General features: G+C 74.3%; 48 protein-coding genes (2 of these 48 running past the window's edge). 28 read left to right on the top strand and 20 right to left on the bottom strand.

Annotation, left to right across the window (positions count from 1 at the left end):
- The 6 genes from AMOR_RS11295 to AMOR_RS11270 form a co-directional block, all read left to right on the top strand.
- Positions 1-89, top strand: partial view of an extracellular solute-binding protein gene (locus tag AMOR_RS11295; RefSeq protein WP_248361080.1) — the end only. Its footprint begins 1120 nt before the window's first position; the window shows 89 of its 1209 coding nt (coding positions 1121-1209); its start codon lies beyond the left edge, outside the window; the stop codon is at positions 87-89.
- Entirely contained in the window at positions 89-1819 is a 1731-nt protein-coding gene (locus tag AMOR_RS11290; protein ID WP_248361077.1) for a carbohydrate ABC transporter permease, read from the top strand. The genes AMOR_RS11295 and AMOR_RS11290 overlap by 1 nt, the downstream gene beginning before the upstream one ends.
- A complete protein-coding gene (locus AMOR_RS11285) occupies positions 1819-2727 on the top strand; it encodes a sugar ABC transporter permease (protein WP_248361075.1) in 909 nt (302 codons plus the stop codon). Before AMOR_RS11290 ends, AMOR_RS11285 begins: the two co-directional genes overlap by 1 nt.
- Before the next feature lie 41 nt (positions 2728-2768).
- Positions 2769-3593, top strand: coding sequence for a glucodextranase DOMON-like domain-containing protein (locus AMOR_RS11280; RefSeq protein WP_248361073.1), 825 nt, complete (start codon positions 2769-2771; stop codon positions 3591-3593).
- A gap of 90 nt (positions 3594-3683) precedes the next feature.
- Positions 3684-4991, top strand: coding sequence for a maltoporin (locus tag AMOR_RS11275; protein ID WP_248361071.1), 1308 nt, complete (start codon positions 3684-3686; stop codon positions 4989-4991).
- A 79-nt stretch (positions 4992-5070) separates the two neighbouring features.
- On the top strand, positions 5071-5559 hold the full coding sequence (locus AMOR_RS11270; RefSeq protein ID WP_248361069.1) for a pullulanase-associated domain-containing protein: 489 nt from the start codon (positions 5071-5073) through the stop codon (positions 5557-5559).
- An 83-nt stretch (positions 5560-5642) separates the two neighbouring features.
- Here the strand turns inward: AMOR_RS11270 and AMOR_RS11265 are convergent, their stop codons facing one another.
- The 3 genes from AMOR_RS11265 to AMOR_RS11255 all read right to left on the bottom strand — a co-directional run bounded on the left by AMOR_RS11265 (position 5643) and on the right by AMOR_RS11255 (position 9427).
- Positions 5643-7292 (bottom strand): alpha-amylase family glycosyl hydrolase, encoded by a 1650-nt coding sequence (locus tag AMOR_RS11265; RefSeq protein WP_248361067.1) that lies wholly within the window; start codon positions 7290-7292, stop codon positions 5643-5645.
- 72 nt (positions 7293-7364) lie between these two features.
- Complete coding sequence (locus tag AMOR_RS11260; protein WP_248361065.1) at positions 7365-7613, bottom strand: hypothetical protein; 249 nt, start codon at positions 7611-7613, stop codon at positions 7365-7367.
- A 167-nt stretch (positions 7614-7780) separates the two neighbouring features.
- Positions 7781-9427: an alpha-amylase family glycosyl hydrolase gene (locus tag AMOR_RS11255; RefSeq protein ID WP_248361063.1), complete on the bottom strand. Its 1647-nt coding sequence runs from the start codon at positions 9425-9427 to the stop codon at positions 7781-7783.
- A gap of 251 nt (positions 9428-9678) precedes the next feature.
- On the opposite strand from AMOR_RS11255, the gene AMOR_RS11250 reads away from it, so the two are divergent.
- The 4 genes from AMOR_RS11250 to AMOR_RS11235 all read left to right on the top strand — a co-directional run bounded on the left by AMOR_RS11250 (position 9679) and on the right by AMOR_RS11235 (position 12049).
- On the top strand, positions 9679-10314 hold the full coding sequence (locus AMOR_RS11250; RefSeq protein ID WP_248361061.1) for a hypothetical protein: 636 nt from the start codon (positions 9679-9681) through the stop codon (positions 10312-10314).
- A complete protein-coding gene (locus AMOR_RS11245) occupies positions 10311-10742 on the top strand; it encodes a hypothetical protein (RefSeq protein WP_248361059.1) in 432 nt (143 codons plus the stop codon). Before AMOR_RS11250 ends, AMOR_RS11245 begins: the two co-directional genes overlap by 4 nt.
- 45 nt (positions 10743-10787) lie before the next feature.
- On the top strand, positions 10788-11342 hold the full coding sequence (locus AMOR_RS11240) for a diheme cytochrome c-553 (RefSeq protein ID WP_248361057.1): 555 nt from the start codon (positions 10788-10790) through the stop codon (positions 11340-11342).
- A 68-nt stretch (positions 11343-11410) separates the two neighbouring features.
- Positions 11411-12049, top strand: coding sequence for a hypothetical protein (locus AMOR_RS11235; RefSeq protein WP_248361055.1), 639 nt, complete (start codon positions 11411-11413; stop codon positions 12047-12049).
- Between the two features lie 45 nt (positions 12050-12094).
- Here AMOR_RS11235 and AMOR_RS11230 read toward each other — a convergent pair whose 3' ends face one another.
- Together AMOR_RS11230 and AMOR_RS11225 are read right to left on the bottom strand one after the other, a co-directional pair.
- On the bottom strand, positions 12095-12673 hold the full coding sequence (locus AMOR_RS11230; protein ID WP_248361053.1) for an outer membrane beta-barrel protein: 579 nt from the start codon (positions 12671-12673) through the stop codon (positions 12095-12097).
- A 123-nt stretch (positions 12674-12796) separates the two neighbouring features.
- Positions 12797-13408 carry a hypothetical protein gene (locus AMOR_RS11225; RefSeq protein WP_248361051.1) on the bottom strand — a complete coding sequence of 204 codons (612 nt, stop codon included), beginning with the start codon at positions 13406-13408 and terminating at the stop codon, positions 12797-12799.
- Between the two features lie 221 nt (positions 13409-13629).
- Between AMOR_RS11225 and AMOR_RS11220 the strand changes: the two genes are divergently transcribed.
- On the top strand, positions 13630-14586 hold the full coding sequence (locus tag AMOR_RS11220; RefSeq protein WP_248361049.1) for a 2-dehydropantoate 2-reductase: 957 nt from the start codon (positions 13630-13632) through the stop codon (positions 14584-14586).
- Positions 14587-14828: 242 nt separating this feature from the next.
- Positions 14829-15527 carry a glycine cleavage system protein H gene (locus tag AMOR_RS11215; RefSeq protein WP_248361047.1) on the top strand — a complete coding sequence of 233 codons (699 nt, stop codon included), beginning with the start codon at positions 14829-14831 and terminating at the stop codon, positions 15525-15527.
- On the opposite strand, the gene AMOR_RS11210 is transcribed toward AMOR_RS11215, so the two are convergent.
- Positions 15524-17266 carry an acyl-CoA dehydrogenase family protein gene (locus AMOR_RS11210; RefSeq protein ID WP_248361045.1) on the bottom strand — a complete coding sequence of 581 codons (1743 nt, stop codon included), beginning with the start codon at positions 17264-17266 and terminating at the stop codon, positions 15524-15526. The two genes, AMOR_RS11215 and AMOR_RS11210, sit on opposite strands and share 4 nt — an antisense overlap.
- A gap of 127 nt (positions 17267-17393) precedes the next feature.
- Positions 17394-18773 carry an IgA Peptidase M64 gene (locus AMOR_RS11205; RefSeq protein WP_248361043.1) on the bottom strand — a complete coding sequence of 460 codons (1380 nt, stop codon included), beginning with the start codon at positions 18771-18773 and terminating at the stop codon, positions 17394-17396.
- A gap of 115 nt (positions 18774-18888) precedes the next feature.
- Between AMOR_RS11205 and AMOR_RS11200 the strand changes: the two genes are divergently transcribed.
- Entirely contained in the window at positions 18889-19749 is an 861-nt protein-coding gene (locus AMOR_RS11200) for a putative selenate ABC transporter substrate-binding protein (RefSeq protein ID WP_248361041.1), read from the top strand.
- Here AMOR_RS11200 and phnE read toward each other — a convergent pair.
- Both phnE and AMOR_RS11190 read right to left on the bottom strand, forming a co-directional pair.
- Positions 19698-21401 (bottom strand): phosphonate ABC transporter, permease protein PhnE, encoded by a 1704-nt coding sequence (phnE, locus tag AMOR_RS11195; RefSeq protein ID WP_248361039.1) that lies wholly within the window; start codon positions 21399-21401, stop codon positions 19698-19700. The genes AMOR_RS11200 and phnE overlap by 52 nt on opposite strands.
- The gene (locus AMOR_RS11190) at positions 21398-22873 is read right to left on the bottom strand and encodes a LysR substrate-binding domain-containing protein (RefSeq protein WP_248361037.1); all 1476 of its coding nucleotides are present in this window, start codon (positions 22871-22873) and stop codon (positions 21398-21400) included. The genes phnE and AMOR_RS11190 overlap by 4 nt, the downstream gene beginning before the upstream one ends.
- Positions 22874-23031: 158 nt before the next feature.
- Here AMOR_RS11190 and AMOR_RS11185 point away from each other — a divergent pair, with 158 nt between their 5' ends.
- Complete coding sequence (locus tag AMOR_RS11185) at positions 23032-23604, top strand: hypothetical protein (RefSeq protein WP_248361035.1); 573 nt, start codon at positions 23032-23034, stop codon at positions 23602-23604.
- A gap of 135 nt (positions 23605-23739) precedes the next feature.
- A complete protein-coding gene (locus AMOR_RS11180; protein WP_248361033.1) occupies positions 23740-23946 on the top strand; it encodes a hypothetical protein in 207 nt (68 codons plus the stop codon).
- A gap of 30 nt (positions 23947-23976) precedes the next feature.
- Here AMOR_RS11180 and AMOR_RS11175 read toward each other — a convergent pair whose 3' ends face one another.
- From AMOR_RS11175 to AMOR_RS11155, 5 genes are all read right to left on the bottom strand, one after another.
- Positions 23977-24696: a hypothetical protein gene (locus AMOR_RS11175; protein WP_248361031.1), complete on the bottom strand. Its 720-nt coding sequence runs from the start codon at positions 24694-24696 to the stop codon at positions 23977-23979.
- Between the two features lie 136 nt (positions 24697-24832).
- Positions 24833-25951 (bottom strand): tetratricopeptide repeat protein, encoded by a 1119-nt coding sequence (locus AMOR_RS11170; protein ID WP_248361029.1) that lies wholly within the window; start codon positions 25949-25951, stop codon positions 24833-24835.
- A 108-nt stretch (positions 25952-26059) separates the two neighbouring features.
- On the bottom strand, positions 26060-26608 hold the full coding sequence (locus AMOR_RS11165; protein WP_248361027.1) for a hypothetical protein: 549 nt from the start codon (positions 26606-26608) through the stop codon (positions 26060-26062).
- Positions 26609-26621: 13 nt separating this feature from the next.
- Positions 26622-28214, bottom strand: coding sequence for a zinc metalloprotease (locus tag AMOR_RS11160; protein ID WP_248361025.1), 1593 nt, complete (start codon positions 28212-28214; stop codon positions 26622-26624).
- Positions 28215-28317: 103 nt separating this feature from the next.
- Positions 28318-28983, bottom strand: coding sequence for an NUDIX hydrolase (locus tag AMOR_RS11155; RefSeq protein WP_248361023.1), 666 nt, complete (start codon positions 28981-28983; stop codon positions 28318-28320).
- Positions 28984-29068: 85 nt separating this feature from the next.
- Between AMOR_RS11155 and ilvD the strand changes: the two genes are divergently transcribed.
- Positions 29069-30751, top strand: coding sequence for a dihydroxy-acid dehydratase (gene ilvD, locus AMOR_RS11150; protein ID WP_248361021.1), 1683 nt, complete (start codon positions 29069-29071; stop codon positions 30749-30751).
- A gap of 33 nt (positions 30752-30784) precedes the next feature.
- Here the strand turns inward: ilvD and AMOR_RS11145 are convergent, their stop codons facing one another.
- Positions 30785-32041 (bottom strand): RsmB/NOP family class I SAM-dependent RNA methyltransferase, encoded by a 1257-nt coding sequence (locus AMOR_RS11145; protein ID WP_248361019.1) that lies wholly within the window; start codon positions 32039-32041, stop codon positions 30785-30787.
- Positions 32038-34896 carry a PAS domain S-box protein gene (locus AMOR_RS11140; RefSeq protein ID WP_248361017.1) on the bottom strand — a complete coding sequence of 953 codons (2859 nt, stop codon included), beginning with the start codon at positions 34894-34896 and terminating at the stop codon, positions 32038-32040. The genes AMOR_RS11145 and AMOR_RS11140 overlap by 4 nt, the downstream gene beginning before the upstream one ends.
- A 220-nt stretch (positions 34897-35116) precedes the next feature.
- Here AMOR_RS11140 and AMOR_RS11135 point away from each other — a divergent pair, with 220 nt between their 5' ends.
- The 7 genes from AMOR_RS11135 (at position 35117) to AMOR_RS11105 (ending at position 45280) form a co-directional block, all read left to right on the top strand.
- On the top strand, positions 35117-36229 hold the full coding sequence (locus tag AMOR_RS11135; RefSeq protein WP_248361015.1) for an OprO/OprP family phosphate-selective porin: 1113 nt from the start codon (positions 35117-35119) through the stop codon (positions 36227-36229).
- 8 nt (positions 36230-36237) lie between these two features.
- Positions 36238-36660: a substrate-binding domain-containing protein gene (locus AMOR_RS11130; RefSeq protein WP_248361013.1), complete on the top strand. Its 423-nt coding sequence runs from the start codon at positions 36238-36240 to the stop codon at positions 36658-36660.
- A gap of 4 nt (positions 36661-36664) precedes the next feature.
- Positions 36665-38143 carry a methyl-accepting chemotaxis protein gene (locus AMOR_RS11125; protein ID WP_248361011.1) on the top strand — a complete coding sequence of 493 codons (1479 nt, stop codon included), beginning with the start codon at positions 36665-36667 and terminating at the stop codon, positions 38141-38143.
- Positions 38144-38291: 148 nt separating this feature from the next.
- Entirely contained in the window at positions 38292-39728 is a 1437-nt protein-coding gene (locus tag AMOR_RS11120; protein WP_248361009.1) for a TolC family protein, read from the top strand.
- Entirely contained in the window at positions 39725-41308 is a 1584-nt protein-coding gene (locus AMOR_RS11115; RefSeq protein ID WP_248361007.1) for an efflux RND transporter periplasmic adaptor subunit, read from the top strand. Before AMOR_RS11120 ends, AMOR_RS11115 begins: the two co-directional genes overlap by 4 nt.
- A gap of 2 nt (positions 41309-41310) precedes the next feature.
- Complete coding sequence (locus AMOR_RS11110) at positions 41311-44601, top strand: efflux RND transporter permease subunit (RefSeq protein ID WP_248361005.1); 3291 nt, start codon at positions 41311-41313, stop codon at positions 44599-44601.
- A gap of 121 nt (positions 44602-44722) precedes the next feature.
- Entirely contained in the window at positions 44723-45280 is a 558-nt protein-coding gene (locus AMOR_RS11105) for a hypothetical protein (RefSeq protein WP_248361003.1), read from the top strand.
- A gap of 166 nt (positions 45281-45446) precedes the next feature.
- On the opposite strand, the gene AMOR_RS11100 is transcribed toward AMOR_RS11105, so the two are convergent.
- The 3 genes from AMOR_RS11100 to AMOR_RS11090 form a co-directional block, all read right to left on the bottom strand.
- Positions 45447-45851 carry a DUF4424 family protein gene (locus tag AMOR_RS11100; RefSeq protein ID WP_248361001.1) on the bottom strand — a complete coding sequence of 135 codons (405 nt, stop codon included), beginning with the start codon at positions 45849-45851 and terminating at the stop codon, positions 45447-45449.
- Between the two features lie 1242 nt (positions 45852-47093).
- The gene (locus tag AMOR_RS11095; RefSeq protein WP_248360999.1) at positions 47094-48467 is read right to left on the bottom strand and encodes a pyridoxal-phosphate dependent enzyme; all 1374 of its coding nucleotides are present in this window, start codon (positions 48465-48467) and stop codon (positions 47094-47096) included.
- A 78-nt stretch (positions 48468-48545) separates the two neighbouring features.
- Positions 48546-48971 carry a cupredoxin domain-containing protein gene (locus tag AMOR_RS11090; protein ID WP_248360997.1) on the bottom strand — a complete coding sequence of 142 codons (426 nt, stop codon included), beginning with the start codon at positions 48969-48971 and terminating at the stop codon, positions 48546-48548.
- Positions 48972-49209: 238 nt separating this feature from the next.
- On the opposite strand from AMOR_RS11090, the gene AMOR_RS11085 reads away from it, so the two are divergent.
- The 5 genes from AMOR_RS11085 (at position 49210) to AMOR_RS11065 (ending at position 55249) form a co-directional block, all read left to right on the top strand.
- Entirely contained in the window at positions 49210-50676 is a 1467-nt protein-coding gene (locus tag AMOR_RS11085; RefSeq protein ID WP_248360995.1) for a sensor histidine kinase, read from the top strand.
- Positions 50673-52058: a sigma-54-dependent transcriptional regulator gene (locus AMOR_RS11080; protein ID WP_248360993.1), complete on the top strand. Its 1386-nt coding sequence runs from the start codon at positions 50673-50675 to the stop codon at positions 52056-52058. Before AMOR_RS11085 ends, AMOR_RS11080 begins: the two co-directional genes overlap by 4 nt.
- 217 nt (positions 52059-52275) lie before the next feature.
- Positions 52276-53544, top strand: a complete 1269-nt coding sequence (locus tag AMOR_RS11075; RefSeq protein ID WP_248360991.1) for a sensor histidine kinase — start codon at positions 52276-52278, stop codon at positions 53542-53544.
- Positions 53545-53593: 49 nt separating this feature from the next.
- Entirely contained in the window at positions 53594-54568 is a 975-nt protein-coding gene (locus tag AMOR_RS11070) for an SDR family oxidoreductase (protein WP_248360989.1), read from the top strand.
- 201 nt (positions 54569-54769) lie between these two features.
- The gene (locus AMOR_RS11065; RefSeq protein WP_248360987.1) at positions 54770-55249 is read left to right on the top strand and encodes a DUF456 domain-containing protein; all 480 of its coding nucleotides are present in this window, start codon (positions 54770-54772) and stop codon (positions 55247-55249) included.
- Positions 55250-55313: 64 nt separating this feature from the next.
- Here AMOR_RS11065 and AMOR_RS11060 read toward each other — a convergent pair whose 3' ends face one another.
- On the bottom strand, positions 55314-56990 hold the 3' portion of the coding sequence (locus tag AMOR_RS11060) for a transglycosylase domain-containing protein (RefSeq protein WP_248360985.1). 801 nt of this gene lie beyond the right edge of the window; the window shows 1677 of its 2478 coding nt (coding positions 802-2478); its start codon lies off the right edge, out of view; it ends in the stop codon at positions 55314-55316.

The following is a 56990-nucleotide window of genomic DNA, read 5'->3' as shown; positions in this document are numbered from 1 at the left end:
TCCGCGGGTCGGCCACGCCGAAGGACGCGCTCGCGAAGGCGCAGGCGCAGGTCGCGAAGGACGTGGCGACCCTCCGCAAGGGTAAGTGATGGCCGACCCCTCGCACCGCGCCCGGTTCCTCGGGGGCCTCGCTGCCGGTCTGGTGGTGGCGATCGTGCTCTCGTGGGCGTGGTTCCGCGGCGCGTCGGAGGCGGGGCACGAGGTCCGGTCGCGGGCGGAGGCGGTCCGGGCGCTCGGGACGCTCGCCTCCGACGTGGAGAAGGCGGGCGGAGAGGGCGAGGGCGCGCGGGCGGCGGTGGCCGCGTGGCAGCGGCAGCAGCCGCGAGGGACCGTGGCGAGGGTGGTGGTGCTCTCGGGCGCCCGCCTCGAGGCCTCGACCGATCCGGGTGACACCGGCGCTCGCGCCGCGCCGCGCCGGCTCGGGCACGAGGAGAAGCCGTTCTTCGATCGCGCGGTCCGGGTCCGCGGGCTCACGGCGGAGCGGCGGGCGGCGGGCTCGAAGGAGCCCGTCGTCGAGGTCGTGCTCCGGGACGACGGCGGCTTCTCCCTCGCCGCCCCGGTCGAGCGCGAGGGCGCCATCCTCGCCGCGGTGGAGGTGGAGCGGCCGCCGACGCCGCCCCCGGCGCCGCCGGGCCTGCTCGCGGCGCTGCTCGCGCTCGCGCTGCCGCTCGCGGCGTTCTGGGCGATCGGCCGGGCCACGTCGCGGCGCGGACCGCTCGTGGCCGCGGCGCTCCTGCTCTACGCCGCCGGGGTCGCCGGCTACGCCGTGTGGGGGGCGCGCCTCGCCGGTGCGGGCGCCGGCGCGGCACGGGCCCTGCTGCCGGCGGCGGCGCTCGGGCTCGCGGTGCTCTTGTTCGGCGTCCTCGGCGCCGCGGGCCGGGTGTGGGCCTCGCTCGCCAGGAACCGCGCCGCGTACCTCTACATCGTGCCGGCGATGCTCGGCATGGTCGTCCTGGTCTTCTTCCCCTTCCTCTACGGCGTCGCGCTCTCGTTCACCGACTCGAACATCTACAACACGAACCAGCCGCTGCCGGACATCTGGATCGGGCTCCGGAACTACCTGGCGATCGTGAGCGACGTCCACGTGGTGCGCCGCGCCGCGGACGGGTCGCTCGTCTTCAACTACCTGAGCTTCTACTGGACGCTCTTCTTCACGATCGCCTGGACGGTCACGAACGTCGCCATCGGCGTGACGAGCGGCCTCGTCCTCGCCCTCGTCCTGAACACGAAGGGGCTCGCCCTCCGGCCGATCTACCGGGTGCTCCTGATCCTCCCCTGGGCGACGCCGAACTACATCACCGCGCTCATCTGGAAGGGCATGTTCCACCGCCAGTTCGGGGTGGTGAACCAGGCGATGGCCATCGTGGGGCTCGAGCCGATCTCGTGGTTCGACTCACCGTTCACGAGCTATCTGACCGCGCTCACGACGAACGCCTGGCTCTCCTTCCCGTTCATGATGATGGTCGCCCTCGGCGCCCTGCAGTCGATCCCGGCGGACATCTACGAGGCCGCGCGGGTGGACGGCGCGACGCGGTGGCAGCGGTTCGTCTCGATCACGCTCCCCTCGCTCAAGCCCGCGCTGGTCCCCGCCGTGATCCTCTCCGTCGTCTGGACCTTCAACATGTTCAACATCATCTTCCTCGTCACCGCGGGGGAGCCGGGCCGGGCGACCGAGATCCTCATCACCCAGGCGTACAAGTACGCGTTCGAGCAGTACCGCTACGGGTACGCCGCGGCGTACTCGACGATCATCTTCGCGCTGCTGCTCGTCTACGGCGTCTTCCAGAACCGCGTCACGCGGGCGACGGAGGGCATCTGATGGACGTGCGGCGCGAGACCGCGGCCGGGCGGAGCCGCCGGAGCGAGGAGGTGCCGCACGGCCCGCTCCACGTCCTGCTCGTCCTCTCGGTCCTCGGCACCATCTACCCGATCCTCTGGGTCTTCACGATCGCGTTCTCGGGCACCCAGAGCCTCGCCATCGCGGACCTCCCGGCGCAGCCGACGAAGCTCGATCGGCTGCGGGCGATCCTGCCCTGGCCGGAGCACGTGTCCCTCTCGAACTTCCAGTCGGTCCTGGCGGATCAGCCCTTCGCGCGCTGGATCTGGAACAGCGCCGTGATCTCCGCGGCGACGACGCTCGTCGGCGTCTTCCTCGCCTGCACCGCCGCGTACGCCTTCTCCCGGTTCAAGTTCCCGGGCCGCCGCACCGGGATGATGTCCTTCCTCGTGTCCCAGATGTTCCCGGGCACGCTGATGCTCATCCCCCTCTACATCATCATCGTCCAGTGGCTCGGGCTCGGCAGCTCGCGCATCGGGCTCGTGCTCATCTACGCGACGACCGCGATCCCGTTCTGCGTGTGGATGCTGAAGGGCTACTTCGACACCATCCCGAAGGAGCTCGAGGAGGCGGCCATCATCGAGGGGGCGGGGGCCGCGCGGATCTTCTGGAGCGTGGTCCTGCCGCTCGCGAAGCCGGCGATCGCCATCACCGCGCTCTTCTCGTTCATGACCGCGTGGAACGAGTTCATCCTCGCCGCGACCTTCATGGACAAGGAGGAGATGTACACGGCGCCGGTCGGGCTGCGCTTCTTCGTCGGCGGCTTCTCGCAGCAGTGGGGCTACTTCGCGGCGGGGTCGATCATCGTGTCCATCCCCGTCGTCTTCCTCTTCCTCTACCTGCAGAAGTACCTGGTCTCCGGCCTCACGGCCGGCAGCGTGAAGGGCTGACGACGCCGCGGCGCGCCGGCCCGAGAAAAGGAGGCTGCACCATGGTGAAGCACATCCTGCGCAGCGCGGCCCTGGCGGTCGCGGCGTGCGCCCTCGCCGCCACCGCGTTCGCCCAGGAGGTCGACTTCAAGGATCCGACCGGCGACGACAACGGGCCGGGCACGTACACCTACCCGACGGACCCGGTCTACAAGCCGGGGTCGTTCGACATCACCGGCGTGAAGATCACGCAGAAGGGCGACAAGGTCACCTTCGCCGTCAGCGTGAACTCCGACATCGAGAACCCGTGGGCGATGCCGGACCCGGCGAACTTCTCGGTGCAGATGATCTTCATCCACGTGAACACCGGGAAGGGCGCCATCACGAAGGGCGTCCCGGGCACGAACGTCCAGTTCGCCAAGGGCAACGGCTGGGACCGCGTCGTCGTGCTCTCGCCGCAGCCGGCGGGCCGCGTGAAGGCCGAGTTCCGCGACAAGGCGGCGGACCTGCTCCCAGCGCTCGTCGTGCCGGAGGACACCACCGCCGAGGGCCGGACGATCCACGGCACGGTGGACCTCAAGGCGATGGGCGGCGGCAGCGTCACGAAGTGGCGCTACCAGGTGCTCATGCAGTCGAACGAGGGCTTCCCGGACAAGCACGACGTGCTGACGCGGAAGGTGAACGAGTACGAGGGGCAGCACCGGTTCGGCGGCGGGAACGACGGGGACTGCGATCCCCACGTGATGGACCTGCTCGCCGGGAAGGCGGTGGGCGACAAGGGCGAGATCGACGCGCAGCACAAGATGCTCGCCTACCAGTGCAATCCGGACGGGACGTCCAAGAAGCCGGCGACGCTGACGCTCGTCAGCCCGCCGAAGAAGAAGTGAGGAGAGAGCGCAGTGAGCGAACGACGGCGGGTCCGGGTGGCTCGCCGGGACACGTGGTCGGAAGGAAACGAAGAAGAAGGGGAGAACATCATGAAAGCGAGAAACGTCCTGCTGGCCATGGCGGTCGCGGCCCTGGGCCTCGCGGCGAATGAGACGTCCGCCGTCGAGCTGCACGGGTACTTGCGGTCCGGCATTGGCGGTAACGGGTCGGGTGGGAACCAGGTCTGCTTCGGGTCGGGCACGCCGCTCACCGCGAACGGCTACAAGTTCCGCCTCGGCAACGAGTGCGAGAACTACGCCGAGCTCGAGTTCCGCGAGTCCCTCTACAAGGACAAGAACGGCCTCGAGTTCAACTACGTCGGCATGCTCGCGTACGTGTCGACCCAGGCGCAGGACTACGAGAGCCTGAAGGGCGACACGAACCCGAACGACATCGCGCTCCGCCAGAACTGGGTCGGCGTGACGGTCCCGCAGCTCGGCGGCATCGGGTTCTGGGCGGGCAAGCGGTACTACTACCGCAACGACGTCCACATCATCGACTTCTTCTACTGGGACGTGTCGGGCCCGGGCGCCGGCGTCGAGAACATCGACCTCGGCGTCGGCAAGCTCGCCATCGCCGTCCTCGAGACCCGCGCGCTGACCAGCACGGGGGCCACCGAGGACCGCAGGGTCGCCTGGCGCCCCGACGTCCGGCTCCTCGGGATCCCCGTCGGCTTCGGCTCCCTCGACCTCGGCGTCTCGCTCTTCTACACGAGCGATCAGAAGGCGGTGAAGACGTCCGGGGAGCAGGAGGTGAGCCCGTGGGTCACCGTCCAGCACTTCGCCCCCATCCTCGGCGGCTACAACAAGCTCGCCTTCCAGTACGCGAAGGGCTCCGCGGCGCCGATGGCTCAGGCGCAGTTCGGCAACACGAGCAGCGCGGAGCAGTGGCGGTTCGTCGAGCAGATGGTCTTCCAGCCGAACCCGAAGATCTCCGGCATGCTCGCCGCCACGTACTCGGACTTCACGCACCGCTACGGCGGGACGGGTAGCTACAACAGCGCGAAGCAGTGGGGCGTCGGCATTCGTCCGCAGTACTACTTCAGCGACATCTTCCACCTCGCGGTCGATCTCGGGTACCAGAGCCTGAAGCCGAAGGACGGGACGGACAAGACCGAGCGGAACCTCTTCAAGGTGACGGTCGCCCCGACGCTGTCGCCGCCGCCGGGCCCGGGCGGCGCGTTCTTCACCCGCCCCGAGCTCCGCCTGTTCGCCACCTGGGCGAACTGGAACAAGGCCATGCAGCGCGAGAACATCGTCGGCCAGGGAACCTGCGAGGCCACCGGCACGAGCACGAGCGTGTTCGGCTGCGACACGAACGGCCTCACGTTCGGTGCGCAGGTCGAGACCTGGTGGTAGCCGCGCGGAGGCTCGCGCCGTCAACGTGTCACGAGGCCGGGAGGGGGTTCCCTCCCGGCCTCCCCTTCGGAGGTAAGTCATGAAGCTCCTGCAGAAGCTGCTGCTCGCGTCAGGCCTCCTCGCCTTCCTCGCGGCCCCGGGGCTCGCGCCCGCCGAGGAGAAGCCGGCCGCGTCGGCCGGCGACAAGGTCACGATCCACTACCACCGCCAGGACGGCTCCTACGACGGCTGGGGCCTGCACACGTGGCAGAGCTTCCAGAAGAAGGAGGAGGCCGGCGACGAGTTCGCGAAGAAGGAGATGACCGACGCGCCGCTCCCGGGCGTCACCTGGTTCAAGCCGATGCCGCCGACCGGCAAGGACGACTTCGGCGCCTTCTGGTCGATCCCGACCAAGGAGTACGAGAACGGCCGGGTGAACTACATCATCCACAAGGGCGACAAGAAGGATCAGTGCAACAAGGACATGTTCTTCCTGCTGAAGGACACCAAGGACGCGTGGGTCGTCTCGACCGACTGCAAGGTGTACCTGACGAAGGAAGAGGCGATGAAGAGCCCGAAGTGGAAGTAGGCGTCGGGCCTCGGGCATTCGCCGGAGCCGCGTCGTGAACACCCGGGCGGCCGGAGCGATCCGGCCGCCCGCTCCGTCTCACCTCACTCGAGCCGCCAGATCGCGGTCGCCCGCGCGGGCAGCGTCACCTCGGCGCCCTCGGGCGACGGGGCGATCGCCGCGCCCGGGTCCGCGAGGAGCGGCGTCGCGGCGCCCGCGGTCACCGCGAGCCGCTCGCGCACGGTGTCGATCCCGAGGTTGTGGACGACGAGGACGCGCTCGCCGGGGAGCGCGCGCACGAGCGCCAGGAGGCCGGGGCTCGCCGCCGCGAGCCGCTCGGTGCCGCCGCGCCGGAGCGCCTCGGACGCCTTCCGGACGCGGATCAGGCGGCGGTAGCGCGAGAGGAGCGAGCCCGGGTCGCCGGTCTGGGCGGCGACGCTCGTCGTCGGGCCGCGCGGCGCGAGCGGCCACCACGGCGTCCCGGAGGTGAAGCCGCCGGTCGCGGTCGCGTCCCAGGACATCGGCGTCCGCTTGCAGGCGTCGTCGGCGCAGTCCCCGTTCAGCAGCCCGAGCTCCTCGCCGTAGTAGAGGAACGGCGTGCCCTGGAGCGTGAGCAGGATCGCCGCGGCGAGGCCGAGCCGCGCGGGATCCGCCGAGAGCCGCGTCGCGACGCGGACCTGGTCGTGGTTCGTGAGGAAGGGCGCGTCCCCGGTCCCGGCCGGATAGGCGCGCGCCACCGCGTCGAGCGCCGTCGCGATCGGGCGAGCGTCCCCTGCGCTCACGCCGTTCACGATCGCATCCGCGAGCGGGAAGTCGAACAGCAGGGGCAGCGCGTCGCCGCCGGGAAGCGCCGCGGTCGGGGTGCCGAGGTACGGGGCGATGGTCGCGGTGTCCGCCCACGCCTCGCCGACGAGGAGGGCGTCGGGCCGGACCGCGCGCACCGCATCCGCGAACGCCTTCAGCGCCGCGCGCGTCTCCGGCTGATCCTCCTGGCCCGGCCCCGGCCCGTTCTCCACGAGATAGCGGACCGCGTCGAGGCGGAAGCCGTCCACGCCGTGGCCGAGCCAGCGGATCGCGGCGGCGGACTGCTCGGCCGCGACCGCCGGGTTCCGCCAGTTCAGGTCGGGCATGTGCTCCCAGAACGCGGCGTAGTACCAGGCGCCGCCGCCCGGGAACCACGCCGGGCCGCTCCCGAACGGCTGCGTCCACCCCGGGTTCGGCGACCGCCACACGTACCAGTCCCGGTGCGCCGCGGCGGGGGACGAGGTGGCGTCGACGAACCACGGGTGCGCGTCGGAGGTGTGGTTCGGGATCCAGTCCAGGACGACCTTGATCCCGCGCGCGTGGCAGGCGGCGACGAGCCGGTCGAGGTCGGCGAGCGTGCCGTAGGTCGGGTTCACCGCGTCGTAGCTCGTCACGTCGTAGCCGTGCGTCGACGGAGACGGGTAGATCGGCATGAGCCAGATCGCGTCCACGCCGAGGTCGGAGTCGGTCGCGGGATCGCCGTCGTTCAGGTAGTCGAGCTTCTCGAGGAGCCCGGCGAGGTCGCCTGCGCCGTCGCCGTCGGAGTCGCGGAAGCTCCGGACGAAGACCTCGTACACGACCGCGCCGTTCCACCAGTCCGGCGCGGCGGAGGCCGCGCGGGTCGGGCCCGGCGTGGGCGGCGGGGCCGGCGCGTTGCCGCACGCGGAGGAGAGCAGCGCGACGAGCGCGACGACGAGGGCTCGGAGCGGCAGGGAACGCGGGCGTCGCATCGCCCGGATGATAACGCCGCCGCTCGCGCGTGGGCCGCCCGCGGCCGCACCACGCGGGGCGCGGAGGTGCCGTCAGCGCTTCCCGCCCGCGGCCGGCGGGCGGCGCGCGGGGAGCACGAAGAAGGGCACGAGCACGACGACGACCAGGACGAGCAGCTCGCCGAGCCCGATCCGGCGGGTGAGGAGCGCGAGGCCGCCGAAGATCGCCACCGTCACGAGGAGGAGCCGCGCCCGGCGCCACAGGCTCGTCTTGATGAACCACGCGGCGGCGATCGCGGCCAGCGCGGTGAGGAAGAGGACGAGGAGCTCGACGCGGCCCACGGGGCGGGAGGAAAGCACGGGGGCCGAGGGGCGTAAAGGAGGTCGCGCCGGATCACGGGAACGGGCCAGGGGCCACGGGCCACGGGAGGCGGGTCACGGGCACGGAGAAGCCGGGCACGTTCACGGGCACGGGCACGGGCACGGGGGCGTTGCCGTCGGGGTGGCGTTCATCGGACGCGCCAGATCGCCGACCTCCGCGCCGGCAGCTTCACCCGCACCTTCCCGCCCTCCGCCGCGATCGCGCCGCCCGCGTCGACGAGCAGCGGCTCCGCGCCGGCGGCCGGCGCCGTGAGCGCGACGTCCACCGGGTCGTCGCCTAGCCCGTGGACCACGAGCACCGTCTCGCCCTCGCCGCGGCGGAGGTACGCGAGCACGCCCGGCGCGCCGGCGTCGAGGACCTCGATCCCGCCGCGCGCCAGCGCCGGCGACTGGTGGCGCGCCCGGACGAGCGCGCGGTACCGCGACAGGAGCGAGCCGGGATCGCCGGTCTCGGCCGCGACGTTCGCGCGCTCGTGCCCCGGCGCGAGCTCCATCCACGGCTGACCCGTGGTGAACCCGCCCTTCGGCGAGCCGTCCCACGGCATCGGCGTCCGCTTCCACTCGTCCTCGTTGCCGGGGCCGTTCTGCATCCCGAGCTCCTCTCCCTGCCAGAGGAAGGGCGCGCCCGGGAGCGTGAGCAGGATCGCCGCCGCGAGCCGCAGGCGTGCCGGGTCGTCCCCGAGCTGCGTGGCCACCCGGATCTGGTCGTGGTTCGTGAGGAACGGTGCGTCCACCGCGCCGGGCGGATAGAGCCGCTTCACGTCGTCGAGGGCGTTCGTGATCCGGCCCGGGTCGCCCTCCTTCACGCCCTGGACGATCGCGGTGGCGAGCGGGAAGTCGAAGAGCATGTCCAGCTCGTCCTTGCCGTCGCCGTAGTACTCGGCGATGTCGCCCGCGTCCGACCAGACCTCGCCGACGAGCATCGCGTCCGGCTTCGCCGCCTTCACCGCCGCGGCGAACTCGCGGAGGAAGACGTGGTTCTCCGGCGAGCCCGCCTGGCCCTTCCCCGGCCCGGTCTCGATGAGGTGGCGGATCGCGTCGAGCCGGAACCCGTCCACGCCCTTCGCCAGCCAGAAGCGGGCGATCCGCTTCGCCTCCTCGCGCACCTCCGGGTTCCGGTAGTTCAGGTCCGGCATGCCGCCCCAGAACACGCCGTAGTAGAAGGCGCCGTTCCGCTCGTGCCAGGTCGAGCCGGACTGCGCGTTCCAGGGCTGGGTCCAGCCGAGGTCGGTCGGGCTCCAGACGTACCAGTCGCGCTTCGGCGACTGCGGCCCCTTCGCCGACTCGCGGAACCACGGGTGCGCGTCCGACGTGTGGTTCAGGACGAGGTCGAGGATCACCCGGAGCCCGCGCCGGTGGGCCTCCTGGACGAAGCGCTCGAAGCCGGCCTCCGTGCCGTACTGCGGGTTCACCTGCTCGTAGTCGGTCACGTCGTAGCCGTGGTAGCTCGGCGACTTCATGATCGGCATGAGCCAGAGGGCGTCCACGCCGAGGTCGGTGGTGGTGCCCGGGTTGCCATCGTTCAGGTAGTCGAGCTTCGCGGTGAGGCCGGCGAAGTCGCCCATCCCGTTCCCGTCGGAGTCGTCGAAGCTCCGGACGAAGACCTCGTAGAAGACCGCGCCGTCCCACCAGCGGTCGGGCACGGCGCGCGCGCTCGCGGCCGGCGCCGCGGCGGGCGCGGCGCTCGCCGCGGGAGGAGGCGGCGGGCGCGCGGGGCGGGTCGCGCACGCGAGCGCGGCGAGGAGGGCGAGGGCGAGGGTGCGGGCGCGGCGCATGGAGGACCTCCGGAGCGGTGCGCGGGGAGTCTACTCGTGGCGTCGCCGCGCGCCCGCGACCCCGGCGAGGCGTGCGCCGCGGCGGCGCGGGCGGCGGCGCCGGCAGCCGGCGGCGCGCTTTCGTCCGTTAGGCACTTCTTAGGATCCGACGAGGGACCATTTAGGAACGGCGCGCACGCGGCGTCGGCATCCTTCGCACGTCCAGGAAGGACGGCGAGGCGATGCGATCCGATCCCCGACACCGAAACCGCATGCTCCAGGCCGCGGCGCTCCTCGCGACGGCCTGCTCCGCGCGCGAGGCGCCCGCGCCGGCGGCGACCCCGCCTCCCACGCTCGCGGAGACCGGCCTGTACTCCGATCTCCCGGCGCGGAGCCTCGCGCCCGGCGTCCTCGGCTACACGCCCGTGTACCCGCTCTGGTCTGACGGCGCGACGAAGCGCCGCTTCATCCGGCTCCCGCCCGGCGGCGCGATCGACGCGCGCGATCCCGACGCGTGGGTGTTCCCGGTCGGTACGCGGGTGTGGAAGGAATTCGCGTTTGGCGGCCGTCCGGTGGAGACCCGCTATCTCGAGCGCACGCCCGCCGGCTGGCTCTACGCGACCTACGCCTGGAGCGAGGACGGTCGCGAGGCGACGCTCGCGCCGGAGCGTGGGGTCCGCGGGGTTTGCGAGATCGTCCCCGGCGTGCGTCACGACCTGCCCGCGGTCGCGGACTGCCGCGCGTGCCACGAGGGCGGGCCGGTGCCGGTGCTCGGCTTCTCGGCGTTGCAGCTCTCCCCGGATCGCGACCCGCTGGCGCCGCACGCGGAGCGGCCGGCCCCGGGCGACGTCGACCTGCGGTCGCTGGTCGCCCGCGGGCTCGTCCGGAACTTCCGCCCGCGCTCGTGACCACCCCGCCGCGGATCGTCGCCGCGACGCCCCGGGCCCGCGCCGCGCTCGGCTACCTGCACGCGAACTGCGCCTCGTGCCACGACGCGCGCGGCCCCCTCGGAACGACCCTCGGGCTCGACCTCGCCCAGCGGGTGGCCGCGCCGGCGTCGCCCGGGGCGCCGCTCCCGACCGCGTCCGGCGTGCCGAGCCGGTTCCGGCCTCCCGGCCTCGCCGGCCGGGAGGGTGTGCCGCTGCGGATCGCTCCGGGCGATCCCGCCGGGAGCGTGCTCCTTCGTCGCCTCGCCGCGAAGGACCCGACGACCCGGATGCCGCCGCTCGGCAGGCACCTCCCCGACGCCGCCGCGCTCGAGCTCCTCGCCGGCTTCGTCCGGCTCGATCTCGCCCCCGCCCGCCCGGACACCCCCTCACCCGAAGCGAAGCAGTGAAGACCCGCGGCGAGAGACGCCGCTCCGATCGAAGGAGAAGACCCGATGAAGCGCACGAAGTGGATCCTCGCGTTCGTGGCCGTCGCCGCCGCCGTCCTCACCGTCGCCCGCGTCCACGCCGGCGGGGGCGACGTGGCCCGCGGCCGGTACCTCGTCACGGTGGTCGGCTGCAACGACTGCCACACGCCCGTCCGGATGGGGCCGAGCGGCCCCGAGCCGGACGCGGCGCGCCTCCTCTCCGGCCACCCCGAGGCGCTGAAGCTCCCGCCCCCGCCGGAGCAGCCGCCCGGCCCGTGGGTGGCGGCGGTCGCCGGCACCATGACCGCCTGGGCCGGACCGTGGGGCGTCTCGTTCACCGCGAACCTGACCCCCGACGCCGACACCGGCCTCGGCCGGTGGACCGAGCGGGAGTTCCTCGACACGATGCGGAGCGGACGCCACCTCGGGCGAGGCCGTTCGCTCCTCCCGCCCATGCCGGTCCAGGCGATCGGGCAGATGACGGACGAGGACCTCCGCGCCGTGTTCGCCTACCTCCGGAGCGTCCCGCCGATCCGGAACCGCGTCCCGGAGCCGCTGCCGCCGCCGGTCGCGGCGCGGTGACGTCGTCGGGCCAGGGCGCGGCGCCGCGACCCGCGGCGCCCGCCCGCGCGCGGCGCTACCCTCGGCGCATGTCGACGAAGCTCACGCCCAAGATCATCCTCGAGGGCACCCGCCTCACGCAGAAGACCGACCTCGCCTTCGCGCTGAACGAGCACCCGCGCATCGTCGGGCCGCGCCGGTACCGGTACCACTCGCCGCTCGTCTCGGCGGAGTGGTGCGCGTTCACCGACTTCCCCTGGGGGCGCGGACCGGTGAACTACGCGCCCGAGGAGGAGGCCGTCGCGCTCGAGACGTACGCGACGTGGGCGCGGCTCTTCGAGCTGAACCGCTACTACTCGTGGATCGTCGATCGCTTCCACGTGTCGACGCAGGTCTACCAGCGGCAGGCCCGGGGGGCGGCGCCGGACTTCGCCTGGCTCGAGCGCCGCCTCCGGCCGCTCGGGTTCCGGCACGTGCTCTGCTGGCGGCGGCCGGAGACGTTCGAGGCCGCCCGCGCCGAGCGCCTGAAGGTGTCCGGCAACCCTCGGCAGTACGACGACCTCGGGCCGTTCATCCGCGAGCAGGAGCTCTACCGCAGCGTCGTCCGCGCGAGCGCCCTCCCGCATCTCGAGCTGGACGTCTCCGACGGCGACGTGGCGCGGGCCGCGGACCGGATCGCGGACTGGCTCGAGGCGACAGGCGGGCTGTCTTCGCCGTGGGGCGTGTAGCGGCGCGGAGTGGGGGTCGGCGCCGCCGCCGCGCGGCGCAGACCCTCACCGTACGTAGATGGAGATACCCGCGCCGGCGCCGAAGCCGGACTGCTCGTAACGGGGCCCGTTATCCACGTCGATCCGAAACATGCTGTAGGTGAGGGCGAAGTCGAGCGACACGGCCTGGACCGGGAAGTACTTCACGCCCGCGCCGACGTTCGCCGCCCACCCGTTCGCGGACAAGGACGACGCCCCCGTCGCAGAGGACTCCTGGTGCGCCCACTGGAGCCCGCCGCGCGCGAAGACGCCCACCTGCTCGCCGGCAGGGATGTCGAACTGCACCTCCGGACCGAACGCGACGCCGCTCCCATGCGAGCTGGAACCGGCCACGTCCGTCGAGCTCCGGCGGAACGAGCCACCAACCCCCAACGAGAAGGGGGGCGCGACATGGAAGAGCACCCCCGCACCGGCGGACCACGCGGTCGTGGAGATGTCCACGTTTCCGGCCGAGGTCTGGGTGGAGCTCGAGAACCCGACCGACGTGTCGCCGGTGATCTCGGCGGTTCCGCGTTCGATGTCCACCGCTCGGACGGCGACGGGCAGTGAGGCGAGCGTGGCGAGCAGCGCGAGACGCATCGACATGGCGGGGACCCCTCCCGCGCCCCGGAGGGGACGCGAGCGCACCATGCGCGATCCCCGAATGGGGGTCAAGACTGTTGGTGTATCCGGATCGCGCAGTGCCGGCGCCCCGAACGCGCCGGTCCGCTACCTCGCCGCCACCGGCGCCACCCTCGTCGCGGCGTGCTCGCGCACGCACCGGGCGAGCGCGTCGGCCCGATCACGGAGGTCCGACGACCACGCCAGCGGCCGGAAGGGATCCGTCGCGATCGCGAACCAGTAGAACCCGGTCCCCGGCCCGTACCCGGTGCCCTCGAGCCCCTGGATGATCGCGTCGACGTCCTTCACGTCGATGCCGGACTGCTTCCACAGCTCGCGGAGGTACGCGTTCCGCTCGCCGAGGCACGCCGGCTCGGGCGCGCCGGCCGCGCGGGGCGGGTAGCCCTCCGCGGCGGCGGCCACGGCGGGCGTCCCCGGAGGCAGCGCCGCGCGCGCGTTCGCGGTGGCCCGGAGCGAGGCCGCCGGCACCACGCTGAAGGAGCCGACGTGCTCGTCCTCCGTGCCCGCCTCCTCCACGCGGATGAAGCCCTCGGGGAGCTCGACCGTCTCGCCGACCCGCACGGGCTTGCCGAGGATCTCGATGCGCGCACCGTCGGTCTCGATGGTGCCGTCGCTCGGTGGGCCGGCGGCCGCGGTGCCCGGCGCGAGCGCTGCTGCGAGCGCGGCGACCGTGGTGAGGAGCGGGAGACGTCGGACCATGACTCGGCCTCCGCATCGCAAGCTCGGTCGACCGGAGACCACGCGCAAGCCTCGCCGGCCGTGCTTCGGGTGGGGTAGAACGGCGGTCGCGGCGCGCTCCGCAGTCGCGGCCCGCGCGGTGCGGGCTCGGTGCGGCCGCGGCGCGCCGATTACGGAAGCCAAGTTGGACGCGGACGGGGCGCGGGGCACGCCCTGCGACGGCCGCTCCGAAAGGAGTCCTCGTGCGGATCGCGGTGATCGGTGCCGGTGGCGTCGGCGGGCTCCTGGCAGCGCTGCTGGCGCGCGCGGGGGAGGAGGTGTCCGTCGTCGCGCGCGGGTCCGCGCTCGACGCGATCCGCGCGGCGGGGATCACGGTGGACTCGCCTCTCGGCGCGTTCACCCAGCGCGTCGCGGCGGCGTCCGACGATCCCGCCACGCTCGCGCCCGCCGACGCCGTGCTCGTGGCGGTGAAGGCGTGGCAGGTCGCGGAGCTCGCCCCGCGGCTCGCGCCGCTCGTCGCGCCCGGCGGCGTGGTCGTGCCGCTGCAGAACGGCGTCGAGGCGGCCGGCCGGCTCGCCGCGGCGCTCGGCGACGAGCGCGTCGCGGGCGGGCTCGTGAACGTGCTCGCCTGGATCACCGGGCCCGGCGCGGTGAAGCACGTGGGCGGTCCGCCGCGGCTCACCGTGGGCGAGCGCGGCGCGCGCGGCAAGCCGCCGAGCCCGCGCCTCGAGGCGCTCGCGGCGGCGCTCGGGCGAGGCGGCGCCGAGGCGACGATCTCCGGAGACATCGAGCGGGCGAGCTGGGAGAAGTTCCTCCTGATCGGACCGTGGGGCGCGGTCTCCGCGGTGGCGCGTGCGCCCATCGGCGTGGTGCGGACCGTGCCCGAGACGCGCGCGCTGCTCGAGGCCGCGATGGAGGAGCTCGCGGCGGTCGGCCGGGCGCGGGGCGTCGCGATCCCCGCGGACGCCGTGGCGCGCACGCTCGCGTTCATCGACGCCGTCATGCCCGAGGCCACCGCCTCGATGCAGCGCGACGTCGGCGCGGGCCGGCCGTCGGAGCTGGACGACCAGGCGGGGGCCGTCGTGCGGCTCGCCGCGGCGGTGGGGGTCCCCGTCCCGGTGCACGGGTTCCTCCTCGCGGCGCTCCGGCCGCAGGAGGCCGCCGCGCGGGGAGCGATCCCGCGGTTCGCTCGGACGTGAGGAATTCACCAGTCGTTGACGATCTCCACGGCGGGGCCGCTCCGCCGCGGAACCTCGACGCTTTCTCCGTCGGACCCCCTCGCGGCCGCTGAGGATCGCCACGTGGCGCCGTGCCGCACCGGGCGAACCTGCGGTAAACGCGGGCTCCTCGGGCGGCCCGCCGCTGGCCCGCGCCTTGCGCTCCTCTCCCTCGAAGAGCGCGGGCCCCAGGGGTCCGCGGTCACCGCGGAGGGAGGCACATCGTGACGACCTTCATGGAGATCCTCGAGGCCATCGGCGCTTTCGTGGTGGGCCTCGCCGCGCGGTTCGGGGCGTTCCTGGTGCTCGGGCTGGTGCTGCTCGTGCCGGCGGTGATCGTGGGCGTCTCGATCCACCTGGCGCGCCGGCGGCGCGAGCGCGGGATGACGCGCGTGGACGGCCTGGCGCTGCGGCCCGGCGCGTGGCATGCGCCGAACCACACCTGGCTCGCCGTCCACGGGCGGGGCGAGCTCGAGGTGGGGCTCGACGATCTCGCGCAGCGCATCCTCCCGTCGGTGAGCTCGGTCGAGCTGCCGCGGCCCGGCATGACCGTCCACCGGGGCGATCCCATCGCGATCCTGCGGGCGGGGCGCCGGACCGTGCGGCTCGGCTCGCCCATCGACGGCATGGTCGTGCGCGTGAACCCGCGCGTCCGCCGCGAGCCGTCGCTCGTCAAGACCGAGCCGTACGGCGGGGGCTGGCTCTTCAGCCTCGCGCCCGCGAACGCGAGCTGGCGGGAGCTGCCGCACGACGCCGAGGCGGAGCGCTGGATGCGCGCGGAGCGCGCGCGGCTCGACCGGTTCCTCGAGGCCGAGCTCGGTCTCGCCGCCGCGGACGGCGGGACGCTGCTGGTGCCGGCCCCCGCGGCGCTCGGCGAGGACGGCTGGAAGAAGCTCGTGTTCGCGTTCCTACACGCGCCCTAGACGTTGTCCCACTCGTACTTCCCGACCTCGAGGACGTGGTTCGCGACGGCGAGGACCGACGGGTCCTCGTTGTCGTCGAGCTGGGCGAGCCCCGCCTCGACGCGGCGCTCCGCCTGGCGGGCGAACGCGCGGAGGATCTCCCGCTCGACCGCGACGGCGGCCTCGCCGTGGTCCTCGATCCGCGCCGAGATGCGGGTGAGCATCGCGGCGAGGGTGAAGAGGTCGATCATCGCGTCGGCGAGGCGCCGCGTCGCGAGCTGCTGGCCGACGATGTTCTTCCCGTGGCGCCGGACCACCTTGTCGGCGGCGAGGGCGAGGTGGCGCGTGGCGCTCTCGAACCGCGCCGCGTCCTGCGCGAGCGCCGGGTGGAGGAGCGTCCAGGTCCCCTTGGTGCGGCGGAGCCCGGTCGCGAGCGCGGCCCGGCGCTTCGCGTAGTCGGACAGGACGCCGAACCCCTTGATCGGATCCGCGAGGGCGCCCTTCATCGACTCGGCGACCTCGGCGAGCTCGGCGCCCACGTCGTCCAGGGCGGTGAGCGCGATGAACAGCCGGAGGATCTCGTTCGTGCCCTCGAAGATCCGGTTGATGCGGCTGTCGCGCAGCGCGAGCTCGTACGGCAGCTCCCGCATGTACCCGCTGCCGCCCGCGATCTGGAGCGCCTCGTCGGCGGTGCGCCAGAGCGCCTCCGAGGCGAGGACCTTCGAGATCGCCGCCTCGACCTGCGTCTCCTCGAACCCGCGATCCACGAGCCCCGCGACGAGGTTCACGACGCTCTCGGCGGCGTAGCAGTCGACGACCATCTGGCCGATCTTCTGCTGGATGCTCTCGAAGCTCGCGATGGGCTTGCCGAACTGGACGCGCTCGCGCGCCTGGCGCGCCGCGAGCTCGATGAGCCGCTTCATCCCGCCCACCGATCCGCCGCCGAGCCCGGTGCGGCCGGCGTTCAGGATCCGCATCGCGACCTTGAAGCCCTTCCCGACCTCGCCGAGCACGTTGCCGGCGGGCACCCGCACGTCCTCGAGCACGACCGTGGTCGTCGAGGAGGCGCGGATCCCCATCTTGTCCTCGTGGGGACCGGTGGAGACGCCCTTCAGGTCGCGCGTCACGACGAACGCGGTGATGTGCCCGCGGCCCTCGAGCGACGTCTTCGCGAAGACGGTGAAGAAGTCGGCGATGCCGCCGTTCGTGATCCAGAGCTTCTCGCCGTTCAGCACCCAGTCGTCGCCGTCGCGCACGGCGGTCGTCTTGATGCCCGCGGCGTCCGAGCCCGCGCCCGGCTCGGTGAGGCAGAACGCGGCGACCAGCTCGCCGGTCGCGAGCCGCGGCAGCCACCGCGCCTTCTGCTCCTCCGTCCCGAACAGGAGGAGGCCGCGCATGCCGATCGAGCTGTGGGCGCCGACCGTGACGGCGGCGGACGCGTCGTACTTCCCGAGCTCCTGCACGACGCGCGAGTAGGCGGTGGCCCCGAGGCCGAGCCCGCCGAAGCGCTCCGGCACGACCACGCTGAAGAGCCCCGCCTCCTTGAGCTCCTGCACGAACCCCGGCGGCATCTCGCCGGCCCGGTCCCAGGCGCGGAAGTCCTTCTCGCGGCCGCCGAGCAGGCCCTTGAGGGACTGGAAGATCGCGTGCAGCGTCTCCTTGTCCGCGACCTTCGGCTCCGGGTAGGGGACGAGGATCTCCTCCTCGATGTGGCCCATCGCGAGGGAGCGCATGAAGCTGGCGGTCTTCTTGTCGACCATGACGACCTCCGTCACCGACGGGGTGCGCGACGACGCCTGACTCTCGAATCATGACGCGCCGCGCCAACGAACGCAACACCCGGGTCCGGCAACCCGATCGTCGATCGGTCGCCCCCGGAGCGGGAGGTCAGCGGGCCGAGTAGAGGTCGATCACGCGCGAGAGCGCGCGCTGGCACACGGCGCAGAAGGGGACGGGGTTCCGGGTGAACATGATGCAGTCCACCTGGGGGCGGTAGTAGCCGTTCGCCTCGTAGTTCGCCCCCTCGAACGCGCCGACCGCGCTCGCGTACCGCGCGGCGCCGAGGAGCGCGGTCTCCTCCTTCTGCTCGGCGAGGAAGAGCGCGTCCATCTCCGCCTCGGGCCGGTTGGCGGCGCGGATCTTCCGGCGGCGCTCCTGGAACTCCTTCGAGCGCTTCGTGAAGACGTCCTTCGGCCAGGGCGTCGGGAGCGGCGTCCCCGGCGTCACGAGGTCCGCCCACTTCGCCGCCTTCGGATCCGCGGTCGCGTTCGGCTCCCACGGCTCGGGCCGGTCCTGCGTCGCGAGGTACGCCGTGTCCGAGGTGAAGTACTCGTCGGCGAGGTTGCCGAGGGAGTGTCCGAGCTCGTGCACGAAGATGTAGTCGGACCACCGGCTGTCGGCGGCCACGGTGACGTAGAGGCCGAAGATCCCGCCGCCGCCGTACGTCTGGCCGTTCACGAGGATCGCGAGGGCGTCGTAGGGCGCGAACGACGCGACGTCGCGCATGGCGCGGTTCTCGAACGTGAGGACGTACCGCTCGGATCCGAACGCGTCGTACGTCGCGCCGATCCGGCTCCGGCGGTGTTGCCCCGTGAGCGGGCGCGAGACCCCGCGCTCCTCGGACGGCGGGCACAGCCCCCAGACGTTGAAGTCGCTCCGCCGCGACTTGAACGGCTCGTGCTCGAAGAGCACCGCCACGAGCCGCCGCGCGTCCTTCTCGAACTTCGCCCGGTCCTTCTCGGTGTAGCCGTCGCCGAGCAGGAGGAGGTCGAGCTTCTCGGTGGGGTCGCCGCTCCGCAGGAGCTCGATGACCGGCCCCGGCGAGGGCGGCCGCGCGGTGTCGACGAAGCGGTCGGCCGGATCGACGACGAGCGTCCAGATCTCCTTGAAGGCGTTCCGCTCCCCGCGCTTCTTCACGATCACCTGCACCGGCCGCTCCGGCGCCGGGAACCGGAGCGACTCGGAGAAGGTCCGGTTCGCCTTCCGCGCCTCGTCGGTCGTCTCCCACTCCCCGTAGATCGACGAGAAGCCGCGCGAGTAGAGGACGCGGTTCGTGTCGAGGTCTCGGACCTCGAAGAAGTACTTCCCGAGGTTCGTCTCGTCGATGGGGCGCGCCGGGTTGCCCGGGAAGGGCAGCGGCTCGAGCACGAGCCGGTCGAGGGCGAAGCGCTCTTCCGTGGCGTTGCCGGTGTGGAAGTAGTCGACGCGGAGGGTCCGGGGCGGCTGGGGCGCGGCGGCGAGGGCCGCGGCGACGAGGAGGCCGAGCATGCGGGGGAGTCTACCCGCGGGTTCCCCGACCGGGCCCGCATTTGTCGCTGACGCGGGCGGGGACCGCGGGTTAGTCGTACCGTCCGCCGCCCCGCTCCGGAGGAGATCCGCCGCCATGTCCCGCCCCGCCCTCGCCGCCGCGCTGGTCCTCGCCCTCGCCGTCCCCGCCGCCACGCGCGCGCAGCCGAAGCCCGTGCTGCGCGTCACCGCGATCCCCGACGAGGCGCCCAACGAGCTCATCCGCAAGTTCGAGCCGCTCGGCGCGTACCTCTCGAAGCAGGTCGGGATGGAGGTGAAGTTCGTGCCGGTGACGGACTACCCGGCGGTCGTCGAGGGGCTCGCCGGCGGGCACGTCGACCTCGCCTGGCTGGGCGGCTTCACCTTCGTGCAGGCGCGGCGCCGGACGGGCAACGCCATCCCCATCGTCCAGCGCGCCGAGGACGCCCACTTCCACTCCAAGTTCATCACGCGGCCCGGATCCGGGATCTCGAGGCTCGAGGACCTGAAGGGGAAGACGTTCGCGTTCGGCTCGCCGTCGTCCACGTCCGGTCACCTCATGCCCCGCTACTACCTCCTGCAGGCGGGGATCGACCCGGAGAAGGACTTCTCGCACTTCGCCTTCTCCGGCACGCACGACGCGACGGCGAAGTGGGTCGAGGGCGGCAAGGTGGACGCCGGCGCGCTCAACGAGTCGGTCTGGAAGAAGCTCGTCGACGAGAAGAAGATCGACCCGGCGAAGGTCGTGGTCTTCTACACGACGCCGGACTTCTACGACTACAACTGGACCGTCCGCGGCGACCTCGACCCGAAGCTCGTGCAGAAGCTCAAGGCGGCCTTCCTCGCCCTCGACCCGGCGAACCCGGAGCAGAAGAAGATCCTCGACCTCCAGCGGGCGAGCCGCTACGTCGAGACGCGTCCCGAGAACTACGCGGGGATCGAGTCGGCGGCCCGGAGCGCCGGGCTCGTGAAGGACTGACCGGCGCGCGGGAGGACGATCCGCGACCGGACCCACCCGCTCGCGCCGTCGACGAGGAGCACGAGGACGAGCACCGCGAGGACGAGCGCGGACGCCCGGCTCCACTGGAACCACGAGAGCGCGAGGTACAGCTCGCGCCCGAGGCCGCCCGCGCCGACGACGCCGAGGACCGCGGCCGCCCGCACGTTCACCTCGAAGCGGTAGAGCGTGTACGCGACGAGCTGCGGGAGCGCCTGAGGCAGCACGCCGAGCGCGGCCGCGGCCGCCGGCGTCGCGCCGCCGGCGCGGAGCGCGAGGACGGGCCCCTCGGGGACCTCCTCGAGCGCCTCCGCGTAGAGCCGGCCGAGGACCCCGCCGGTGTGGACCGCGAGCGCGAGGGCGCCCGCGAACGGGCCGAGGCCGACGGCGAAGGTGAAGAGCAGCGCCCAGAGCAGCTCGGGGAGCGTCCGCCCGAGGGCGAGCACCGCGCGGGCGAGCACCGCCACCGCGCGCCGGAGCCCGCGGGTGAGCGCGCGGTCACGGCCGCCGCCGACCGTCGCGAGGCGCGGCGCGGCGAGCGCGCCGATCGCGAGCCCCGCGGCGGCGGCCAGCGCGGTGCCGAGCACGCTCACCGCGAGCGTCTCGCCGGCGGCGGGGAGGAGGCCGCGGAGCAGGCCCGGCGAGAGGTCCGGCGGCCAGAGGCGGCGCGCGAACTCGCCCATCCCGCCGAGGGCGCTCGCCGAGAGGACCGCGCCCGGCGAGAGGTCGAGGAGGTGCGCCGACGCGACCGCGGCGGCGGCGATCGCGACCGCCGCGGCCGCCCACCGCGCGAGCTCGCCGCGCGAGGTCGGGAAGACGGAGCGCTGCGCGCGGAGCCGGCGACGGATCGCCGCCGAGGCGAGGTCCACCGCGCCCACCAGGACGAACAGCGCGACGATCCAGGTCGCCACCTCGTCGTACGCGAGCATCTTCAGCGCGAGCTCGATCTCCTGCCCCGCGCCGCCCGCGCCGACGAGCCCGAGCACCGCGGACGTGCGCAGCGCGCAGTCGAAGCGGTACAGCGTGTACGAGACGAGGAGCGGACGCGCCGCGGGCAGCACGCCGAGGACCAGCGCCGCGCCCGGCCGGGCGCCGGAGGCGGCGAGCGCCTCGGCGGGGCGGCGCGGTGCCGACTCGAGGATCTCCGCGTACACCTTCCCGAGCACGCCGGCGTAGGAGACGCCGAGGGCGAGCACGCCCGGGAGCGGTCCGATCCCGACGGCGCGGACGAACAGCAGCGCCCAGACCACCTCCGGGATCGACCGGAGCACCGCGAGGACACCGCGCGCGCCGGCGTGGAGCGCGCGGCGCGCGGGGCCGGCCCGCCGGCCGCACGCAGCGTGCACGTCGGGCGACACCGCGAGCAGCGCGAGCGGCGCGGCGAGGACGAGGGCGAGGCCGAGGCCGAGGACCGCGATGGCGACGGTCTCCGCGAGGGGACGCGCGAGGCGGCCGAGGAGCTCCGGCGAGTGGGCGGGCGGCCAGAACCCCCGGGCGAGGTCGGCGAGGGCGCGCCGCGCATCGGGGCCGGCGAGCGCGGACAGGCTCCCCTCCGCACCGCGCCACGCGGCGAGGAGCGCGAGGACCCCCGCGAGGAACGGCACCCGCAGCCAGAACGGGCGCGGCGCCGTCACGCCGGGCCCCGGGCCCGCGCCGCCTCGGCGCGGACGAGATCGAGCAGCGCCCGCGCCGTTTCGGGCAGCGGGCGATCGCGCCGGACCGCCGCGTACACGCGGCGCGGGATCCGCAGCCGCTCGACGGGGACCTCTCGCACCCGGCCGGCGGCGAGGTCGGCCGCGGCGGAGAGGCGGGACGCGAAGCCGACGCCGAGGCCCGCCGCGATCGCGCCGAGGAGCGCCGCCGGGCTGCCCGCCTCGGCGACCTGCGCCGCCGGGTCGAGCGGGCTGCCCATCTCGGCGAGCTGGGCCTCCACGATCCGGCGCGTGGCGGAGCCGCGCTCGCGGTCCACCCGCGGCAGGCGCGCGAGGTCGGACGCGGGGAGCGGCGCCGCACCGAGCCCCAGGCCTCCGAGCGCCGGTGCGGCGAGGAGCACGATCTCGTCCTCGAGGACGTCCTCGAACACGAGATCCGGGTGGAGGTCGCGCGCGCCGACGAGCGCGACCTCGGCGTCGCCGCCGAGGAGCGCGTCCAGCGCCGCGCCGGTGTCCGACACCGACAGGTGCACGCAGACGTCGGGGTGCGCGGCGCGGAGCGCGGGGAGCACGCGCGGGAGGAGGTGGTCGCCGGGGAGGGTCGAGGCGGCGACGCGGAGCGGCGGCCCGCTCGAGCCGCGGAGCGCCGGGAGCGGCGTGGTCGCGATCCGCTCGCCGGAGGGCGTCGCGCCGAGCGGCTGGTACAGGCGGGCGAGGTCGGCCGCGCCGACGCGCTCGCGGGGGAGATCGAAGAGCACCTCGCCGGCGCGGAGGCCGACGACGCGCGGGAAGAACGGCAGGACGGGCTCGAGGAGGTGCGTCGAGACCACGAGCGTCCGCCCCTCTGCGGCGGAGACGAGGAGCCGGAGCACCTCGGCCGCGCGGGCCGGATCCACCGAGGCGAGCGGCTCGTCCGCGAGGAGCAGGTCGGGAGACTGGTGCAGCACGCGCGCGACCGCGACGCGCTGCTGCTCGCCGCCGGAGAGCCGCTCGAGCCGCTCGTCCAGCTTGTGCTCGAGCCCGACCCGGGCGAGCACCGCGGCGACGCGGGCGCGCTCCGCGCCGCTCGCGCCCCCGAGGGCGAGGGCTGCGAGGGTCGACGAGCCGACCCGGCCCATCCGGACGTTCTCGAGGACGCTCGCCTGCGCGACGAGGTGGAGCTGCTGCCAGATCGTCCCGACGCGGGCGCGGAGCGCGCGAAGCCGCCCTGCGCCGAGCGTCGCGGGGTCCTCCCCGAGCACTCGCGCCACCCCGGCGGTGGGGAACAGGGAGGTGTTCGCGAGCCGGAGGAGGGTGGACTTGCCAGCGCCGGAGGGGCCGATGATGGCGACCCGCTCGCCGGATCGGATCGCGAGCCGCACGCCGGCGAGGGCGCGCGCCGCCCGGTAGTCGACGGTGGCTCCCTCGAGCTCGAGCGCGGGGGGGAGGGGCTCCGCGGTGGGCGTTCCTCCCACCGCGCCTCCTGTCTCCGGCGTTCGCATCCGCGCTACCTTAACCGACGGGGCGCCCGTGCGCCGGGCCTGCGCCTTTCGGCGGCCCGCGGAGAATACGCGTCCCTGGCCGCACGTCAGCCTTCACGAGGAACGAACTCGACACCCCAGGAGAACCCATCATGAACCGCCTCCCGCTCGTCCTCGCCGCCGCGCTCGCGCTCCCTGCCGCGGCGAGCGCGCAGACCGCCCGCGATCGCGCCGAGGACCGCCACGAGCTCCGCCAGGACCGGCGCGAGCGCGCCGACGACCGGCGCGATCTCGCCCGCCTCGAGGGGCTGCAGGCGCGCTTCGACGCCGCGCGCCGCCGCGGCGACCGCCGCGAGATCGCCGCCGTCGACGAGGCGCTCGCGCGCGAGCTCCGGGCCGAGCGCCACGAGACCCGTGTCGAGGCGGCGCGCGATCGCGACGAGTTCCGGCGCGACCGGCAGGAAGGTGACCGCCACGACGCGCGCGACGACCGCCGCGATCTCGCGATCGAGCGCCGCGTCGCCGAGCGGCGCGCCGCGATCGGGGACGAGCTGCGCGGTCTCCGGGGCCGGTTCGGTCGCCCCGCGGTCGAGCGCCGGGGCATCCTCATCGCCGAGCTCGTCGACCTCGCCCGGGGCGAGCTCGCCCAGGACCGGCGCGAGCTGCGCGAGGATCGTCGCGAGCTGCGCCAGGACGGCGGCGCTCCGTTCGGCGCGCCCCGGTAGACCCGGCGAGCGGGGCGGGGGCGCAGCCCCCGTGAGATTGTCCCGGGTTCCCCCCCGCTCGGGGCCCCTTCCGCCCCGTCCCGGATCGGGCGGAAGGGGTTGCATCCTGCGCAGATCGCGGTCTACTTACGGGGCATGATGCAGCGGAACGAGCAGCGGCCGCCCCGGATCCCGCCGGTGAGCCCGAAGGATCTGCTCGAGTTCCGCCCGTGGATGCTCGCACTGGCGGTGTTCCTCGCCTGCGCGATCGGCATCGCGATCATGGAGCAGGTGCCGGATCCGCGGGCGGTGTTCGCGCAGGCGTCTCCGCAGGACGGCGCGCAGGCGCCGCGAGCGCCGTAGCGCGGCCCTCTCCGCGCCGGCGGTATCGGGCTAGCGCTTCGCCCGCCGCGCAGGCTTGGCGCTCGTGCCTTTCCGCGCTTTCCGCGGCGCCGGGCGCGCCGCCGGCTTCCGGCTGGCGGCCTTCCGCTTCGCTCCGGACGCCTTCGGCGCCGCCGCCACCTTCTTCGTCGCCTTCGCTCCGGCCGGCTTCTTCCGCGCGGCGGCTGCCTTCGCCGGAGCCTTCGCGACCTTCGCCTTCGCCTTCGCTGCCGCCGGCCTCGGCGCGGCCTTCGCGGCAGTCGCCTTCGCGGCCACCTTCCTGGGCGACGGCTTCGCGGTCGCCGCCGCGACGGTCACCGCGGGCGCGGCGCTGGCCGCGCCGTCGCTGCCGTTCGTGCGCGGCGCCGGGGCCGGCGCGGGCGCGATGCCCGGGACCTCGAGCGCGACGTTGCGCGGGGCGTCGAGCACGCGCCCGGTCTTGCACCACGCTGCGAACGCCTCCGAGTCCTTGAACATCGACGCGCGCGCGGGATCCTGGCGCGGGCTGTACGCGCGGGCGACGACCTGCCGCGGCGGGAACGTGCGCTCGCGGTGGGTCACCACCTCGACCGCCTCCGCGCCCGCGACGAACTCCGGGCGGTAGCTCCGCTTCACGCGGTCCGCCGCCGGCACCCCGGGGTCGTCGTCGAGGTGGATGATCGTCTCGTCGCCGCAGTCGATCCCGTGGCTCCAGCGACCGCCCTTCCGTGCCCGGATGTGATCACCGATCATGTCGTGCCCTCTCGCCGGTCGTCCTCTGCGTGTGGAGCGCGATGCTACCGCCCGGCCGCGGGCGCGGGCAACGCGGGCGTCGCCTCACGAGCGGTGCGGCCCCTCCGGAGGAGCGGCCGCCTGCCCGCGCTCCATCTCATCGTGACGGGCTGCCGCCGGCCGCGGCGTCCGAGGGACGGACCGGGTCGTCGCGGAGGAAGCAGCCCTCGTCCAGCCCGAGCCGGCAGGCCCGATCGAGCAGCGCCCCCGCGCGGCCCTCGTCGCGGGGCACGCCGGCGCCGAACCGGTGGAGGACCCCGAGATCGGCGCAGGCCCTCGCGACGCCGCCGTCGCACGCACGTGCGTAGAGCGCGGCGGCGCGCCTCCCGTCCCCGGGGACCTCGCGGCCTTCCTGGACGAGCCGCCCGAGGCGCGCGCACGCGTCGAGGACGCCGCGGTCGCAGGCGGCCTCGACGAGCGCCGGCGCGCTCGCGTCGTCGATGACCGCCGACGGCCCGCCGAGCCAGCGCGAAGCGGCGTCGAGGCAGGCCGCGGGGCCGAGCGCGGCGCAGTGGCCGCGGAGCAGGTCCGCCCCACGGCCTGCGCCGCCCCCGCGGTCCGCGAGCAGCGCGATCCCGAGCCGCGCGCACGCGGCCTCGCTCTCGGCCGCGCAGCCGCGCTCCAGCCAGGTCCGGGCGGCGTCCGGAGCGCCGCGATCCGCGCGCTCGGCGCAGGCGTCGCCCTCGCCGAGGCGACACGCGCGCTCGAGGAGCGCCGGCCCGCGCGCCGCGTCGCCGCGCGCGACCGCGAGGCAGGCGGCTCCGTCGCCGAGATCGCAGGCGCGCTCGCGGAGCGCCGCCGCGCGCGCGGGGTCCGCCACCGTGCCCGCGAGGGCGGCGCACGCGCGGGGCGCACCGAGCGCGCAGCCGTCCTCGCGCGCAGCGGCAGCGCCGGCGGGGTCGCCGCCGGCGAGGAGGAGCGCCGCGAGCCGCCCGCAGGCATCGCCGAGCCCGGCACGGCACGCCCGGGCGTGGAGCGCCCGGGCGCGGGCGGGATCGGCCGGAAGCCCCTCCGTCCCCTCGAGCGCCTCGCCGAGCGCCTCGCACGCGCGCGGAGAGCCGGCGTCGCAGACCTCGGCGAGCGCGTGGGCGCAGCCCGGCGCCCCGCCGGCGGGGGCGGGCGCGCGCGGCAGCAGCCGCGCGTGCGCGTCGCAGGCCGAGGCGGGCGGGGCGGGCGCGGCGACGAGCACGAGGGAGACGGCGAACGCGGCGAGCACGATCGAAGGCTACAGGCTACAGGGCCCGGGCTGACAGGCCAAAGGCTTCGGTCCGCGATGTCTCGCTCCTCGCGGGAAGCCCGGCGCCTCTCCCGGAGGCCTCGGCCCTCACCGGCTGCAGCGCTCGAGCGCCTTCCCGAACCGCGCCCGCGTGGCGCCGCCTTCCTTCCCCGCCTGCGCGCGGATCGCGTCGCACGCGCCCGGGGCGCCGGCGGCGAGCACCTCGGCGGCGGTGGCGCGCGCACCGGGGTCTCCGTCCGCGAGCAGCGGCTTCACCTCGCGGGCGAGCCGGTCGGCGGGGAGGAGCCGGCCGAGCCCGCGGATCGCGCCGTGCCGCACGATGCGGGGTGCGCCCGGGGCGTGCAGCTGTGCGAGGTGGACGGCCTCCGCGCGATCGCCGCCGAGCGCGGCGAGGCCCTGGAGCGCGAGGGCCCGGCGGGTCGGGAACTCGCCGGGATCCTCGGCGACGCGCGCCAGCGTCGGGATCGCGTCCGGCCCCAGGGAGCGCCAGGCCTCGTCCGTCACCGGCCGGTCGATCGCGCCGAGGTAGCTCTGGATCGCCGCCTCGCGCGTGTCCGGCGAGAGCGCCGGCGGGCTCGGCGTCGTGGCCGGGCCGGCGGCGAGGGCGAGCGCGAGGGCGAGGGCGAGGGCGATCACGGGCGCTCCTCCATCAGTGGACCGCCGGGTTCGAGCGCATCACCTCGCCCTGCTGGGGCGAGAGCGCGCCGGTGGAGAAATCCGGGTCGACGAGCCAGAACATGAGGTTGTCGGCGCCGCCGCAGCCCGCGACCTTGCCGCTGCAAGAGGACGAGAAGAGCTTCACGTTCCCGTTCGGGCACTGCGCGCGCTGCGCGGCGGGCGCGCACGTGTCGCAGGCGCAGGAGGCGGTGTCGGTCAGCGGGTCGAAGAACGTCCCCGACGACTCGGTCGTGTGGTACAGGCCGAGCCAGTGGCCCGCCTCGTGCGCGGCGATGTACGCGACCTGATCGGTGCCGCAGCGGGCCACGTCCGCGGGGCCGGAGCAGGCACCGGCCGTCCGCTCGAGGCCGAAGTTGGCGAGCACGACGGCGGCGCCGCTGTTCAGCGTCCCTGGCACCGCGGACGGCCCCGGGATCGAGCCGTCGATCCCGACGATGACCGCGCCGCCGCCCGGGGCGGTCGCCGTGACGATCGTGTCGACGAAGAACAGGTGGACGCCGCTCTCCGGCGCGGCGAGGGTGAAGAGCCTCGGCATCGGCGAGCACGGGTCGGACTTGTCGATGTCGAGATCGTGGAAATCGCTCCGCGCCCAGTCGGGCATCGCGTGGACCCGGACGGTCCCGAGACACACGCCGACTCGGGAGAAGAGCTGGGAGAGCGTCGAGACGAAGCGCTGGAAGTGCCGCGCCGTGTCGTTCGTCGCGGGGTCCGCGGTGGCGTCGGCGGCCGTCAGGGTGGGGTGGTCGGGGTCCTGGGACACGAAGTAGACGTCCGCGTCGAGCGTGCCGGTCCCGTCGAGCGTGCCGGGCCGCGTGAGGATCTTCACGTCGTAGATGCCGTTCGCGTGGTCGGCCGTGCAGCCGAGCACCTTGCACTCGGCCGCGGTGTCGGTGAGCGTGAACTGCCACGTGCCGGCGGGGAGCCCGCCCGTCGAGCGGACGATGTCGAGCGCTCGCGAGGTGTTCGGGAGCGTCATCACCCCGGTGGACGGTTGGAACCCGACGTACTGCGCGAAGAGGGTGCTCGGGTCCGCCGGGATGGCGGCGAGGTCGTCGTAGTACTGGACGGAGCCAGGGGCGAGGAGGTTCGTCGGCTGCACGGTGTTCGGAAACGACACGTCCTGCCCGCCCTGCTTCAGCGTCACGTCGTTCACCGCGGACCCGTCCACCTCCTGCGAGACGATGCTGAAGCTCGTGGTCTTCTCGGGCACCTCGAACTGGATCACCGAGCCGACGGGGTGGGCGCCCTTGTCCTGGACCTGCGCGGCCGGGAAGGACGGGGCGATGGAGCGGACGGGCAGCGCGCACGGCGGATCGGGGATCGGATCCGGCCGCGAGGCCGGGACCACCGGCTCGGCGAGGACGATCTGCGCCGTCGTCGTGCACGCGCCCACGGGCAGCGTCGCCGCGCAGGTCTGCTCGACGCAGTAGAGCCCCTGCTGGCAATCGGAGGCGCTGTTGCACCGCTCCCCCACGCGCCGGCCGCTCGGGCCTCGCCGATCGAAGCCGGGGTTGCCGCAGGCGGCCACGAGAGCGGCGAGGAGCGCCAGGCGCGAGGTGCGCACCACCGGCTGGATCTAAGTGCGGGGGACGAGGGGCGCGACGGCACGCCGAGGGCGGTGCGGCGCCGAGCCCCGACGCCATCGCCTTCCGAGCGCTCGCCGGAGGTCAGGCGCCCGGCGGGGACGGGAACGCGCGATCGAGGAGATCCGCGAGGATGCGCGCGGTGAGGCCCCACACGACCCGCGCCGGATCGGCGTGGAACGACCAGACCCGCCAGTGGCCGCTCGCGGCGTCGACGTCCTCGAAGGGGATGGCGGCGCGGGCGACCACCTCGAGGAGGCGCGCGGGGAGGCGCCCCGGATCCCAGAGCGAGGCCTGGCGGAGGTCGCGCTCGAGCAGGCGCGCGAGCGGCAGCTCGAAGTGCTCGTCCACCTCGCCCTCCTGCGCGACGAACGCGTGCGGCGGCGTCCTCACCGCGGCGACGACCGGCGTCACGACGAACCCGGCGACGCTCGGGCGGTCGTCGAGGACGCCGAGCACCTCGACGGCCTCCTGCGGCAGGCCAACCTCCTCGCGCGCCTCGCGCAGCGCGGCCTGGATCGGTCCTTCGCCCGCCTCGAGACCCCCGCCGGGGAACGAGATCTCTCCCCGGTGGTGCGGGACCGTGTGCGCGCGGCGCGTGAACAGCAGGGAGGGTCCGCCGGCGCGCGCGAGGAGCGGCACGAGCACGGCCGCGCGACGGAAGCCGGCGACCTCGAGCGGCACGGGTGGACGCGCCGCGAGCGCGATCCGGATCCGGGTCCTGGCGAGGTCGAAGTCCGGGGCGGGCACGGGAGGTTCCTAACCCGGCGCCCGCCCGGTCGCCGCGCGCGCGAACGATTTGACTTCGCGGCCCCCGGTAACCGAAAAACACCGGATGCGCAGCGACATCATCAAGAAGGGCTTCGAGCGGGCGCCGCACCGCAGCCTGCTCCGGGCGACCGGCCTCACCGACGCGGACTTCGACAAGCCGTTCGTCGGGATCGCCAACAGCCACGTGGACATCATCCCGGGCCACTTCTTCCTCGCCGAGTACGGGCGGATCGCGAAGGACGAGATCCGCAAGGCCGGCGGCGTGCCGTTCGAGTTCAACACCATCGGCGTCGACGACGGGATCGCCATGGGCCACGAGGGCATGCGCTACAGCCTGCCCTCGCGCGAGCTCATCGCGGACTGCATCGAGACGATGATGAACGCGCACTGCCTCGACGCGCTCCTCTGCATCCCGAACTGCGACAAGATCGTGCCGGGCATGGTGATGGGCGCGCTCCGCGTGGACGTTCCGACGGTGTTCGTGTCCGGCGGACCGATGCGGGCGGGGCACATGGCCGACGGCACCCCCATCGACCTCACCACCGCCTTCGAGGCGGTCGGGAAGCGCGCCCGCGGGCAGATGAGCGACGCGGAGCTGTACGAGATCGAGTGCCGGGCGTGCCCGTCGGGCGGGTCGTGCTCCGGCATGTTCACCGCGAACTCCATGAACGTCCTGTGCGAGGCCATGGGGATCGCGCTCCCGGGCAACGGGACGATCCTCGCGCTCACGCCGGAGCGCGAGGCGCTCGTCCGTCGCGCCGCGCGCCGCGCCGTCGAGATCGCGGGCGACGAGCGGTTCCGCATGCGCCGCGTCGTCACCGCGGACGCGGTGCACAACGCCATGGTCGTCGACATGGCCATGGGCGGGTCGTCCAACACCGTCCTCCACATGCTCGCCATCGCGCGCGAGGCGGGGCTCACGTTCGGCCTGAAGGACATCGAGGCGATCGCCGGCAAGGTCGCCCACATCTCGAAGATCGCGCCGTCGCTCTCCACGGTGCACATCGAGGACGTGCACCGCGCGGGCGGCGTCCCGGCGGTGCTGAAGGAGGTCGCGCGGCGCGGCGGGATCGTCCGCGAGGGGGCGCTCACCGTCGCCGGCGAGACCGTCGGCGAGCGGATCCGCGACGCCAGGATCGCCGATCCCGAGGTGATCCACTCCCTCGAGAACGCCTACTCGCCGGTGGGCGGACTGGCGGTGCTGTTCGGGAACCTCGCGCCGGAGGGCGCGGTGGTGAAGACCGCCGGGATCCAGCCGTCGATGCGGAAGTTCACCGGCAAGGCGATCTGCTTCGACTCGCAGGACGAGGCCGCCGCCGGGATCATGGCGGGCAAGGTGCAGGCCGGGCACTTCGTCGTGATCCGGTACGAGGGGCCGAAGGGCGGCCCGGGCATGCAGGAGATGCTCGCGCCGACGTCGCTCATCATGGGCATGGGGCTCGGGGAGTCGGTCGCGCTCGTCACCGACGGCCGCTTCTCCGGTGCGACCCGCGGCGCGTGCGTCGGTCACGTCTCGCCGGAGGCGGCCGAGGGCGGCGTCATCGGCCTCGTCGAGGATGGCGACGCGATCACGATCGACGTCGAGGCCCGCTCGCTGACCGTGAACGTGCCCGACGTCGAGCTCGCCCGCCGCCGCGAGGGGTTCCGCCCGAGGAGGAAGGACGTCCGCTCGAGCTGGCTGCGGCGGTACGCGCACCTCGTCACGAACGCGTCGAACGGCGCGGTGCTGCGGAGCGAGGACCTCTAGCGCGACCGCATCCGGCGCGCGCGTCCGCGGTCGTCACCCCCGCCGCGTCCAGACCGCCGCGAAGAAGCCGTCGGTGTCGTGCACGTGGGGCCACGTGCGGACGAAGCCGTCGGGTGTCACGACCGACGCGTCCGCCTCTGGCGCGGCGCGGACGAACTCCGGGTGCGCGGCCTCGAAGGCGAGCGCCACCTCCTCGTCCTCCTCGCGGCGGAACGTGCAGGTCGCGTAAACGAGCCGGCCGCCGCGCCGGACGTGCGTCGCGGCGCGCGCGAGGATCCCGAGCTGCAGCGCCGGCAGCGCCGGGAACGTCGCCGGGTCGAGGCGCCAGCGGAGGTCCGGGCCGCGCCGGAGCGCGCCGAGCTCGGAGCAGGGCGCGTCGACGAGGACCCGGTCGACGCGGAGCTCGGGCGGCGCCGAGGGGCCCTCGATCGAGACGATCCCCTCCGCGCCGGCGCGGGTCGCGCGGACCCGGAGGCGCGCGAGCCGCGCCGCGTCGGGATCGACCGCGTACACGCGCCCGGCGGGGCCCACGGCCGCGGCGAGGAGGAGGGTCTTCCCGCCGGCGCCCGCGCAGGCGTCGACGACGGCGTCGCCGGGGCGCGCCCCGACGAGCGCTCCGAGGAGCTGGCTGCCCTCGTCCTGGACCTCGACGAGCCCGGTCCGGTGCGCCACGAGGCCGTAGACGTTGGGCCGCGGACCGTCCACCACGAGCCCGTCCGGCGCGAGCGGCGCGGGGCGGGTCGCGATGCCGCTGGCCGCGAGCGCGGTCGCGAGCGCGCCGCGCCCGATGCGGAGCCGGTTCGCGCGCAGGCAGACCGGGCCGGGGCGGTCGAGGGCGTCCGCGAGCGCCGGCGCGTCGGGGCCCGCCGCGCGCGCCACCTCCTCCGCGAGCCAGTCCGGGAGCGAGAAGCGGTCGGCGAGCCCGGCGGGCGGCGGCCTCGGCGGCGGCAGCGCGCCCGCGTCGACACCCGCGAGCGCGGCGGCGTCGGCGCGCCCGCCGAGGTCGCGCAGCAGCGCGGCGAGCAGCACCGCGGGCGGGGCGTCGGCGTCCCCGAGCTGCGCCCGCAAGCGCCGGCGCCAGAGCGCGACGCCGAAGATGGCCTCGGCCACCACCGCGCGGGCGAGGCCGTCGAGGCCGCGGCGGGCGCGGAGCGCGCGATCGACGACGCGCTCGGCGGTGGCGCCCCCGAGGACCTCGACCAGCTCCGCGTCGAGCGGCGGGGCGACGCGCGCGAGGGCGTCCCAGGGCGCCGCTGCGACGCGCCGCTCGGCGGGAGACGCGGCGCTCACGCGCGCTCCGCGGCGGGCGCGGAGACCAGCCGCGCGACCGCGGCGCGGAGCGCCTCCGGATCGAACGGCTTCTCGATCCGTGCGTTCGGCACCGCGTCGAGGAACTCCCGCGCCGCGGCGGTGAAGGCGCCGCCGGTGAGGAAGACGAAGCGGTCCGCGACGCGCGGACTCCGCGCCCGGACCCGGGCGTGCAGCTCCATCCCGCTCATGCCCGGCATCATGAGATCGCAGAGCACCACGTCGGCGGCGGGCTCCTCCGCGAGCGCGGCGAGGGCGGCGGACGCCGCGGTGAGGACCACGACGTCGTGCTGCGCGGCGAGCACGCGCTGGACCGCGCGCCCGACGAGCGGCTCGTCGTCCACCACGACGACGCGCCCGCGCCGCGGCACGGAGGGCGCGACCGTGGCCGGGCCGCCGCCCTCGCGCCCGACCGTGGCGTCCGGCGCCGCGGCGGGGAGGAGGACCCGGAACGTCGCGCCTGCCCCGAGGGCGCTCTCGACCCGGATCTCGCCGCCGAGGCCGGTCACGATGGCGTGGCAGATCGAGAGGCCGAGGCCGGTGCCGACGCCGACCGGCTTCGTCGTGAAGAACGGGTCGAAGATCCGCGGCAGCAGGTCGGGCGCGATGCCCGCGCCCGTGTCCGAGACCTCCAGGAAGGCGCGCCCGTCCGGAGCGGTACCGGTCGCGACCCGGATGGTGTGGCGGGCGGCGTCGCCCTCCGGGATCGCCTGGGCCGCGTTCACGAGCAGGTTCAGGGCGACCTGGCCGAGCCGGTGCTCGCTGCCGCGGACCGGCGGCGCCGCCTCGAGGGAGAGGACGATCCCGGCGCGGTGCCGGATCTCGTTCTCGGCGAGGGCCATCGCGGAGCGCGCCGCGCGCCGGACGTCCGCCAGGGAGTCGTTCTCCGCGTCGGCGCGGGAGAAGGCCCGGAGCTCCCGGACGATCTCGCGGACCCGGATCGCGCCCGCGCGGGCGTCGTCGAGGGCGGCGACGACGCCGGGATCGCGGCCGGCGCTGCGCAGGACCTCGGCGGCGTGATCGACGTTCGCGAGGACGAACGCGAGCGGGTTGTTGATCTCGTGAGCGACGCCCGCCGCGAGGGTGCCGAGGGACGCCATGCGGTCGGCCAGCTGCAGCCGGGCCTGGAGCTGCCGCTTCTCCGAGACGTCCTCGACGAACGCGAGCGCGGACCAGCGGGTGTCCGCGCCGCGGAGGGCGCCCGCGCGGAGCAGCGCGTCCACGGCGCCGCCGCCGGCCCGCGCGAGCCGGTACGAGCCCTCGACCGTCTCGATCGCGCCCGCGCCGAGCCGCTCGAGCGCGGCGGCGAGCTCGGCGCCGGCGCCGCCCTCGACGAGCCGCGCGAGCGGCTCGCCGCGAAGGGCCGCCTCCGAGCGCCCGAGCATCCCGCAGAGGGCGGGGTTCGCCTCCACCACGGCCCCGCGCGCGTCGAGGAGGGCGACGCCGAGCCGCGCGCCCTCGAACGCGGCGCGGAACTTGGCTTCGCTCGCGCGGAGCGCCTGCTCCGCGGCGACCCGCTCCGAGATGTCGCGGGCGATGCCCTGGAAGAGGCGGCGCCCGTCCACCTCGTCGACGTGCACGCTCACCTCGACCGGGAAGGTCGAGCCGTCCTTCCGGCGGTAGCGCGTCTCGAACAGGAGCGCGCCGTGCGCCATCTCCTCGCGGACGCGGTCCGGGAAGTCGGCGACGGTCGCGGGATCGCGCAGGTCCGGGACGGCCAGCCGGAGCAGCTCCTCCCGCGTGTACCCGAGCGCCTCGGCCGCGCGCTCGTTCACCTCGACGATCCGGTGCGCGTCGTCGGTGAGGAAGACGAGGTCGCGCGACCAGCGCGTGAGGCGGTCGAGCCGGCGCGCGACGGCGTTCCGCTCCGCCTCCGCCACGAGCCGCTGCCGCTCGAACCCCGCCACGCGCTGGCGCCACCAGAGGCCGCCGCCCGCCGCCACCGCCGCGAGCAGCGCCGCCGCGAGCCCCAGGGTCCACACGAGCCGCTCGCGGAGGGGCGCGAACGCCTCCGCGACCGGGACCTGCGCGATCAGGGTCCACGGTGAGTGCGGCACGGGCTGCGCGGCGCTGAGGAGCTCCGGTCCTTCCGGCTCGCGCCGGCGCGGCGCCGCCCCCGTCGCGAACGCCGCCGGGAGCCGCAGCGCGAGGGCGGCGTCCGGTCGGCTCCGGACCGGGTTCAGGACGACGAGGGCGTCGCCGTCCTCGCGGACGAGGAGCGTCTCCGCCGAGGTCCCCTGCGCGGGCCACGATCGGAGGAGCGGGTACACGTAGGCGCGCGGGTCGATCCGGACGAGGAGCGCGCCGACCGGCTCGCCCCGGCGCATCACCGGGGTGACGAGCTCGAGCTGGGGCTCGCTCTCGCCGTGGCGGTGCAGGTCCACGAACGTCGGCCGGCGTGCCGCGAGCGCGGTCGCGACGACGGCGGCCCGCTGCGGCTCGTCGTCCGGCGGCGGCGACGTCGCGACGACGACGCGACCGGCGGGATCGAGCAGCTCGAACGCGGCGTAGTCCCCGAGCCCCATGAGGCCGCGGAACCACCGGCCGAGATCCTCCTGCAGCGCCGGGACGTCGGTCCGGCCGAGGGAGTCGACCAGCATCGCGTCGCTCGCGATCGCGCTGGAATCGGCGATCCGCTCGGCGCGCCACCGCGCGAGCTCCTCGACCTTCACCGCCACGATCGCGGCGAGCTGGCCCTCCTTCTCGGCGCGGAACACGCGCGCGCTCGCCTCGAACGAGAGCGCGGCGGCGACGGCGATCGCGCTCGCGACGCCGGCCGTGAGCAGCACCGCGATCGTCCGCGAGGGCGGGCCGCCGGAGCGCGGCGCGGAAGGCACGTCGATGGGTGGAGCGGGTCGCATGAGCGTGCCGGGCCGGGAGGATACCCCACCGGGGGTCGGCCGGGCCGCCTCCGCGCCTCATGTGCCGCGCGGTGCGACATCCGCCTGCCCTCTACCCTCGCTCGTTCATGGTGTTGACCCCCGCGGGGGGAGTGCTACCCCTGGAGAACCCGAAAGGGCCACCCCGATCCGGGGTCGGTGAGGGAGGGAAGGGTCCATGAGGAACGCATCACGCGCCGCGGTCGCGCTCGCGCTGCTCACCGTGGCGACGCCCGGGCGCGGCGTGGAGCTCGCCGAGGGGAAGCTGTCCGTCGCCGGCTTCGGCGAGTGGGCCTTCGGGGAGACGCGCGGCGGCGGCAACCGCTACGTCGTCGGCACGAGGGACGGGAACTACCAGAACGCCGAGCTCGCCCTCGCGGTGATCGCGCGCCCGGACGACTCGGTGGTGGTGGCGTCCCAGCTGTTCATGGGTCGCGATGGCGAGGTCGACCTCGACTGGGCGTTCGTGGAGTGGCGCCCGCCGGTCCCTTTCCGCGTCCGGCTCGGCAAGATCAAGCAGCCGTTCGGCGCGCTGATGGAGCTCAAGGACGTCGGGACGGTCCGGCCCTTCTTCACGCTGCCGCAGTCGGTCTACGGCCCCGCCCACCTCGGCGCGGAGGCCTACCTGGGCGCGGGGCTCACGGGCGACGTGAAGCTCGGCGGCGACGGCTACGCGCTCGACTGGGATCTGTACGGGGGCGCGATGAATCTCCCCGTGTACGAGCCGTTCGCGGTGCTCGCGACGCCGCCTCCCTGGACGTTCCCGCAGGTCGAGTCGGAGCTCGCCCGGAACGTGGTCGGCGCCCGCCTCACCCTCGCGACGCCGGTCGACGGCCTCGTGTTCCGCGTCTCCGGCTACACCGGGACGATGAAGATGGAGGAGGCCACCGGGGAGTCGGACGTCCGCCTCACGGTGGGCGGCCTCACCGCCGAGTACGTCGACGATCGGTTCACCCTGCGCGCCGAGGCGTTCGGGCGCAAGGAGGGGAGCTTCGAGGACGGCTACGGCGCGTACGTGGACGCGGGCGCGTTCGTGACCAAGCACGTGCAGGTCGCCGTCCGTGCCGAGGTCTCCCGCAGTCACGTGGACGGCATTCCGTCGTCGTCGACGCTCCTCCGGCACGACGAGGCGGCGGTCGGCGCGAACTACTGGTTCACGCCGGACGTGGTCTTCAAGCTCTCGTACCACCTCGTCTACGGCAACCGGTTCGCCACGCCGGACGTCTCCGCGGACGGCGTGCTCCAGAAGCGCACCGAGCTCGTGGTGGCCGGGACGCAGTTCAGCTTCTAGGAGACGCCATGAACGTTCGCGTCCTGCTCATCGCGCTCCTCTCGTGGGCCGCGCCCGCCCTCGCAGACGACGGGTTCGTGGTGATCGTCCACCCCGCGAGCGCGGTCCAGGCGCTCTCGCGCCGGGAGCTCTCCGAGCTGTTCCTCAAGAAGACCGCCCGCTGGTCCGACGGCTCGGAGGTGCAGCCGGTCGAGCCGCCGGAGCGGTCCGCCGCGCGGCAGCGGTTCAGCGAGATCGTGCACCGGCGCTCCCTGGCCGCCGTGAAGGCCCACTGGAGCCGGGTCATCTTCGCCGGGCGCGACGTGCCCCCCGTCGAGAAGCCGTCCGACGCGGAGGTCGTCGCGTTCGTGCAGCGGACACCGGGCGCGATCGGCTACGTCGCCGCGGGCGTCCCGACGCCCGGCGTGCGGACCGTGAAGGTCGGGGAGTAGCGCGATGGCCGGGGCGCTGGTGCGGCTGCGGTTCCGGACGCGGCTGCTCCTGCCGCCGCTCGTCGCCGCGGCCGCGCTCGCGACCACGCTCCTCACGGTCCGCGCCCTCGCGGCGCGCTCGGAGCGGCTGTTCGACGAGGTGCGCGAGGGCCACGTGCCTGCGCTCGAGGGGAGCCGGGACCTCCAGGACCTGCTGGGCGGCGCCCAGCGCGCGCTCGAGGAGGCGGTCGCGACGGAGGACGACGCCGCCCTCGCGAGGGCGGACGACCTCCGCGCGAAGCTGGACGGGCGCCTCGACGAGCTGGCCCGCCTCCCGGTCGTGGAGCGGGCGGCGCTCGCCGGGACGCGCGCGCGGGTCGACGCGTACTACGCGCTCGCCCGGAGCACGAGCGCCCGGTACCTGAAGGGCGAGCGCGGGGAGGAGGTCACCCGGGCGCTCCGCGAGATGACCGCGAGCTACTCCGCGCTCGAGGGCGAGCTGCAGCGCGGCACCGACGCCGCCCGCGCGCGGGCGTTCGAGGCCTTCGAGCAGAACCGCCGCCTCCAGCAGGAGTCGCTCCGGATCACCTGGATCACCGTCCTCGTCGCGCTCGCGATCCTCTTCTGGATCGTCGCGACCACCGCGGCGCGCGTGCGCTCGATGGTGCAGGGCCTCGAGGGGGCCGCCGCCGGCCTCGTCTCCGCGGCGGGCGGGCTCACCCGCCTCACGCAGAGCCAGTCGTCGCTCGCGCAGCAGCAGGCGGCCGAGCTCGCGAGCGCGGGCGCGACCACCCGCGCGCTCGCGGGGACGGCGACGGTCGCGGCGGAGCGCGCCGAGACCGTGCTCGGCGTCGCGCGTCGCGCGGCGGAGACCACCGAGTCGGGGGAGGCGTCGGCGCGGCAGAGCCTCGCCGCCGTCGAGCGGCTCCGCCGGCAGGTGGAGCAGATCGTCCGGACGAGCGCGGGGCTCGCCGAGCGCGCGCGACAGGCGAGCGAGATCAGCGCCACCGTCCAGGGGTTCGCGACGCAGTCGCACATCCTCGCGCTGAACGCCCTCATCGAGGCGGCGCGCGCGGGCGGACGGGGCGCCGGGTTCGCCGTCGTCGCGCGCGAGGTGCGAGCGATGGCGGAGCGCTCCGGCGAGGGCGCGTCGCGGATCGCCGCGATCGTGACGGAGATCGAGGAGGCGGTCCGCGCGACCGTCGCGACCGTCGAGGAGGGGCGGGCCGCGCTCGAGGCGAGCGTCGGCGAGATCGCCGCCTCCGGGGCACGGCTGCGCGAGATCGGCGGTATCGTCGGCGAGACGAGCGGCGCCGCGTCCGAGATCGCGACCGCCGTGCAGGATCAGAGCGGCGGGATCGAGCGGATCACCCGGACGGTGTCCTCCCTCGACGTCGCGATGGAGGAGACGGTCCGCGGGATCCAGGACGTGGACCGGGCCGCCTCCGAGCTCAACGGAACGGCGGAGCGGCTCTCCGCGGTCGTCCGCGAGTTCCGCATCTAGCCGAGGCGTGACCGGCGCCGTCACAGGGTGACGGGCACGGTGGGCGACCGCGGCCACGGCCGGCGCGATCACGGCCGAAACGGCCGCTTTCGCGCGTGCGGCGTGCGCCGAGGCGGTGGCACGGCCGCTGCTAAGGTCCTCCTCGCCCATGAACCTTCGCTCCCACCCGTTCGCCGTGGTGCTCCTGGCGCTCCTCGCCGCCGCGATCCTCGCCGCGCCGCGCGCTCGCGCGGAGGCACCCGTCCCCCTCGCGGACGACCCCGCACTCGCCCGGCTGGTCGAGGAGAGCCTCGCGGCTCGCCCGGAGGTGAAGGCCGCCGCGGCCCGCGTCCGGATCGCGCGCGAGCGGGTCCCCCAGGCCGGCGCGCTTCCCGACCCGGTGCTCTCGCTCGGCATCCAGAACGACGGGTTCAGGTCGATCGAGATCGGGAAGATGGAGACGAGCTTCTGGAGCATCGGCGCGGCCCAGACGCTCCCCTGGCCGGGCAAGCGCGGGCTCCGCACCGACGTCGCCGACCTCGCCGTCCGGGAGGCGGACGCCTCGCTCGCGCGGGCGCGGCTCTCGGCCGAGGCCGACGTGCGGCGGGCGTACCTCGATCTCCTCCTCGTGCGCGACCGGCTCGCGCTGCTCGTGCGCCTCGAGATGGTGTGGGAGCGCTCCGAGGGCGTCGCCCGGGGGCGGTACGAGTCCGGCGAGGCCGCGCAGACCGATCTGCTCCGGGCCCAGCTCGAGCGGACCCGGCTCAGGCAGCGCCGGGTCGGGCTCGAGGCGGAGGAGCGCGCCCGCCGCGCCGAGGTGAACCGCCTGCGCGGCCGCCCGGCGGGCGACCCGGTGGAGACCGCCCCCTCGCTCGCGCAGATCGCCGATCCGGCCCTCCCGGCGGTCGACGCGGCGGTCGCGTACGCCGAGGAGCGCAGCCCCGAGCTCGCCGGAGCGCGCGTCGGCCAGGTTCGCGCCGCCCGCCAGGTGGACCTCGCGCGCCGCGAGCGGTTCCCCGACGTGACGCTGAGCGCGGGCGTCATGCCGCGAGGCGCCCTGGAGCCCATGTGGCAGGCGGGCATCTCCATCCCCATCCCGCTGTTCTCCGGGAGGAAGCAGGGGCGCGCCGTGGCGGAGCGCGCCGCCGACGCCGAGGCGAACCGGGCGGACGCCGAGGCGGCCGCCGAGGTGGTCCGCCTCCGGGCGATCGAGCGCTACGAGGCGCTCGCGGCGGCGCTCGACACGCTGAAGCTGTTCCGCGGCGGGCTCCTCGTCCAGTCGCGGGCCACCGCCCAGAGCGCGCTCGCGCAGTACGGGGTCGGGCGCGTGCCGTTCACGACGGTCCTCGAGGCGGTGGCGGGAAACGTCTCGGACGAGGACGCGTTCCTCTCGGCGGCCGCGGACGCGCAGAAGCTCGCCGTGGCGATGGCCGAGGTGAGCGTCGACGCGACGTTCCCCGGCGTCGTCTCGGCCGGTGGGATGGCGGGCGGCGGCGTCTCGAGCGCGGCGACGAAGAGCGGTGGACGCGGCGGCGCCGCGGCCGCCGCGGGCGCGGCGGCGGCGGGTGGTGGTTCGACCTCTTCCTCGATGGGCGGTGGAATGTGAGCGACGCGACGAAGATCCCCGAGACCCCGGCTCCCGTGGTGCCGCGCAGGCGTGGACGCGGCGCGCTCGTCCTTGCGGCGGCGGTCCTGGTCGGCGCCGCCCTCGGTGGCGGCGCGGTGGTGCTCGCCGGGCGCGCGGGCGGCGACGGCGCGGACGGCGCCGCCGCGGCCGCGGCCGGGCAGAAGCCGGCGGAGGCGAAGCCGCTCTACCAGTGCCCGATGCACCCGTCGATCACGCAGGACCACCCGGGCGACTGCCCGATCTGCGGGATGAAGCTCGTGAAGGTGGCGGCGGCCGCGGCGCCCGCCGTGGCGGCGGGTGCCGCGACGGCCGGGACGGCGGCGACCGCGACGGCGACCAAGCCCCAGTGGACCTGCCCGATGCACCCGAGCATCGTCCAGGACCATCCGGGCGACTGCCCGATCTGCGGCATGAAGCTCGTCAAGATGGAGCCCCTGTCCGCCGGCGCCCCCGCCTCCGGCCCGACGCCCGAGGGGCTGTCGACCGTGACCATCGAGCCCGCGCGCCAGCAGCTCATCGGGCTCCGCACCACGAAGGTCAGCGAGGGCGACGTGGGCGGCGCCTGGCGGACCGCGGGCCGGGTCGCGATCGACGAGACCCGCGTCCACCACGTGAACGTGAAGGTGGGCGGGTTCATCGAGCACGATCACGCCACGTTCATCGGGAAGATGGTCCAGAAGGGGCAGCCGCTCTTCGCGATGTACAGCCCGGACCTGGTCGCGGCGCAGCAGGAGCTGCTCGTGGCGCTTCGCACCCGTGGCGAGCTCGCGGGCGCCGGCGCGGCGCAGGACGGCGACTCCCTGGTCGCGGCGGCGCGGCGGAAGCTCGAGCTCTGGGACGTGCCGGCCCAGGAGATCGCGCGCGTCGAGCGGACCGGCGAGGCGACGAAGAACCTCATGTTCTACTCCCCTGCGACGGGCGTCGTGACGAAGCGCGACGTGGTCCCCGGCATGCGCGTCGAGGCCGGCTCGATGCCATACGAGATCGTCGACCTCTCGCGCGTGTGGGTGCTCGCCGACGTGTACGAGACCGAGCTGCAGCACGTCTCCGTCGGGCTCAGGGCGACGCTCACGCTCCGCGCCTACCCCGGCAAGAAGTTCCAGGGCCGCGTCGCGTTCATCGATCCGATCCTCGATCCGAAGACCCGGACGGCCAAGGTCCGCCTGGAGTTCCCGAACGCGAGCGGCGAGCTCAAGCCCGAGATGTTCGGCGAGGTGCTGATCGAGGGGCCGCGTCGGCGCGGCCTGGTCGTCCCCGCCGACGCGGCGATCGACTCGGGCACGATGCAGGTGGTCTTCGTCGCGATGGGCGGCGGGACGTTCCAGCCGCGCGAGGTGAAGCTCGGCGAGGGCGACGGCCGCCACGTCGAGGTGCTCGAGGGCCTCCACGCCGGGGAGGAGATCGTCACCGGCGCGAACTTCCTCGTCGACTCCGAGTCGCGGCTCCGCGCGTCGCTCGCCGCCATGGCCGGCGGCGCGGCGAAGGCGCCCGCGAAGGCGGCCGGCACCGGTGCCACCGGCGGGACCGCCGATCCACACGCCGGCCGCGGGGGGAAGTAGCGATGATCAAGCGGATCATCCGGTTCTCCGCCGAGAACCGCATCCTCGTCATCGCCGCGACGATCGTCGCGCTCCTCGGCGCGTGGTGGTCGATGCGGAACATCCCGCTCGACGCCCTGCCGGACCTCTCCGACACGCAGGTGATCGTCTACTCGAAGTGGGACCGGAGCCCGGACATCATCGAGGACCAGGTGACGTACCCCATCACCTCCGCGCTCCTCGGCGCGCCGAAGGTGAAGGCGGTCCGCGGGTTCTCCGACTTCGGCTTCTCCTACGTCTACGTCATCTTCGAGGACGGCACGGACATGTACTGGGCGCGGAGCCGCGTCCTCGAGTACCTGTCCAAGATCACCCCGCAGCTCCCGCAGGGCGTCTCGACCGAGCTCGGCCCCGACGCGACGAGCGTGGGCTGGGTGTACCAGTACGCCCTCGTCGATCACACCGGGACGCACGGGTCGGACGAGCTCCGCTCGCTGCAGGACTGGTTCGTCCGCTACGCGGTCCAGAGCGTGCCCGGCGTCTCCGAGGTCGCGACCGTCGGCGGCCAGGTGCGGCAATACCAGATCACGGTGAACCCGAACGCCCTCGCCTCCTACGGCATCCCGCTCGACGCCGTGGTCCAGGCGGTGCGCCGGGGCAACAACGACGTCGGCGGTCGCCTCGTCGAGCTCTCCGGCCGCGAGTACATGGTCCGCGGCCGCGGCTACGTGAAGTCGATCCAGGACCTCGAGAGCCTCGTGCTGAAGGCGGAGGGCGGCACCCCCGTGCTCGTGAAGGACGTCGCGACCGTCCAGCTCGGCCCGGAGATGCGCCGCGGCATCGCCGACCTCGACGGCCAGGGCGACGCCGTGGGCGGCATCGTGGTGATGCGCGCCGGAGAGAACGCGCTGAACGTCATCGAGCGGGTGAAGACCAAGCTCGACGAGCTGAAGCCGTCCCTGCCGAAGGGCGTCGAGGTGGTGACCACCTACGATCGCTCCGAGCTCATCGGGCACGCCATCGAGAACGTGAAGGGAAAGCTGCTCGAGGAGATCCTCATCGTCTCCGTCGTGATCCTGATCTTCCTCTGGCACGTGCCCTCCGCGATCGTGCCCATCGTCACGATCCCGGTGTCGGTGGCCCTCGCGTTCATCCCCATGTACGCGATGGGCCAGGGCGCGAACCTCATGTCGCTCGCGGGGATCGCGATCTCCATCGGCGTGCTCGTGGACGGCGCCATCGTCGAGGTGGAGAACGCGTACAACAAGATCCACCACTGGATCGCGGACGGGAAGAAGGGCGACTTCCACAAGGTGCGCCTCGAGGCGCTCCTGGAGGTCGGCCCGGGCGTCTTCTTCTCGCTGCTCGTGGTGGCCGTGGCGTTCATGCCGGTCTTCACCCTCGTCGATCAGGAGGGCCGGCTCTTCCGCCCGCTCGCGTACTCGAAGAACCTCGCGATGGCGATCGCGGCGCTCCTCGCGATCACGCTCGATCCCGCGATGCGCATGCTGTTCGCCCGCGTCGAGCCGTTCAAGCTCCGCCCGCGCCCGCTCGCGTGGCTCGTGAACGGCGTGGCCGTGGGGAAGTACTACTCGGAGGAGCGCCACCCGATCAGCGCCTTCCTCCACCGGATCTACGAGCCGCCCTGCCGGTTCGTGGTCCGGCACGCGAAGGCGACCATCGCGGTCGCGCTGCTCCTCGTGCTCTCCACGATCCCGATCTACCTGAAGCTCGGCAGCGAGTTCATGCCGCCGCTCCGGGAGGGCACGATCCTCTACATGCCGTCCGCGGTGGAGCCCGGCATGTCGGTCGCGGAGGCGCAGCGCGCGCTCCAGATCCAGGACAAGATCCTGAAGACCTTCCCCGAGGTGGAGCGCGTCTTCGGGAAGGCCGGCCGCGCCAACACGTCGACAGACCCCGCCCCCTTCACGATGATGGAGACGACCGTCGTCCTGAAGCCGGAGGCCCAGTGGCGGGAGCGCCCGCGCTGGTACTCCTCGTGGGCGCCGGGCTGGGTCAAGGGCGTCCTCCGGCCGTTCTGGCACGACCGGATCTCGGAGGAGGACCTCATCCAGGAGATGGACGAGGCGCTCCGGCTGCCCGGCATCTCCAACGCCTGGACCATGCCCATCAAGGGCCGTCTCGACATGCTCTCGACCGGCATCCGGACGCCGGTCGGCATCAAGGTGTCGGGCGCCGACCTCACGGTGGTCGAGAAGGTCGCGAAGGACATCGAGGCCGCCGTGCAGCACGTCCAGGGCACGCGCAGCGTGTACGCCGAGCGCGTCGCCGGCGGCTACTTCCTCGACTTCGTGCTGAAGCGCGAGCAGCTCGCCCGCTATGGCCTCTCGGTCGACGACGCGAACATGCTCGTCATGACGGCCGTGGGCGGCGACAACCAGACCACGACGGTCGAGGGGCGCGAGCGCTACGGCGTGAACGTCCGGTACGCCCGCGACTACCGCGACGACCTCGAGGCGCTCCGGCGCGTCCTCCTGCCGCTCCCCGGCGGCAAGGGGCAGATCCCCATGGAGGAGATCGCGGACGTGCAGCTCGCCCAGGGCCCGTCGATGATCCGCGACGAGAACGGGCTCCTCTCCGGCTACGTCTACGTGGACTTCGACACCTCGAAGACCGACGTCGGCCGCTACGTCGAGCGCGCCAAGGCGGCGGTCGCCGCGAACGTGCAGCTCCCCGCCGGCTACTCGGTGTCCTGGAGCGGCCAGTACGAGAACATGCTCCGGGTGAAGGAGCGGCTGAAGCTCATCGTGCCGCTCACGCTCGTCCTCATCTTCGGCCTGCTCTACATGAACACGAAGAGCGCCTTCAAGGCGTCGATCGTGATGCTCGCGGTGCCGTTCTCCGCGATCGGCGCGGTCTGGCTCCTGTGGGGGCTCGGCTACAACGTCTCGATCGCGGTGTGGGTCGGCCTCATCGCGCTCATGGGGCTCGACGCCGAGACCGGCGTCTTCATGCTCCTCTTCCTCGATCTCTCCTACGGCGAGTACCGGAAGAAGGGGCTCGTGAGGGACGAGGCGGGCCTCGTCGAGGCGATCATCCACGGCGCGGTGAAGCGCGTCCGGCCGAAGATGATGACGGTCTGCGCCGCGATGATGGGCCTCCTCCCGATCATGTGGTCCACCGGCACCGGCTCGGACCTCATGAAGCGGATCGCGGCCCCGATGGTGGGCGGCCTCGCGACGTCGTTCCTGCTCGAGCTGCTCGTCTATCCTGCCATCTACTTCCTCTGGAAGAAGCGCGAGATCGGCAAGCCGCTGCCGGCCGAGGAGGGCGAGGCGAGCGCGGCGGCGTAGGTCCATGCGCGGACGAGGGGGGGCCGAGCGGGTGCGGCCCGGCTCCGTCCCTCGCCGGGGGCGACCCACCGTCCCTGGCAACTCCGCGCGCTCCGCGAGGTCCACTCGCAGAGGAGGTCGCATGCGAACGATCCTGGGAGCGATGGCGATGGCGGTGCTGGCGGCGTGCGGCGGCAGCTCGCACCCGACCGCGACCGCGGCGGACGTGCAGAAGTACTCGAGCCTGGCGCAGGGCGTCTCCACGTCGGCGACGAGCTACGCGTCGACCGAGCAGGCGACGACCGACGTGACCGCGTGCCGGTCCGCCCACGACTCGTACGACGGCCACGTCCGGCCGATGGTGAATCAGATGCAGGGGATGAGCCCTTCGCTGGACGAGAGCCTCTCCGGCATGAGCGGGCACATGGGCGACGCCGACATGGGCTGCGGCGCCGACGCGATGAAGGCGGAGCTCGATCATCACGCCGCCGTCGCCTGCACGTCCACGGACATGGCGGCGAACCACGCGGAGGCCGCGCGGCACGCCACGGCGATGCACGACTGGGCGGAGCACCAGGTGGCCCGCTGCGGCGAGGTCGAGGATCACATGGGCGGGGGCGGCGGCGGTGGTGGCACCACGACCGGCGTGTGCCAGCACATGTCCGACGGGTCGTACACGCTGGGTGGCCAGCACATGTAGCGGCGCGGAGCGCGGGCGATCGTTCGCGTTCACCGCCTGTAGCGGTCCGAGGGATCGGTACCCGCGTGCCCTCGGCAAGCTCCGCTCCGGCGCGCCACGAGGGCCCCACCCCGCCCTCGTGGCGGTGGTGGATCCGCGGCGTGACCGATACGCGACGTCTCGAGCTTCACTGCGGAGAACGAAGAGCCTTCTCGAAGAAGAACACCGTCACGTCCCTCTTGGGAACGAGACGCTCTGCTCTGGCGAGCACTCTGGACCCTTTGCGGCTCACGGAGCCTTCCCAGCACGCGCCGACGAAATCTCCCGAGGTCACGGCGGCCTCCATGTCGAGAAGGTCGATGGGCCCGTTCCACATCGAGAACGCGGCGAGACCAACGGTGACCCAGGACCCGGTGTACTCCGCTTTCGGGAGACTCCCTCCCTCGAGACAGGCCTCCTTGGCGTACGTCGTCTCTACGACACCCTCCTCGATCGCCACAGGAGGCGTGTACTCCACCCGAACGACGACCGGAACGCCTGAGGGAAACTCCTGAACCCACTGATACCTCGTCCGCAGGATCCACTGCGGCATGGGATCGGGATCCTCGGAGAGGAGCCCCCCGCGACGAGCTCGTCGCGAACACTCCGCGAGAGCCTCCCGATCTCCGATCGCGACCACAACGCCGTTCGGCCACCGTCGGCACTCACCCGGAAGACATTCTGCATTCCACCGAAGGTCGAGACGTGAAGACCCGCACGCATCAGCCGCGCTGAGACGTCCTTCGGATGAGGCGAGGCCGAATCGAACGCCGCATGGATGGGCCGCAGCGGCAACGGGACTCCGTTGATGGTGACCGTCAGGTTCTCGAGCTCATACCAGGAGTCGTTCGCCGGATCGTACCCAGCATCCGGCCCGCGTATCTCGACATCCTGAACGATCGCTTTTCCCGTTTCGTTCACGAAGCGCTGCTCGAACACGACGCGACTGCCGACACGAAGCTGCACCGCTTTCAGCTTCACCGCGCTCGCACTGCCGACGGGGATGACACCCGTGACGACCGGGCCTCCGGGGCCCTCCGCCGCCTGGGAAGGGGAGCCACACACGAGCACCGCCACCACGAACACCAAGTACCTGCAGGTTCTCATTGGTCCCGGTCGCCTTCGACACTCCGTTCTAGCAGAGCGTCGCGATCTCGGCGGCGGGCGTGAACGTCGTTCCTGCTTCCGTCCGCCAGCAGCGCGATCGCCCACTGCAGCGGAGACAGCCGGGACGGGCCTTCGCGCCGGAGCGCAGGGACCGGGCGTTTCGTACGGACCGGCCCGCAGTACTTTAGCCGGCCTGTCACGGATCGTGACAGCCGCCGAGCGGCCTTGCACGCGCCGCCGCAGTGAACGCCGTCGCGGCTGGCACGAGCGGACGTGCGCCGGCCCCGCGCGCACGGAACCGTCCGATCATCTGCGGCGGCAAAGTCCCGCGTCCCGAGCACCGCCGTGAAGGACCGGCCCGGCCCACGGAGCGGCCTGCCCGCTCACGGGAAACGATGGCCCAGGTCGTGGTTCACGTCGAGAGAATGGGGGCGGATCGCGTAGCGGAGGCGCCCCCTCACCCCGGCCCTCTCCCCCACGCGATGAAGCTGCGCGGGGGAGAGGGAGTACGAACAGCGGAAGCGAGATCGTACGGCCCCCTCACCACGGCCACCGCCCTCTCCCCCACGCGTGAAGCCGCGCGGGGGAGAGGGAGCGTGAACCAAGGAAGCGCGAACGTACGGGCGGGAGAGAGGGAGTACGAACAGCGGAAGCGAGATCGTCCGGCGGGGAGAGGGAGGACGTCCTCTCAGTGCAGCTTGCGCCGCAGGTGGTTCACGACGTCCATCCGCGTAACGAGCCCGAGGAACTGGTCGCCGTCCACGACGATGGCTACGAGCCCCTGCGCGAACAGCGGCATGAGGTCTCGCGCCCGGGCGCTCGCGGGGACGGTCTCGAGCCGCGTCGTCATGTGATCGCGGACGGCGTCGCGGAGGCGGGCCTCGTCGTCGGCCGCCGCGGCGAGCAGGTCGGACTCGTCGAGGATGCCTACCACCTTCCCGGCCTCGAGCACCGGCAGCTGCGAGACGTCGTGCTGCTTCATCCGGCCGTAGGCGATCAGGAGCGGCTCGTCGGGCTTCACGGTCACGACCGCGCCCTCCGCGTGTCGCCGCGAGACGAGCTCCCGGAGATCCCCGGTGGGCGTCCGGTCCAGGAAGCCCTGATCGGCCATCCAGAAGTCGTCGTACATCTTCGAGAGGTACTTGTTGCCGGAGTCCGGGACGAGCGTGCAGACGCGCCGCGGCTCGGATTGCGCGCGGCAGTGGCGGAGCGCGGCGGCGAGGAGCGTGCCCGTCGAGGAGCCGCCGAGGATCCCCTCGTGGCGCAGCAGGTCGCGGGCCGCGGCGAGGCTCTCGCGATCCGGGACGGTGTAGGCGTGGCGGACGCGGGAGAGGTCGGCGTTCGCGGGGACGAAGTCCTCGCCGATCCCCTCCACCACCCACGACCCCGCCTTGCCGATCTTGCCGGTCCGGACGTAGCCCGCGAGGATCGAGCCCTCGGGATCGGCGAGCACCATCTCGCAGCCGGGCACGAGGCGCGCGAACGCGCGGGAGAGGCCCGTGAGCGTGCCGCCCGAGCCGACCCCGACCACCATCGCGTCGAGCTTCCCGCCGAGCGCCGCGGCGATCTCCGGCCCGGTCGTCCGCTCGTGGGCGAGCGGGTTGGCCGGGTTCTCGAACTGGTTCACGAAGAACGCGCCGTCCTCGCGCGCGATCGCGAGCGCCAGGTCCTGGTAGTAGTCGGGGTGGCCCTTCTCGACGTCGGAGCGGGTGATGACGACGCGCGCGCCGAGCGCCTTGAGGTGCAGGATCTTCTCCCGGCTCATCTTGTCCGGGATGACGAGCGTGAGCGCGTAGCCCTTCTGCGCGGCGACGAGGGCGAGCCCGAGCCCGGTGTTCCCCGCGGTCGCCTCGACGAGGCGCCGCTGGTGCGGCCCGAGCTTGCCGTCCTGCTCCGCGGCCTCGATCATCGAGCGCCCGATCCGGTCCTTGATCGAGCCGCCGGGGTTCTGGCTCTCCAGCTTGAGCCAGAGCTCGCACGGGCCGGTGTCGAGGCGCGAGACGCGGACGAGCGGCGTGTCGCCGATGAGGTCCAGGGCGCCGCGGGCGAGGGAAGCGGTCATGGCGCATGTGTACCGCCCCCGGCGGTCACTGGCCATCGAGGCGCGGGCCCTCCCGGGGAGGGCCCGCGCAGGGCGGCGTCACTCCACGACGAGCGTGCCGGCGATCATGTCCATGCCGCAGGCGAACCGGTACGAGCCCGGCTTCGGCGGCTTCACCGTCACGGTGACCGGCTTGTCGAGCGGGAGCTTCTGGTCGATTCCGAAGTCCTTCATCACGATCTCGGTGGCGCAGGTCCGGTCGGTCTTGCGCGTGACGACGAGCTTCACCGTCTCTCCCGCCTTCGCCTTCACCTCTGCGGGCGTGAAGCCCTCGCCGGTCACGGCGATCTCGATGGTGCGGACGCCCTTCGTCGCCTTGGCGGGCGCGGCGGCGGAGGCCGTCTTCGCGGGCGTCGCCTGGGCGACCTTCACGGCGTGATCGCACTGCTCGCATGCGAGCGAGGCGCGGGGCAGGGCGAGGGCGGCTGCAACGACGACGGCGGGGGCGAGCTTCCAGGCGTTCATCCGGTTCTCCGGTTCGGGGTTCGAGCCCCTCCCAGGAGCACGCGGCGTGCCGTCCGGGATCTGCCGAGTTCCGGCGCACTTGCACGCCTGGCGCCGCGGCGGCGCGTGCCGCGTTCCGCTACACTGTGACGAGGGAGGTCACGCCACGGGGGAGCCGATCCGGCGCCCGCCCGGCGGTCCTTCGGACGTCGGGCGCTTGCCGGCGGGCGGCCCGCCCCGTGCACCAGGCCTGGAGCTCATGTTCGATCGCATCGGAACGGCGAAGCGGCTCGCCCTGGGGCTCGGCGCCCTGGTCTTCCTGCTCGTGGTCGCCTCCGCAGCGGCGATCGTCGGCTCGGCCCGGGTCCACCGCGGGATCGCGGAGACGATGCGCCAGGAGGAGGGCGTCCGCCTCTCGCTCGAGCTCGCGAGCGCCGTGCGCGACCAGTACGCCCACCAGGCGCACACCATCATCATCGGCGACCGCAGCCACCTCGGGTTCTACGATCAGGCGCGCGCGACGGTGCTCGGGCTGACGGCGCGTCTCCGCCAGAGGGCAGGCGGCGAGGAGGAGCGGCGCCTCGTCGACGCCATCGAGGCGGAGAGCGGTACGCTGGACCGGATCTTCAAGGAGTCGATCGTTCCCTCGGTCGTGCGGGGCGAGCACGAGAACGTCAAGGAGGAGCACGGGCGCGCCCAGCTCGTCGTGACGCGTATCCAGGACCTCACGCAGCAGCTCGTGTCCCGCTTCGAGGCGAGGATCGAGGCGGCCCGGGCCGAGGCGGAGCGGATCGAGCGGACCACCCTGTGGCTGCTCGTCGGGCTGCTCGTGGCCGCCCCGGTGCTCGCCGCCGCGGTGAGCCTCGCCATCGCGCGCTCGATCGTCGTCCCGGTGGCGCAGCTCTCGGCGGGCGCCGCGCGGATCGCGGCCGGCGACCTCGACGCACGCATCGAGGTGAGCGGCGCGCCGGAGCTGGTGTCGCTCGCCCGGCAGTGGAACGCCATGACCGCCGCGTTGCGGGATCACCAGGAGAAGCTCGTCCGATCCGAGAAGCTCGCCGGCATCGGCCGCCTGGCGGCCGGCGTCGCGCACGAGATCAACAACCCGCTCGGGGTGATCCTCGGCTACGCGAAGCTCCTCAGGAAGCGCGCGGACGGCGTGCTCGCGGAGGACCTCGCGGTCGTCGAGGAGGAGGCGCTCCGCGCGAAGGAGATCGTGGACGGCCTCCTCGATCTCTCCCGCCCGCTCCCGCCGCCCGGGACGGACCCGGTGGACCTGCGGGTCCTCGCGGACGACGTCGTCGCCCGGCTCCGGGACGCGCGCCTGCTCGACGGCGTCGCCGTCTCGGTCGACGGGGTCGCCCGCGCTCCCGGCCACGCCGAGAAACTCCGGCAGGTGCTCGTGAACCTCGTGCTGAACGCGGCCGAGGCGGCCGGGGCCGGCGGCCGGGTCGCCGTGCGCGTCGGGGGGCGCGACGGCGCCGCCGAGGTCGCGGTGGAGGACTCCGGCCCCGGCATCCCCGACGCCGCCCGGGCGAAGCTGTTCGAGCCGTTCTTCACGACGAAGCCGCGCGGCACCGGGCTCGGGCTCGCGGTCTCCCGCGCCATCGCGCGCGCGCACGGCGGCGAGCTCGCGGCGGGCGATGCGCCGGGCGGCGGCGCCCGGTTCGCGCTCACGCTCCCGGCCGTGGCGACCGCGGCCGCGGCGAACGGGGAGGCGGCATGACGGAGGCGCGCGTCCTCGTCGTCGACGACAAGGAGAACATGCGGAAGCTGCTCGCGAAGATCCTCGCGGACGGCTACGCCGTGGAGACCGCCGAGGACGGCGCGCGGGCCCTCGCGCTCGTCGCGACGCGCCCGTACGATGTCGTGGTCACCGACATCAAGATGCCCGGGGCGGACGGGTTCGAGCTGCTCCAGGCCGTGAAGGCGCGCGCGCCCGAGACCGAGGTCGTGCTGATGACGGGCTACGCGACGGTCGCCGACGCGGTGCGCGCCATGAAGGAGGGCGCGTTCGACTACCTCGAGAAGCCCTTCGATCCCGACGCGGCGCTTGCGGTCGTGGCCCGCGCCGCCGAGCACAAGCGCCTCGCCGACGCGGCCCGCAGCACGGCGGCGCCGGGCGAGGTCGCGTCGTTCCACAACCTCGTCGGCCGGAGCCCGCGGATGCACGAGGTCTACGCGCTCCTCGACAAGGCGGCGGGGCTCGACATCACCGTCCTCCTCCTCGGCGAGACCGGGACCGGCAAGGAGCTGGCCGCGCGGGCGATCCACTACCACTCCGCCCGGCGCGAGCGGCGGTTCGTGGCGGTGAACTGCGGCGCCCTCCCCGGCGAGCTCGTGGAGAGCGAGCTGTTCGGGCACGCACGCGGCGCGTTCACCGGCGCCGCCGGCGCGAAGCCCGGCCTGTTCGAGGAGGCGGCCGGCGGGACGATCTTCCTCGACGAGGTGGGCGAGCTGCCCCTCGCGGCCCAGGTGAAGCTCAACCGCGCGCTCCAGGAGCGGGAGATCCGGCGCGTCGGCGACACGCAGCCCGTCAAGATCGACGTCCGCGTCATCGCGGCGACCCACCGCGACCTCCGCGAGGAGGTGAGGGCGGGGCGGTTCCGCGAGGACCTCTTCTACCGCCTCCACGTGTTCCCGGTGACGCTGCCGCCGCTCCGGGAGCGCGCGGAGGACGTGCCGCTGCTCGCCGCCCACTTCGTCGAGAAGCACGCGCGCGCCATCCGGCGCGACGTGACGGGGTTCGAGCCGGAGGCGCTCCGGCGCCTCGCGGGGTACGCCTGGCCGGGGAACGTCCGGGAGCTCGAGAACGCGGTCGAGCGCGCGGTCGCGGTCGCGCCGGGGCCGCTCGTCCGGGTCGCGGACCTGCCGCCGGAGGTGGCCGCCGCCGTCCCGGGCGCCCCGGACCCTGCCACGCTCGCGAAGCTGCCGTACCGGGAGGCGGTGGAACAGGCGCGGGACAGGATCTCGCGTGAGTACCTGGTCGCCCTGCTCGCCGAGTTCGGCGGAAACGTGACCCGGGCCGCGGAGCGGGCCGGCATGGAGCGGGAGAGCCTCCATCGCCTCCTGCGCAAGTACGGGCTCCGCTCCGACGACTTCAAGTGAGCCGGTAAGCCGACGCTTGTCGAGGATCGCAGCGACCTGGCGCGAGCCGCGGGGTCGTTGCCCACCCATCTCGACAGGGGGTCGGCCGCGCGCGCTCGCGCTCGAAAGGCTGACCGCGAGCGATTCGTCGCATCTCCGTTCACCCGATCGGCTGGTACCGTCAGTGGATGCGCTGCGGTAAGCTGCCGCGGATTAGGGGAAGCCGGGGGCACTCCAGGTGAACGTCGACGAAGAGCCGCCGGCTGCGCCGCCGGCGGAAGCGCCGGGCGCGTCCGCGTCCGGCGCCGCGCTGGCGCCGCTCGAGGAAGCGCTGGCCGAAGCGGTGACCGCGTGGGAGGTGGCGCGCGCGATCAGCGCTCGCGCCCTGCCGCTGCTCGACGCCGACGCCGCCGCGCTCCACGTCGACCGCGGCGGACGCCGCCTCGAGCTGGTCCTCGCGCAGGAGGGCGCCGGCGCCGGGGCCCAGCTCGTCCCGCTGGCCGGCACCGCGCCGGCGGACCGGCTCGTCGCGAGCGCCATCCGCGGCCGCGAGGTGTGGATCGTCGACACGGCCGAGCTCGCGGTCCGCGTCCCCGAGGGCCCCGTCCCGAAGGCGCTCGCGGTCCTGCCGGTCGTCACGCGCACGGGCACGGTGCTCGGCGCGCTCGCCCTCGCGTGGCAGCGGACGGGCCCGCCGGACGCGGCGGCCCGTGCGCTCGCGCTGATCGTCGCGGACCGGTGCGCGGTCGCGCTCCGCCGCGCGCTCCGCCACGACGCCGAGCACCGCGCGCGCGTCGCCGCGGAGGCGGAGCTCGCGATCGCCCGCCGCCTGGCGAGCGTCCAGGACCACCTCATGGCGGTCGTCGGGCACGACCTCCGCACGCCGCTCCAGACGGTCATCATGGGCGCGCGGCTGCTCCAGCGCGCGAACGTCGACGCGCAGGCGACGACGCTCGCGCGGATCCAGCGGAGCGCCGAGCGCGCCGCCGGGATCATCCGCGACCTCCTCGACCTCGGGCGCGTGCGCCACGGGCTCGGGCTCAGGATGGCGCCGCGCGACGCCGACCTCCCCGCGATCTGCCGCGCGGCGGTCCTCGAGCTCCAGCAGGCGCACCCGGGCCGCGCCGTCGAGGTGCTGGTCGAGGGCGACGGCCAGGGCGAGTGGGATCCGGAGCGGCTCACGCAGGTCGTCGCGAACCTCGCCGGGAACGCGCTCGTGCACGGCGGCGCGCGTGCCCGCGTGGTGGTGCGCGTCGACGGCACCGAGGAGGCCGCCGTCTCGCTCCGCGTCTGGAACGACGGGCCGGTGATCCCGGCGACGCGCCTCGCCCGGCTGTTCGAGCCGTTCCGGGGCGAGGTCGATCCCGGTGACCCGAGCCCGGGACTCGGCCTCGCCATCGTGCGCGAGATCGTCCGCGCGCACGGCGGCGTCGTGTCGGTGCGCTCCACCCTCGACGAGGGCACCGCGTTCGAGGTCCGGCTCCCGCGGCGGGCACCGGGGCGCTGACCGCGACGCCCGGGCCGCGCGCCGAGGCGGACCGCCTTACCTTCCAGGCATGCGCGGAAAGCTCGCGGGGAAGGTCGCGGTGGTGACGGGGGCGTCCAGCGGGATCGGCCGGGCGACCGCGCTCAGGCTCGCGCGCGAGGGGGCGAGCGTCGCCCTCGCAGCCCGCGGGAAGGACGCGCTCCGGGAGGTCGAGGAGGCGATCGCGCGGAGCGGCGGGCGCGCGATCGTCGTCGAGTGCGACGTCGCGGACGAGGACGCGGTGGATCACCTCGCCGCGGAGGCGCAGGCGCAGCTCGGTCCGCTCGACCTGTGGGTGAACGACGCCGCGGTGCTCGCCATGGGACGGTTCGAGGACACGCCGCCGGAGGTGTTCCGCAAGCTCGTCGAGACCAACCTCATCGGCACGGTGAACGGCGCGCGGGCCGCGCTCCGCCGGTTCCGCACGCGCGGCCGCGGCGTCCTCGTGAACGTCGCCTCCATCGACGGCCGCGTCGCCGCGCCGTATGCGTCCGCGTACGTCGCCTCGAAGCACGCGGTGGTCGGCTTCTCCGCCTCGCTCCGTCAGGAGCTGCGGCTCACCGGGCTCCGCCACGTGCACGTCTGCACGGTCCTCCCCGCGACGATCGACACGCCCCTCTTCCAGCACGCGGCGAACTTCACCGGCGTCCAGGTGAAGGCGCTCCCGCCCGTGTACGCCCCGGAGCGCGTCGCCCGCGTCATCGCCCGGCTCGCTACGCACCCGCGGCGCGAGGTGCTGGTCGGCACGAGCGCGCACCTCCTCTCGGCGCTCTGGTCGTTCGCGCCGGCCGCCGCGGAGCGCGTCCTCGCCCGGATGATCGACCGGCAGCACCTCGCCCACGAGCGCCCGGTGCTCGACTCGGCGGGGAACGCGTTCGGGCCGACGCGGCCGGAGGCGGAGCACGGCGGATGGCGGCGCGCCGGCGGGAGGTGGAGGAAGGCGGTGGCCTTCGGGCTGCCGGCCGCGCTCGCGGCGACGGCGCTCTTTGCGCGCCGGGAGGAGTGATGCATGCGACGCCGCTCGTGGTGAGCTCTCGAACCACGAGGTGGCGTCGCCCTTCGACTCGGCGGCGCTTCGCGCCGCCACGCTCAGGACGAACGGAAACGCCGGGGGTGAACGGAATCCGAAGGCGCCGAGGGGCGGACGGGGTGTGGCCCCCCAGGGCGGCGGTGGACGCGTCGCGCGGGTCGGGGCATATCTGCACGCGTGGAGATCCTGCTCTACGCGCTCGGCGCGGTGGCGCTCGTCGTCGGCGTCGCCGGGGTGGTGCTGCCCGCGATCCCCGGCTCGGTGCTGCTCGTGGCCGGCGCCGTGCTGGTGGCCTGGGCCGGTCACTTCGAGCGCGTGTCCGGGTGGACGGTGGCCGCCTGCGGCCTCATCGGCCTGCTGATCTGGGTCGTCGACCTCGCGGCCGGCATCCTCGGCGCGCGGGCGTTCGGCGCGTCGCGCTGGGCGGTCGTCGGCGCCGGCGTCGGGGTGCTCGTCGGGTTGTTCCTCGGGCTCCCGGGGGTCATCCTCGGTCCGGCGGTCGGGGCGATCGTCTTCGAGTACGTGAAGAACCCCGACTTCACCCGGGCGGCGAAGGCGGGGCTCGGCGCCTTCCTCGGGTTCGTGCTCGGGAGCGCGGTGAAGGTGGCGCTCGCGTTCGTGCTCGTGGGCGTCCTCGTCGTCGCGCTCGTGTGGTAGCGGGACCCGCCCCGGACCGACCCGGCGGCCCGGCGGCGCGCCGGGACGCCGTGGATCGATCCTGCTAGTCGCCCACGGTGATGGGCACACCCCGGGACGTCACCGCGCGCCGGGCGAGCGCCGCCGACACGACGTGCGCGCCGGGCGTGGCGGTCCAGCGGAACTCGTGCGGCCAGGGGACGGTCGCGACCGGGACGCCGTCCACGAGGAACACGACCGGCTCGTCCGCCGGGACGACGCGCGCGGCGAGCCGGATGGTCGCCGACTCGCGGGGCGCGTCGGGGTCGAGCAGGTAACGCGCGCCGGCCCGGGGCTCGAGGACCGCGACCGCCGGAGCGACGGCCCAGCGCGGACAGAGGGGGCTCTCCTGCAGCGGCGCCACGGGGAGCCGCTGCGCGCGCGCCCAGCCGGCGTAGCGCTCCGGCAGATCCAGGAGCCGCCGGGAGACCACGAAGCGCGGCGGGCACGAGGCGGTCGCCCTGAGCCCGTTCCGTGCGTCGACGGCGACGGGTCGGTGCCAGGGGCAGGCGTCGGTGGGCTCGGTGCCGGGGAGGAACACCTCGGCGCGCGCGTGCGGGCAGTCCTTCCCCGCGAGCCGTCCGGAGAGCGCGCACACCGTCCGGACCACCGCGCCGGGCGTCGGCGCCGGCGCCATCGCCACGAGGCGGTGCGGCGCTCGGAGCGGCATCGTCGCGTCGAGGATGGCGTGGGCGATGGGCGCGGCGCCGGCCTGCCCGGTCACCGCGTTCATCCTCCGCCGGTCGTGGTTCCCGACCCAGACGGCGACGACCAGCCGGTCCGAGACCGCGATCGCCCACGCGTCGCGGAACCCCTGGCTCGTGCCGGTCTTCACCGCCACGGCGTACGGGTAGTCGAGCGGGCCGCCCGGGGGGAACGTCGGGCGGCGCGCCTCCGGATCCGAGAGGATGTCCGCGACGAGCCGCGCCGCCGCCTCGGGGAGGAGCCGCCGCGGCGCGCCCGCCGGCGCGTCCGCCAGCCGGCGAAGGGGGATCGCCGTCCCGCCGCGCGCGAGGAGGAGGTAGGCCTGCGCGAGCTCCTCGAGGGAGGCGGGCAGCGTGCCGATGGCGATCCCGAGCCCCTGCGGCGCCTTCTCCGCGGCGGCGAGGCCGGCCTTCGCGAGCAGCGCCTGGATCCGGTCGGGGCCGACCTCCGCGGCGAGCCGGAGCGCCGGGATGTTCCGCGAGTTCGCGAGCGCGGGCCGGAGCAGCATCGGGCCGAACCAGGCGTGGTTCGCGTTCTCGGGGAGGAAGGCGCCGCCCTCGGACACGACGTCCAGGGGCGTGTCCTCGAGCTCGGTCGCGGCGGTCGCCCGGCCCGACGCGAGGGCGAGCGCGTACACGAACGGCTTCAGCGCCGAGCCCGGCGAGCGCGGGACGCGGGTGAAGTCGATGGCCCCGCGCGCCTCGGCGTCGAAGTAGTCGGCCGAGCCGACCTGGGCGAGGACCGAGCCGTCCTCGGGGTCGACGACGAGCGCGGCGCCGTTGGAGGCGTCCAGGTCGCGGAGCGCGGCGACCCCGTCCGCCACGGCGCGCGCGGCGATGCGCTGGAGCTCGAGATCCAGCGTGGTGGTCACGACCGCGGCCGCCCTGGCGCTCGCGCCGGCGGCCTCCAGCGCCAGGACGGCGTGCAGCGCGGCGGGGTCGCGCCGCGGCCTCGCGGCGAGGCCGAGGTCGGCGTGCAGCGCCTGCGCGAGCGCGTCGTCGTCGATGACGCCGCGCGC

Origin of the sequence: Anaeromyxobacter oryzae, assembly GCF_023169945.1 — a bacterium.
GTDB lineage: Bacteria > Myxococcota > Myxococcia > Myxococcales > Anaeromyxobacteraceae > Anaeromyxobacter > Anaeromyxobacter oryzae.
Note: the sequence above shows the minus strand (reverse complement) of the source record. Positions and strands in the feature narration are given on the sequence as shown.

What these genes read in the sequence shown, in the direction of transcription:
- AMOR_RS11290 (WP_248361077.1), top strand. Translation starts at nt 89, where the DNA reads ATGGCCGACCCCTCGCACCGCGCCCGGTTCCTCGGGGGCCTCGCTGCC.
- AMOR_RS11285 (WP_248361075.1), top strand. Translation starts at nt 1,819, where the DNA reads ATGGACGTGCGGCGCGAGACCGCGGCCGGGCGGAGCCGCCGGAGCGAG.
- AMOR_RS11280 (WP_248361073.1), top strand. Translation starts at nt 2,769, where the DNA reads ATGGTGAAGCACATCCTGCGCAGCGCGGCCCTGGCGGTCGCGGCGTGC.
- AMOR_RS11275 (WP_248361071.1), top strand. Translation starts at nt 3,684, where the DNA reads ATGAAAGCGAGAAACGTCCTGCTGGCCATGGCGGTCGCGGCCCTGGGC.
- AMOR_RS11270 (WP_248361069.1), top strand. Translation starts at nt 5,071, where the DNA reads ATGAAGCTCCTGCAGAAGCTGCTGCTCGCGTCAGGCCTCCTCGCCTTC.
- AMOR_RS11265 (WP_248361067.1), bottom strand. Translation starts at nt 7,292, where the DNA reads ATGCGACGCCCGCGTTCCCTGCCGCTCCGAGCCCTCGTCGTCGCGCTC.
- AMOR_RS11255 (WP_248361063.1), bottom strand. Translation starts at nt 9,427, where the DNA reads ATGCGCCGCGCCCGCACCCTCGCCCTCGCCCTCCTCGCCGCGCTCGCG.
- AMOR_RS11250 (WP_248361061.1), top strand. Translation starts at nt 9,679, where the DNA reads ATGCTCCAGGCCGCGGCGCTCCTCGCGACGGCCTGCTCCGCGCGCGAG.
- AMOR_RS11240 (WP_248361057.1), top strand. Translation starts at nt 10,788, where the DNA reads ATGAAGCGCACGAAGTGGATCCTCGCGTTCGTGGCCGTCGCCGCCGCC.
- AMOR_RS11235 (WP_248361055.1), top strand. Translation starts at nt 11,411, where the DNA reads ATGTCGACGAAGCTCACGCCCAAGATCATCCTCGAGGGCACCCGCCTC.
- AMOR_RS11230 (WP_248361053.1), bottom strand. Translation starts at nt 12,673, where the DNA reads ATGTCGATGCGTCTCGCGCTGCTCGCCACGCTCGCCTCACTGCCCGTC.
- AMOR_RS11225 (WP_248361051.1), bottom strand. Translation starts at nt 13,408, where the DNA reads ATGGTCCGACGTCTCCCGCTCCTCACCACGGTCGCCGCGCTCGCAGCA.
- AMOR_RS11210 (WP_248361045.1), bottom strand. Translation starts at nt 17,266, where the DNA reads ATGGTCGACAAGAAGACCGCCAGCTTCATGCGCTCCCTCGCGATGGGC.
- AMOR_RS11205 (WP_248361043.1), bottom strand. Translation starts at nt 18,773, where the DNA reads ATGCTCGGCCTCCTCGTCGCCGCGGCCCTCGCCGCCGCGCCCCAGCCG.
- AMOR_RS11200 (WP_248361041.1), top strand. Translation starts at nt 18,889, where the DNA reads ATGTCCCGCCCCGCCCTCGCCGCCGCGCTGGTCCTCGCCCTCGCCGTC.
- AMOR_RS11185 (WP_248361035.1), top strand. Translation starts at nt 23,032, where the DNA reads ATGAACCGCCTCCCGCTCGTCCTCGCCGCCGCGCTCGCGCTCCCTGCC.
- AMOR_RS11180 (WP_248361033.1), top strand. Translation starts at nt 23,740, where the DNA reads ATGATGCAGCGGAACGAGCAGCGGCCGCCCCGGATCCCGCCGGTGAGC.
- AMOR_RS11175 (WP_248361031.1), bottom strand. Translation starts at nt 24,696, where the DNA reads ATGATCGGTGATCACATCCGGGCACGGAAGGGCGGTCGCTGGAGCCAC.
- ilvD (WP_248361021.1), top strand. Translation starts at nt 29,069, where the DNA reads ATGCGCAGCGACATCATCAAGAAGGGCTTCGAGCGGGCGCCGCACCGC.
- AMOR_RS11135 (WP_248361015.1), top strand. Translation starts at nt 35,117, where the DNA reads ATGAGGAACGCATCACGCGCCGCGGTCGCGCTCGCGCTGCTCACCGTG.
- AMOR_RS11130 (WP_248361013.1), top strand. Translation starts at nt 36,238, where the DNA reads ATGAACGTTCGCGTCCTGCTCATCGCGCTCCTCTCGTGGGCCGCGCCC.
- AMOR_RS11125 (WP_248361011.1), top strand. Translation starts at nt 36,665, where the DNA reads ATGGCCGGGGCGCTGGTGCGGCTGCGGTTCCGGACGCGGCTGCTCCTG.
- AMOR_RS11120 (WP_248361009.1), top strand. Translation starts at nt 38,292, where the DNA reads ATGAACCTTCGCTCCCACCCGTTCGCCGTGGTGCTCCTGGCGCTCCTC.
- AMOR_RS11110 (WP_248361005.1), top strand. Translation starts at nt 41,311, where the DNA reads ATGATCAAGCGGATCATCCGGTTCTCCGCCGAGAACCGCATCCTCGTC.
- AMOR_RS11105 (WP_248361003.1), top strand. Translation starts at nt 44,723, where the DNA reads ATGCGAACGATCCTGGGAGCGATGGCGATGGCGGTGCTGGCGGCGTGC.
- AMOR_RS11100 (WP_248361001.1), bottom strand. Translation starts at nt 45,851, where the DNA reads ATGCCGCAGTGGATCCTGCGGACGAGGTATCAGTGGGTTCAGGAGTTT.
- AMOR_RS11095 (WP_248360999.1), bottom strand. Translation starts at nt 48,467, where the DNA reads ATGACCGCTTCCCTCGCCCGCGGCGCCCTGGACCTCATCGGCGACACG.
- AMOR_RS11090 (WP_248360997.1), bottom strand. Translation starts at nt 48,971, where the DNA reads ATGAACGCCTGGAAGCTCGCCCCCGCCGTCGTCGTTGCAGCCGCCCTC.
- AMOR_RS11085 (WP_248360995.1), top strand. Translation starts at nt 49,210, where the DNA reads ATGTTCGATCGCATCGGAACGGCGAAGCGGCTCGCCCTGGGGCTCGGC.
- AMOR_RS11080 (WP_248360993.1), top strand. Translation starts at nt 50,673, where the DNA reads ATGACGGAGGCGCGCGTCCTCGTCGTCGACGACAAGGAGAACATGCGG.
- AMOR_RS11070 (WP_248360989.1), top strand. Translation starts at nt 53,594, where the DNA reads ATGCGCGGAAAGCTCGCGGGGAAGGTCGCGGTGGTGACGGGGGCGTCC.